Source organism: Caballeronia jiangsuensis (assembly GCF_046030135.1).
Lineage (GTDB): Bacteria > Pseudomonadota > Gammaproteobacteria > Burkholderiales > Burkholderiaceae > Caballeronia > Caballeronia jiangsuensis.
In genome coordinates this window covers 1-56,705 of the sequence record NZ_JAQQDB010000034.1, presented here as the reverse complement: position 1 = coordinate 56,705, position 56,705 = coordinate 1, and the positions used below count along the sequence as shown (strand labels likewise).

Genomic DNA, 56,705 nt, shown 5'->3' with positions numbered 1-56,705 from the left:
GCCTTCGGCTTCCGATGCCCCGAAACGAGCGCGCCCGCATCCCTCGCGAGCCCGAACAGATCGAGCACGCCCACCAGCCCCACGAACGCGACGATCAGAAACGCGACGCCGAAATCCTCCGGCCCGATCGAATGCGCATCGTGACCGTGCAGCCACTCGCCGATGCGCAACGCGATCGCGCCGACCGCGACGCCGATGCCCATCGTCATCTGAAAGAGCGTGCTGGACAGCGCCGACGCGCCGCTCATCTGCGCTTTGGGCACATCGGCGAAGCTCAGCGTGTTGAGCGCCGTGAACTGCAGCGAGCGCGACAGGCCGCTCGCGAACAGCACGACGACGATCACGAGCTTCGGCGTCGTCGGCGCGAGCAGGCTCATCGCGGCAAGCGACAGCGCCGCGAGCACGCCATTGACGATCAGCACCGGTCGAAAGCCGAACTGGCGCATCACGGGCGTGGTGACGAGCTTCATCGACAGATTGCCCGCGAACACGGCAAGCGTGAGCAGGCCCGATTCGAACGCGTTCATGCCGAAGCCGACCTGGAACATCAGCGGCAACAGAAACGGCGCCGCGCTGATCGCGATGCGAAAGAGCGATCCGCCGCCCATCGCCACGGCAAAGGTTTTCACCTTCAGCGCCGACAGATCCACGACCGGATGCGCCGCGCGCCGCAGATGCCACCACGAAGCGATGCCCGCCGCCACGCCCACCGCGACGAGCACGCCGACGAGCGTCCAGTCGGCGTCGCTGCGGCCGACCAGTTCCATCGCGTAGAGCAGCGTCGTGCACGCGATGCCGCAGAGCGCGAAGCCCGGCAGATCGAAGCGCCGTGTCGCGTCGCCGCGCTCGTTGCCGATGAAGCGCAGCGTCAGCAGCAAGCCGATCAGACCGAGCGGCACGTTCAAATAGAAGATCCAGCGCCAAGACGAATACGTCGTGATGAAGCCGCCGAGCGGCGGGCCGATCACCGGCGCGACGAGTCCCGGCCACGTGATGATCGCGATGGCGCGCATCAGGCCTTCCTTGGGTGTCGCGCGCAGCACGGCCAGTCGGCCGACCGGCACCATCATCGCGCCGCCGATGCCCTGCAGCACGCGCGCCGCGGCGAACGCGGGCAGCGTCGAGGTCGTGGCGCACAACACGGACGCCGCGGTGAACACCGCGATCGCGCTCGCGAACACGGTGCGCAGGCCGAAGCGGTCAGCGGCCCAGCCGGAAATCGGGATAAAGACGGCGAGCGTCAGCAGATACGCCGTGATGCCGAGACTCATGTCGGCGGGATGCACGTTGAACGAGCGCGCCATCTGCGGCAATGCGGTCGCGATGATCGTGCCGTCGAGGTTCTCCATGAAGAAGGTCGCCGCGACGAGCGTGACGATGAGCGACGAGCCTTTGTTGTCGCGATCGCTTGCGGACGGCATCGGTCGAACGCTCCTGCATGACGTGTTGGAAGCTTGCCATTCTAGCCGCGAGAGCAGAGCTTTCGCGCCTATGGTAGTTTTTGCGATTGCCGGAAAACCAGCCAAGCAGCATTTCCGACAATGCGCCGACAACGCGCAAACACAACGCCAACAAGAGGAATGAGCAATGAAGTTTCGGAAACTGGGTGATTCGGGTCTCGACGTCAGCCTGATCGGGCTCGGCACCATGACCTGGGGCGAGCAGAACACCGAAAGCGAAGCGCACGAGCAGATCGACTACGCGCTGGCCCAGGGCGTGAACCTGATCGATGCCGCCGAAATGTACCCGGTGCCGCCGCGCCCCGAGACGCAGGGCCGCACCGAGGAATATATCGGCACGTGGCTCGCGAAGAACGCCGCGAAGCGCGGCGACATCGTGCTCGCGACGAAAATCGCCGGGCCCGCGCGCCAGCCGCACAATCCGCGGCATATTCGCGGCGCGGGCAACCAGTTCGACCGCAAGAACCTGAACGAAGCCATCGACGGCAGTCTGAAGCGTCTGCAAACGGATTACGTCGATTTGTATCAGTTGCACTGGCCCGATCGCAGCACGATGACCTTCGGCCGTCCGTCGTACCCGTATCTCGACGACGAATACACGGTGCCCATCGAGGAAACGCTCGCCGCGCTGGCCGAGCTCGTGAAGGCGGGCAAGATCCGCCATGTGGGCGTGTCGAACGAAACGCCGTGGGGCGTCGCGCAATTCCTGCGCGCCGCCGAAAAGGCCGGATTGCCGAAGATCGTCAGCATTCAGAATCCGTACAGCCTCGTGAACCGCACGTACGAGCTCGGCCTGTCCGAGTTCACGCACAAGGAAGGCGTCGGGCTGCTCGCGTATTCGCCGCTCGCGTTCGGCTGGCTGTCGGGCAAGTACGAAGGCGGGGCGCGTCCGGCGGGCGCGCGCATCACGCTGTTCGAACGCTTTCAGCGCTACAGCAAGCCGCAGGCGATCGCCGCGATCACGTCCTATGTCGAGCTGGCGAAGCGCCACGGACTCACGCCGACGCAACTCGCGCTCGCGTTCGTCAACACGCGGCCGTTTACGACGAGCACGCTGATCGGCGCGACGTCGATGCCGCAACTGAAGGAGAACATCGAGAGCGTGAACATCGAACTGTCGGAGGAAATTCTGGCCGAAATCGAAGCACTGCACGAACGTCAGCCGAATCCGGCGCCCTGAAATTCCCTGTCCGGTCATGCATTTGTCGAAGAATCGGATGCGCTGGCCGCGAATGTGTCAGCATTGACGTTCGTATAGCAGGCGCTTAGTACCCGCATCCTTTTCGTAATACCGCCGTGGGCCGAAGCGCCTGACGCTTTGACCCACGGCGCACCCCTCGCAACGTTCGCGGTGCGGTGCCGGCTGCAAGGCACTACACTTGCTCGATGGTCCTGGTTGCCCGCTGCGGCGCCTTTCGCCACAGCGCGCTCTTCGCAAAGGAGTCGTCGCTCATGTCTCAAGGAACACCGCAGGCCAAAGATCTCGATCGCCTCACGATCGACACCATCCGCACCCTCTCGATGGACGCCGTGCAGAAGGCCAATTCCGGCCACCCCGGCACGCCGATGGCGCTCGCGCCCGTCGCGTTCCATCTCTGGCAGAACCATCTTCGTTACGATCCCGACGCGCCGCTCTGGCCCAACCGCGACCGCTTCGTGCTGTCGGTCGGGCATGCGTCGATGCTGCTTTACTCGCTCCTGCATCTGGCGGGCGTGAAGGAGTTCGACCAGGACGGCAAGCCGACCGGCAAGCCCGCGGTGTCGCTCGACGACATCGAGCATTTCCGCCAGCTCGACAGCAAGACGCCCGGCCACCCGGAATACCGCATGACGACCGGCGTCGAGACGACGACCGGCCCGCTCGGGCAGGGTCTCGGCAACAGCGTCGGCATGGCGATGGCCGCGCGCTGGAAGGAAGCCCACTTCAACAAGGGCAAGGATGCGATCTTCGATTACCGCGTCTATGCGCTCTGCGGCGACGGCGACATGATGGAAGGCGTATCGCACGAAGCCGCGTCGCTCGCGGGGCATCTGAAGCTCTCGAATCTCATCTGGATCTACGACAGCAACCGCGTCACCATCGAAGGTCATACGGACCTCGCCTATAGCGACGACGTCGAGGCTCGCTTTCACGGCTACAACTGGCACACGCTGCATGTCGACGACGCCAACGACGCGCAGGCGCTCGAAGACGCCATCAACAAGGCGAAGTCGCACACGGACAAGCCGACGCTGATCGTCGTGAAGAGCATCATCGGCTGGGGCGCGCCGAACAAGCAGGACACGTCGAGCGCGCACGGCGAAGCGCTCGGCGAGGAAGAGGTCAAGCTCGCGAAGAAGTTCTACGGCTGGCCCGAGGACAAGCAGTTCTACGTGCCCGATGGCGTGATGCAGCATTTCGCCGACGGCATGGGCGCGCGCGGCAAGAAGCTGCATGCCGAATGGAAACAGCGCTTCGACGCCTACGAGAAGGCCAATCCGGAACTCGCGAAAGAAGCGTGGCAGATGCTCGAATCGAAGCTTCCCGACAACTGGGACGCCGACATTCCGACGTTCGAAGCCGACGCGAAGGGCATCGCGACGCGCGATTCATCGGGCAAGGTGCTGAACGCCATCGCGCCGCGCCTTCCCTGGCTGATCGGCGGCGCGGCGGATCTCTCGCCGTCGACCAAGACGAATCTCAAGTTCGAAGGCGCGGGCAGCTTCGAGCACGACAGCTATGGCGGACGCAATCTGCACTTCGGCATCCGCGAGCACGGCATGGGCGCAGTCTGCAACGGCCTCGCGCTGTCCGGGCTGCGCCCGTACGGATCGACGTTCCTGATTTTCAGCGACTACATGAAGCCGCCGATCCGCCTTTCCGCGATCATGGAAGTGCCGGTGATCTACGTGTTCACGCACGATTCGATCGGTGTGGGCGAAGATGGTCCGACGCACCAGCCGATCGAGCAGCTCGCTTCGCTGCGCGGCGTGCCGGGCCTGTGCACGCTGCGTCCCGCCGACGCGAACGAAGTGGCCGAAGTGTGGCGCGTCGCGCTGACGCATTCGAAGGAGCCTTCGTGCATCGTGCTCACGCGTCAGGCGCTGCCGACCTTCGATCGCAAGAAGTACGCATCGGCCGATGGGGTGAAGCGCGGCGCCTACGTGCTCGCCGACGCCGATAGCGGCAAGAAGCCCGAAGTGCTTCTGCTCGCGACCGGCAGCGAAGTGTCGCTGTGCGTCGAGGCCTACGAGAAGCTGAAGGGCGAAGGCATCGCGGCGCGCGTGGTATCGATGCCGTCGTGGGACATCTTCGAGAAGCAGGATCAGGCGTACAAGGACTCGGTGCTGCCGCCGGACGTGAATGCGCGCGTCTGCGTCGAGCAGGCCGCGACGCTTGGCTGGGATCGCTATGTCGGCCGCCTGGGATCGCAGATCGTGATGCACACGTTCGGCGCATCGGCGCCATTGAAAGCGCTGAAGACGAAATTCGGCTTCACGCCGGAAGCGGTCTACGACGCCGCGAAGAAGCAGATCGAACGCGTGAAATCCAACGGCAAGGAGTGAATCATCATGCAGATCGGCATCGTGGGACTGGGGCGCATGGGCGGCAACATCGGGCGGCGGCTGATGCGCGCCGGGCATACGTGCGTCGCGTACGATCACAATCCGCAAGCGACCGAAGCGCTCGCGAGCGAAGGCGCGACGGGCGCGAAGGATCTCGGCGATCTCGTCGCGAAGCTAAGTGCGCCGCGCGTCGTCTGGCTGATGCTGCCCGCGGGAAAGATCACGGAAGACACGCTCAACGATCTGCACAAGATCCTCGGCGCGGATGACGTGATCATCGACGGCGGCAACAGCTTCTACAAGGACGATATCCGCCGCGCCGCGCAGTTGCGCGAGAAGGGTATCCATTACGTCGATGTGGGCACGTCGGGCGGCATCTGGGGACTGGAGCGCGGCTACTGCATGATGATCGGCGGCGACGAGGCGGTCGTGCGGCGGATCGATCCGATTCTCGCGACACTCGCGCCTGGACGCGGCGACATTCCGCAGACACCTGGCCGCGAAGGACGCGATGCGCGCGTCGAGAACGGCTATATGCACTGCGGGCCGGTCGGCTCGGGGCACTTCGTGAAGATGGTGCACAACGGCATCGAGTATGGCCTGATGCAGGCGTATGCCGAGGGCTTCCATATCCTGAGGCACAAGGAGTCGAAGGATCTCGCGGAAGGCGAACGCTATACGCTCGATCTCGCGGATATCGCCGAAGTATGGCGGCGCGGCAGCGTGGTGTCGTCATGGCTGCTCGATCTTACTGCGGGCGCGCTCGCCAGCGACGGCACGCTCGAACGCTTCTCGACGGAAGTCGCGGACAGCGGCGAAGGGCGCTGGACCATCGAGGCGGCGATCGAGGAAGCGGTGCCCGCCCAGGTGCTGTCGGCGGCGCTTTACACGCGCTTCCGCTCGCGCGATGCCGAGTCGTTCCCCGAGCGCATGCTTTCCGCGATGCGCTTCGGCTTCGGCGGGCATCACGAGTTTCCCGTGAAGTAGCTCTTTTTCTTCGACGATGTGAACACGGCGATGGACTTCAGCGGTCCATCGCCGTTTTTCATTTCATCATGCGTCGCCGGAAGAGCCACGCGCACAGGAAAAACGGCACGACCGCATAGGCGGTCAGCACGAGCACGTGCAACGCTGCGCCATCGAACGGGCGGCCGAGCATCGCCGGGCGGATCAGCTCGACCGCATGGAAGAGCGGCAGAACCTGCGTGACGTGCCGGGCGATCGCGGGCAGTTGCGCGATCGGAAAGAACACGCCGGAGAGCAGCAGCATCGGCGTGAGCGCGAGCGTCTGATAGAACATGAAGAAGTCGTAGCTCGGCGCGAGCGCGGTGATGACCATCGCCGTGCTCGCGAACGCGAGTCCCGTCAGCACGATCACGGGCAGCGCGATCAGCATCGACGGAAAGCTCGCATAGCCGAGCGCGCCCGCGACGATCATGATCGCCACGCCCGACAGCACCGACTTGCTCGCGGACCATACGATCTCGCCGAGCACGATGTCGCCGAGCGTGAGCGGCGTATGCATGATCGCTTCCCACGTGCGCTGCACGTGCATGCGCGAGAAGCCCGAGTACATCGCCTCGAAGCTCGCGGACATCATCACGCTCGATGCCGCCGTGCCCGCCGCGAGAAACGCGATATACGACACGCCGTCGACATGCCCGACCATCAGCCCGAGACCCAGCCCCAGACCGAAGAGATAGATCATCGGGTCGGCGAGATTGCCGATCATCGAGGCGATCGCGAGCTTCTTCCAGACGAGATAGTTGCGCCGCCAGACCGACATCCAGTGCGTCGCATTGGCGGGCAGCGCGCTGGATAGCGGCGTGAAATTTTCCGCGCGCTTCGACTCGCGTTTTCGTCCGATACGGGATGGTTCGAGCGTATCCATTGTTTCAGTCCACCATCTCACGTCCCGTGAGACGCAGGAAAACATCTTCGAGATTGGCCGGACGATGCAGATAGCGCACGTCCGCGCGGCCTTTCACGCGCGCATGCACGGGCTGCGGATCGTCGACATAGCAAAAGAGCGTTTCGCCGCTCACTTCCATGCGCTCGACGAACGGTTCGAGCTCCGCCGCGAGCGCCTGCGGATCGGGCCCATAGATCTCGATCACATCCGAGCCGATCACCGATTCGATGAGATCGCGCGGCCGTCCCTCGGCAATCTTGCGGCCTTCCTCGATCACACAAAGGCGATCACAAAGACGTTCGGCTTCTTCCATGAAATGCGTCGTCAGAAGGATGGTCTTGCCGCGCGCGAGCAGCGAGCGCAGGCGCTCCCAGATCATATGCCGCGCTTGCGGATCGAGTCCGGTGGTGGGTTCGTCCATCACGAGAACATCGGGATCGTTGACGAGCGCGCGCGCGAGCGTGAGACGCCGCTTCATGCCGCCCGACAGTTCGCCGACGCGCGCATCGGCCTTGCTCTCGAGGCGCGCAAACTCCAGCAGCGAAGGCACGAGGGCATCCATGCGCGCGCCGGTGAGACCGAAGTAGCGGCCGAACACAGTCAGGTTTTCGCGCACCGTGAAATCGGGATCGAGATTGTCGAATTGCGGCACGACGCCCACGCGTTCGCGCGCGAAACGGGCGCGTGCGGGCACCGGCTCGCCGACAAGACGGATCGCACCGCTATCGGGCGAGGTGATGCCGAGCAGCATCTTGAGCGTCGTCGTCTTGCCCGCGCCGTTCGGGCCGAGCAGTCCGAAGCATTCGCCGGGCCGCACATCGAACGACAGACCATCGACCACGGTGCGCTCACCGTAGTGCTTCCTTACTTCGCTGAACTCGATGGCGGGCGCGCCGCTTTCATCGGACTCGCGTGATGTTTGATCAGTCATGCATTCGTGCCGCAGGAAAATCGCGTAGGGGAAATCCAGCGGGCTAGTGTAATCCATTGCACCAAGGCGATGCCTGGCGTGCAACCGCGTGCGGCGAGCGCGTGTCAAACCTGTGCGACGGGCGCTGAACCGGTTCCGGCCGAAAGTGCCAGAGGCTTGTCCGTCGGCGTGTTCGGAGTTCTGGCACGGTGCGAGCTAGCATGTTCGCGTCGGTAAGCGTTTTCCAGCGTTGTCACCCAAGGGGCGACGCACGATGATGAAGCAACGCCGCGGGTAAATCGCGCTTCGGGTCGCGTCGGGCGGGCGCGAAGGGCAAGTTGGCCAGGGAGGTCATGATGGAAAGCTACCGAAAAATCCTGCTCTGCTATGACGGCTCCAGAGAAGGTCGCAAGGCATTGCGGCAAGGCGCGAATCTCGCGCTGGATCTGAATGCCGAGACGCACGTCCTCGCGGTGGTGGATATGCGCTCGAGCATCGCGCAGAGCGCCGGACTGCTAACCGATATGGCCTGCGGACGCTTCGAAGAGGCCGCGCGCGACATTCTGCAGGAAGGCGTCGAGTGGCTCCGCGAACGCGGTCTTCAGGCGCAGGGACATTTCGCGTTCGGGCATCCGATCGACGAGATCGCCGCGCTTGCCGAAAGCCTTCAGGTCGATCTCGTGGTGGTCGGGCATCGTTGCCGCAATGGTCTCGCGCGCTGGTGGATGGGCGCGGGCAACACGCCCTTGCTCGACCGCGTGAAGTGCAGCATTCTCGTGGCCGTGTGTCAGGCGGGTGAATCGGCGGAAGCGGAAGACGAAGCGGCTTACGCGGCCAAGCCCGTCAAGGCCGAAGCCGGCGCCTGATCGTCAGCCATTGAGATCGACCGCGACGAGCTTCCATGACACGAGGCCGTAGCGGTGAAAGATCGCCGAGTAACGCGCATCTCCGGCGCCGTGCTGATAGGTGACGACGAACGTGTTCAGGCTTCGATAACCGGCGGTGGTCTGTGGCGGTTCCCTGGGCGCCTGCTGCGCGGCCGTGACGCCCGAGGCCGGCGCGTTCGACGGCGTTGCCGATGCACCGTTTCCGGCTTGCGGCGGTTGCTCGCCCGGATCGCCGCGCGGCGGAATGCCGTTCAGAATCGCCGCGACGCCGTCCGGTGTCGCATATGAATCGACGAGAGGACCGACGAGCGCCGCACCGATCATCGCCCCGATGATTGCGAGCGGATTGCCGCTCTTTTGAATATCGACGCGGCGCGTGAGCAGTGCGCCGACCTGTTCCTTGAGGCTCGCCCGCAGCGCGGGAAAATCGACGTACTGGTTGACGGTCTGCGCGTCGCGGGCATCGGCTGCGCGCTTCACGCGATTCAGCGCGATATAAGGTGACGCGTAAATAAAAGCGAGCGCCGCGACGAGAATCAGGACAACGAACGCGGTAGCGACAGAGCGGGTAGTGCGGGACATGCGACGACGAAGCCTCTTTGCAAAACGTGAATCCGGGATTGACCACGCCGGCGCGCGATAAATCCCGTGAATTCACGTTCCGCCCCGATTCAGGCGAGGATGCCGCCGGCGAGCCCCGCGTCTTCCTCCGCGATGCAACGGTCGATCATGCGCGACACTTCGTCGATCTTGCCCACCAGAATCACGCGCGATTGCCCGCGATAGACGCGCACCGGCGCGCGCTGTTCCGGCTCCGCGTGCACCGTGCTGCTCAGCGACACGCGCGCGAAAGCCGGCTGCCGGGAGGGCAGCGCGGGCATGTCGTCGAAGAGGTCGGGGGCGGTTTCGGCGTGCGGCGTGCCGCATGCGATCAGCGTGCGCAGATGGCGCAGGCGGCCAAACTGACGGAAGGGCAGCAGACGGGCAAAACGTTCCATGATGACTCTCCAGACGATAGGACGCACCGCGGCGCACCGCGCACGGCGGCCGTCATGCTTGTTGTGTTTGAGCCGCCTCGACTGAGCGTTAAAGCGGTTGGTGAGGCTATCTTGCGATGTCAATGGGACATTTCTTGTCCCATTCTTATCTCTTTCTGAACATGAGCGAACTATTTGCCCGCGCTTTTCGCTCCCCGCCCTTGCCGGGCGGAGACTTCAGAACTCGCCAGAACGAATCAGGCCAACCGCGATGCCTTCCAGCGCGAAATCGCCGCTGCCGGAGCGCACGAAAATGTTCTCGTAGTCCGGATTCTCGGCGATCAGCTCGACCCCGTCCGGACGACGCTTCCAGCGTTTGACCGTGACGTCGTCGCCCAGACGCGCGACGACGATCTGTCCGTCCTTCGCCTCGGTGCGCTTCTGCACGGCGAGCAGATCGCCGTCGAGAATGCCGGCGTCGCGCATCGACAGGCCGCGCACTTTCAGCAGATAGTCCGGCTTGCTGGAGAAGAGCGCGGGATCGCATGCGTAATGCTGCGAGATGTGTTCCTGCGCGAGGATCGGGCTACCTGCCGCGACGCGTCCGACGAGCGGCAGCGACAGTTGCATGATGCTCTGATGCGGCAGCGTGAACTGATGCGGCAGTTCCTCCGAGCGATCGATGCGCGAGGCGTCGCCGAGCAGCCGGATGCCGCGCGACGAGCCCGCCGCCAGTTCGATCACGCCCTTGCGCGCCAGCGCCCGCAAGTGCTCCTCGGCCGAATTCGCCGAGCTGAAACCGAGTTCCGCCGCGATCTCGGCGCGCGTCGGCGGAAAGCCCGTGCGGTCGATCGCGCGCTGGATCAGTTCGAAGACCTGCTGCTGCCGCGCGGTAAGTTTTGATGTCTTTGTCACAGGCTCTGGCCCCTGGGTGCACTGTATGGATGGACAGTTGACTGTATTTTTATACAGTATTTCGCGCTTTTCAAGCTTTACTTTAAGTTCGTCCGCCCGCCGCAGCCGAGGACGCGTTTCGCCGCCGCCGTCGCTTCTTCCACCCAGGAATATGCTTCTTAGCAGTTTTACGTATAAAAAAGTGAATAACGATTATTTCTAATCATATAGACGCCTCGATAGACTGATTCCGTCAATTCGATAAGACGGAGAACGGGGAATGCAAAGCATCAAACTGGGATTGGGCAAGGGCGCGCGGCGCGTGCTCGCGGCGGCAGCGCTGACGGCGGCGGGCGTCGGGCTGGCTGCGTCGGCGTTTGCGCAGACGTCGTTTCTGAACGTCTCCTACGACCCGACCCGCGAGCTGTATCAGGACTTCAATCAGGCGTTCGCGAAGAAGTGGAAGGCCGACACGGGCGAAACGGTCACTTTCAAGCAGTCGCACGGCGGCTCGGGCGGACAGGCGCGCGCGGTGCTCGACGGTCTGCAGGCCGATGTCGTCACGCTCGCGCTCGCCTACGACATCGATGCGCTCGCGTCCAAGGGACTCGTCAACGCGGACTGGCAGAAGCGTCTGCCGGACAACGCGTCGCCGTACACCTCGACGATCGTGTTCCTCGTGCGCAAGGGCAATCCGAAGCACATCAAGGACTGGGACGATCTGGCCAAGCCCGGCGTGTCGATCGTCACGCCGAATCCGAAGACTTCGGGCGGCGCGCGCTGGAACTATCTCGCGGCGTGGGCGTATGCGCAGCACAAGCCGGGCGGCAACGACCAGACCGCCAAGGACTTCGTGACGAAGCTCTACAAGAACGCCGGCGTGCTCGATTCCGGCGCGCGCGGCGCCACGACGAGCTTCGTGCAGCGCGGCCAGGGCGACGTGCTGATCGCGTGGGAGAACGAGGCGTTCCTCTCGGTGAAGGAATTCGGCACGGACAAGTTCGAGATCGTGGTGCCGTCGGTGAGCATTCTCGCGGAGCCGCCGGTCGCGGTGGTCGACAAGGTCGTCGACAAGCACGGTACGCGCAAGCTCGCCGACGCCTATCTCAAGTATCTATATAGCGACGAAGGACAGCAGATCGCCGCGCGCAATTTTTATCGGCCGCGTTCGGACAAGGTGCCCGCTGAACTCACGAAGCAGTTTCCGAAGCTGAAGCTCTACACCATCGACGACACGTTCGGCGGCTGGACGAAGGCGCAGAAGACGCATTTCGCGGACGGCGGCGTGTTCGATTCGATCTATCAGCCGCAGTAAGCGAAAGAGCGGGCGACGCGGCGCGTCAATGACGCCGCGCGCCCGAAGCAGCGACGCGCCCTACCCCGGCGCAAGAAAAGGATCAATCAAGGATGACGACCCTCACATTCAAGAAGCCGAGCGCGCTTCCCGGGTTCGGCCTGACGCTCGGCATCACGGTGGCGTACTTAAGCCTCGTGGTGCTGATTCCGCTTGCCGCCACCTTCGCGAAGACCGCGACGCTCGACTGGGCGCAGTTCGTGCGCGCGGTCACGTCGCCGCGCGTGCTCGCGTCCTATCGGCTCACGTTCAGTGCCGCGCTCGGCGGCGCGCTCATCAACGCGGTGTTCGGCTTTCTCGTCGCGTGGGTGCTCGTGCGCTACACGTTTCCGTTCAAGCGCATCGTCGATGCGATCGTCGATTTGCCGTTCGCGCTGCCGACCTCCGTCGCGGGCATCTCGCTCGCCGCGGTCTATGCGGGCAACGGCTGGATCGGGCAATATCTCGCGCCGCTCGGCATCAAGGTCGCGTTCACGCCGCTCGGCGTGCTCGTCGCGCTGACGTTCATCGGCTTGCCGTTCGTCGTGCGCACGGTGCAGCCGGTGCTCGAAGAGTTCGAGCGCGAGCAGGAAGAGGCCGCCGCGTGCCTCGGCGCGACGCGCTGGCTGACGTTTCGCCGCGTCGTGCTGCCTTCGGTGTTTCCCGCGCTCCTGACCGGTTTCGCGCTCGCGTTCGCGCGTGCGCTCGGCGAGTACGGCTCGGTGATTTTCATCGCGGGCAATGTGCCGATGAAATCCGAGATCACGTCGCTGCTCATCATCACAAAGCTCGAACAGTACGACTACGCCGGCGCGACCGCGCTTGCCGTCGTGATGCTGTGCGTGTCGTTCCTGATGCTGCTCTTCATCAACACGCTGCAATGGTTTCTCCAGCGGCGCACGAGCAAGACGGGCGCGGCGCCTGCCGTCGCGGCCGGGCCTTCGCTGCATGTCGGACATCCGGGCGGAGGTCAGGTATGAGCACGCCCGATAGCAAGGCGCTTCCGGTGCACGCCGCCGCACGCGTGCGCGCAAGCGGCCTCAATCCCGTCACCGAACCGCGCGCCGTGCGCTGGCTGCTGACGGGCATCGCGCTCGTGTTTCTTGCGCTCTTTCTCGTCGTGCCGCTCGTCGCGGTGTTCGTGCAGGCGTTCGCGAAGGGCATCGACTATTACTTCGAGTCGCTGAAGGATCCCGATGCGTGGTCCGCGATCAAGCTCACGCTGATCACCGCGGCGATCGCCGTGCCGCTGAACGTCGTGTTCGGGCTGGCCGCTTCGTGGGCGATCGCCAAGTTCGATTTTCGCGGCAAGGCGCTCCTGACCACGCTCATCGATTTGCCGTTTTCGGTTTCGCCCGTGATCTCCGGTCTCATCTACGTGCTGATTTTCGGCGCGCAAGGCTGGTTCGGTCCGTGGCTCGCCGCGCATGACGTGCAGATCATCTTCGCCGTGCCGGGCATCGTGCTCGCGACGATCTTCGTGACGTTCCCGTTCGTCGCGCGCGAGCTGATTCCGCTGATGCAGGCGCAGGGCAACGACGAAGAGGAAGCGGCGCACGTGCTCGGCGCATCGGGCTGGCAGATCTTCAGGCGCGTGACGCTGCCCAACGTGAAGTGGGGCCTGCTCTACGGCGTGATTCTCTGCAACGCGCGCGCGATGGGCGAGTTCGGCGCGGTATCGGTGGTGTCGGGCCATATCCGCGGCCAGACCGACACGATGCCGCTGCACGTCGAAATTCTCTACAACGAATACAACTTCTCGGCCGCGTTCGCGGTGGCGTCGCTGCTTGCGCTGCTCGCGCTCGTGACGCTCGCGCTCAAGCTCCTCGCGGAGCGGCGCATGTCGCAAGCCATCAGCGAAACCCGGACACCCGCACAGAATTGAAGAGGCCGACAACATCATGAGCATCAACGTTCGCAATCTGCAAAAACGCTTCGGCGATTTCACCGCGCTCGACAACGTCACGCTCGATTTTCCTGCGGGCGAACTCGTCGCGCTGCTCGGGCCTTCGGGCTGCGGCAAGACCACGCTCCTGCGGGTCATCGCGGGCCTCGAATTCGCCGATGCGGGCCAGGTCGTGCTGCATGGCGAAGACGTCGCGGCAGTCGGCGCGCGCGAGCGGCAGGTCGGCTTCGTGTTCCAGCACTACGCGCTCTTCAGGCACATGACGGTGTTCGAGAACGTCGCGTTCGGCCTGCGTGTGAAGCCGCGCCGCGAGCGTCCGAGCGAAGCCGTGATCCGCGAGAAGGTGCATGAACTGCTGAAACTCGTGCAGCTCGACTGGCTCGCCGAGCGTTTTCCGTCCGAACTGTCGGGCGGACAGCGGCAGCGCATCGCGCTGGCTCGCGCGCTCGCCGTCGAGCCGAAAGTGCTCCTGCTCGACGAGCCGTTCGGCGCGCTCGATGCCAAGGTGCGCAAGGAACTGCGCAGCTGGCTGCGCCGCCTGCACGACGATCTGCATATCTCGACGCTCTTCGTCACGCATGACCAGGAAGAGGCGCTCGAAGTGGCGGACCGCATTGTCGTGATGAATCATGGGCGGGTGGAGCAGGTGGGCAGTCCGCAAGACGTGTACGATCATCCGCAGACGTCGTTCGTGTACGAGTTTCTCGGCGCGGCGAACCGGCTGCAGGGCAATGTCGATGCCGGCGGCTTTGTCGTCGATGGCGCCGCGAGCCCGATCGCCGCGGAGGCGCATTTCAGGGGCCGGGCGCTCGCGTATGTGCGTCCGCACGATCTCGCGCTGTATCCCGCCGACGGCACGCATCGCGACGGCATCGTGGTCGGCGTGCGGCGCGTCGTGACGCTCGGCGGCTCGGTGCGTGTCGAGCTCGAAGGCAGCGCAGGCGGCGTGATCGAGGCGGAACTGGATCGCGAGGCATGGCGCGCGCTCAAGCTCGATGTCGGCGACGGCGTGACGGCCGTGCCGCGCGCGCTGCGCGTCTTTCCGGCGCCGTCGCCGGCGCAATGAGATAACAACATAAAAGGATCGCGGAGAGGTTTCACATGAATTTCCAGCAATTGCGCTTCGTGCGCGAGGCCGTGCGTCAGAACATGAATCTGACGGAGGTCGCCAACGTGCTCTACACGTCGCAGTCGGGCGTGTCGAAACAGATCAAGGATCTGGAGGACGAGCTCGGCGTCGATATCTTCATTCGCCGCGGCAAACGTCTCACGGGTCTCACCGAGCCGGGCAAGGAGGTGCATCAGCTGATCGAGCGCATGCTGCTCGACGCGGAGAACCTGCGGCGCGTGGCGCGCCAGTTCGCGGATCAGGACAACGGCCATCTCGTCGTCGCGACGACTCACACGCAGGCGCGTTACGCGTTGCCGAAGGTCATCCGCCAGTTCACCGAGGTGTTCCCGAAGGTGCATCTCGCGCTGCGCCAGGGCAGTCCGCAACAGATCGCGCAGATGATCATCAATGGCGAGGCGGATATCGGCATCTCGACCGAAGCGCTCGACCGTTATCCGGATATCGTCACGTTTCCGTGCTATTCGTGGCATCACACGGTCGTCGTGCCGAAGGGTCATCCGCTCGTCGGCCGCGAGAACATCACGCTCGAGCAGATCGCCGAATATCCGATCGTCACTTACGACCAGGACTTCACCGGCCGCTCGCACGTCGACCAGGCGTTCGCGAGCGCGGGCGCGATTCCCGATATCGTGCTCACCGCGATCGATGCCGACGTCATCAAGACGTATGTCGAGCTCGGCATGGGCATCGGCATCGTCGCGGCGATGGCCTACGACGCGAAGCGAGACACCGAGCTCGTCGCGCTCGATACGCAGCATCTGTTCGAGGCCAGCACGACGCGTGTCGGCTTGAGAAAGGGCGCGTTTTTGCGGGCGTATGCGTATCGATTGATCGAGATGTTCGCGCCGCAGCTCGAAGAAGCGCAGATCGCGGCCCAGCTTCGCGAAACGGCGTGATCCGCATGCCGGCTGATTTACAATCGCCGGCATGAATACTTCCTCTCTCCCTCGCATCGCCGTGCTGGCGACGGGCGGCACCATCGCCGGGTCCGCCGGTGACGCATCGAAGACGGCGGGCTACAAGGCGGGCGTCGTCGGCGTCGACAAATTGCTCGATGCCGTGCCGGCGCTCGGTTCAGTGGCGCGCATTCACGCCGAGCAGATCGCGAGCATCGACAGCAAGGACATGAGCGCCGCGCTGTGGGCCACACTCTCATCGCGCATCGACGAACTGCTCGCGCAGGACGATATCGATGGCGTGGTCGTCACGCATGGCACCGATACGCTCGAAGAAACCGCGTATCTGCTGCATCTCACGGTGAAGAGCGCGAAGCCTGTCGTGCTGACGGCGGCGATGCGCCCATCGACTGCGCTGTCCGCCGATGGCCCGCTCAATCTGCTGAACGCGGTGACGGTCGCGGCGTCGAGGGATGCGGCGGGCAAGGGCGTGCTCGTCGCGGTCAATAACCAGATTCACAGCGCGCGCGATGTCACCAAGACGAGCACTTACGCCGTCGATGCGTTTCGCTCGCCCGAGACCGGCGTGCTCGGTTTTGTGCAGGACGGGCGCGTCGAGTTTCAGCGTATGGTCGTGCGGCCGCATACCGTCGCGAGCGAGTTCTCCGTGACCGGTCAATGGCCGATGGTCGAGATCGTCGCGAGTTACGCGGATGCATCGCGGGTGATGGTCGATGCGCTTGTTGCGGCGGGAGTGCGGGGGATTGTTGTTGCGGGGACGGGCAATGGCTCGATGCATGCGACGCTTACGCAGGCGCTCGCCGATGCCGTTTCGCACGGCGTCGCGGTTGTGCGCGCGTCGCGCGTGGGGGCGGGGCATGTGATGCGCAACGGCGCCGCGAATGATGACGCCATCGGGAGCGTCAGTGCGGGGACGCTTAACCCTTATAAGGCGCGGGTTTTGTTGATGCTTGCTCTTGCTTCGGGAGTTGATGACTTGCAGCGCGTTTTTGATGTTTATTAGGGGTTTTTTTTTGTTTGCTTGGACTTCCATGAATGGCCTGATTTCTTGTCGGTCTATTAGCACCGCCCCTCCCCGGGGCGGGGGTCACTTTCTTTGCTGCTGCAAAGAAAGTAACCAAAGAAAGCAGCTCGTTTAAGCCCGCGGTCACACGCACGTTGGCCATGCTTGCCAGCCGCCCATGGCACTCGCCTAAGTGTCGCCCTCGAAGGCCCAATCGGGCTTGGCTCGCGCACGGTCTGCCGCCCGAGAGGTTTCAGCGCGCTGGTTCAGCACCAAAGAGCTTCGGCACAGCGCTACGCGCTGCCGTTGGGTATGCGAGGGAAACCGTCGAAGAAGAAGCGCACGCAAACCCGATTGACCCATCGGCCGCGAAGCGGGCTGGAGCTATTTGGTGCTGAACCAGTTTGTGGTGTGGTGCGATGTGACGGACCGTGCGCGAGCCAAGCCCGGTAAGTCCTTCGAGGGCGACACTTAGGCGAGTGCCATCGACGGCTGGCAAGCATGGCCAACGTGCGTGTGACCTCGGGCGGTGAGAAGCTGTTTCTTTGGTTACTTTCTTTGCAGCAGCAAAGAAAGTGACTGCCGCCCCGCACAGGGGCAGTGCTAATAAACCGACACGAAATCAGGCCATCCACAGAAAACCAAAAAAAGCAATCCGACGCGGACACCCGACGATAAACCGTCTGACCGACCAAGGCTTACCCGGCGCATCACCGGGTGCCGCTTCTCGGACCCCACTTTGTCGCCCTCAGCCCAGAGCGACATTTGTCCCGCGTGCCCATACGCGGGACGCCCCACGGTTCAGGTGCCGCTTACGCAGCCTTGGCTTGCGCCGGCTCGTCAGCCACCTGGAAGTTCGACATGATTTCGAGCGCACGCACGAGCGCCGAGTGATCCCACGCCTTGCCGCCGTTCGCGGCGCACACGCTGAACAGTTGCTGCGCGCTGGCCGTGTGGGGCAGGGCGAGGCCCATCTTGCGCGCGCCGTCGAGCGCGAGGTTCAAATCCTTCTGATGCAGCTCGATCCGGAAGCCCGGATTGAACGTGCGCTTCGTCATGCGCTCGCCATGCACTTCGAGAATGCGCGACGACGCGAAGCCGCCCATCAACGCACGACGCACGCGCTCCGGATCGGCGCCCGAACGAGCCGCGAACAGCAGCGCTTCCGCGACCGCCTCGATGTTCAGCGCGACGATGATCTGGTTCGCGACCTTGCAGGTCTGACCCGCGCCGTTGTCGCCGATGAGCGAGATGTTCTTGCCCATCAGTTCGAACAGCGGCTTCGCAATCTCGAACGACTTCTCGGGGCCGCCGACCATGATCGTGAGCGTCGCTTCGCGCGCGCCGACTTCGCCGCCGGAAACCGGCGCGTCGAGATAGTCGCAGCCGAGCGCGTTGATCTTCTTCGCGAACTCCTGCGTTTCCAGCGGAGCGATCGAGCTCATGTCGATCACGAGCTTGCCCTTCGTGAGACCCTTCGCGACGCCGTCATCGGCGAACAGCACATTGGCGACATCGGGCGTGTCGGGCACCATCGTGATGACGACCTCGCTTTCCTGCGCGACCGCCGAGGAATCCGCGACGACCTGCGTTTGCGCGCGGATATCGTCCGGCACCGGAAACTTGCCGTTCACGACGAGCTTGTGGCCGCCCTTGATGAGATTGCGCGCCATGTGCGCGCCCATGATGCCGAGGCCGATGAAACCGATCGTTGCCATACTTCGAGCTCCTCCTGTGTGTCTGGTTTAAGCGGTTGCGCCTTGCTTCACGCCGCCGATCGATTGAAGCCAGCCGAGGCCCGCTTCGGTGCCGTCGAGCGGCTTGTACTCGCAGCCGATCCAGCCTTGATAGCCGATCTCGTCGAGCAGACCGAACAGATACGCGTAGTTGATTTCGCCCGTGCCCGGCTCGTTGCGGCCAGGGTTGTCGGCGAGCTGGATATGCGCGATCTGCGGCAGGTTCTTCCGGATCGTCGCGGCGAGTTCGCCTTCCATGCGCTGCATGTGATAGATGTCGTACTGCAGGAACAGATTGTCCGAGCCGACCGCGCGGATCACATCCAGTCCTTCTTTCGAGCGGTTCAGCGCGAAGCCCGGAATGTCGTACGAATTGCACGGCTCGACCAGCAGCCTGATGCCTTCCTTCTTCAGCGCTTCCGCGGCAAAACGCAGATTCTCGATGATCGTCGTGCGCGCCTGTTCCGCCGATACGCCCGCCGTCGGAATGCCGACGAGGCAGTTCAGTTGCGGCACGTTCAGCGCCTTCGCATATTCGATCGCGCGCGGCACGCCTTCGCGGAACTCCGCGACGCGATCCGGCAGGCAGGCGATGCCGCGCTCGCCCGCTTCCCAGTTGCCCGCGGGCAGGTTGTGCAGCACGATCCGCAGGTCGTTGTCCTTCAGGCGCTTCTGGATATCGCTGATCGAGAACGCGTAAGGGAACAGGAACTCGACCGCCTTGAAACCCGCGTTCGCGGCCGCGGCAAAGCGGTCGAGGAACGGGACTTCGTTGAACAGCATGGTCAAATTCGCGGCAAATTTCGGCATTGTTCTTTCCTGATGGTCGGTCAGTGAATGTTCGCCGCGCATTCGCTCGATCGAACGCGCGGCGGCGAAGCTTCAGTCGAGCGGCGTGACGGCGGTCGGCGCATCGGCCTTGGTTTCGGCGAGCTCTTCGAACTCGTTGATCGCGTCGATCTCGGTGCCCATCGCGATGTTGGTCACGCGCTCGAGAATCATCTCGACCACGACCGGCACCTGATGTTCGGCGGCCAGCGCCTGCGCACGCTTCAGCGCGGGTGCAATGTCTTCCGGCTTGTGCACGCGCAGCGCCTTGCAGCCGAGGCCTTCGGCGACAGCGACGTGGTCCACGCCATAGCCTTCGAGTTCAGGCGCGTTGATGTTGTCGAACGCGAGCTGCACGCAGTAGTCCATGTCGAAGCCGCGTTGCGCCTGACGGATCAGACCGAGATACGAGTTGTTCACGACCACATGCACGTAGGGCAGCTTGAATTGCGCGCCCACCGCGAGCTCTTCGATCATGAACTGGAAGTCGTAGTCGCCCGAAAGCGCGACGATCTTGCGTTGCGGGTCAGCCGCACGCACGCCGAGCGCGGCGGGAATCGTCCAGCCGAGCGGGCCGGCCTGGCCGCAGTTGATCCAGTTGCGCGCCTTGAACACGTGCAGGAACTGCGCGCCCGCGATCTGCGACAGACCGATCGTCGTGACGAAGCAGGTGTCGCGGTCGAACGCGAGGTTCATCTCTTCGTAGACGCGCTGCGGCTTCATCGGCACGTTGTCGAAGTGCGTCTTGCGCAGCATCGTGCGCTTGCGCTGCTGGCAGTCCGCGACCCACGCGCCGCGATCCTTCAGCTTGCCGGCGGCCTTCCATTCCTTCGCCACTTCCACGAACAGTTCGAGCGCGGCCTTCGCATCCGACACGATGCCGAGGTCCGGTCCGAACACGCGGCCGATCTGCGTCGGCTCGATATCCACGTGCACGAACTTACGGCCCTTGGTGTACACCTCGACGCTGCCGGTATGGCGATTCGCCCAGCGGTTGCCGATGCCGAGCACGAAGTCCGAGGCGAGCATCGTCGCGTTGCCGTAGCGGTGCGACGTTTGCAAGCCGACCATGCCCGCCATCAGCGGATGATCGTCGGGGATCGCGCCCCAGGACATGAGCGTCGGAATCACGGGCACGCCGAGCGTTTCCGCGAACTGCACGAGCAGATCTTCCGCCGCCGCGTTCAGCACGCCGCCGCCCGAGACGATCAACGGCTTTTCGGCGTCGTTGAGCATCGTCAGCGCCTTTTCGATCTGCGCGCGCGTCGCTTTCGGCTTGTAGACCGGCAGCGGCTCGTACGTGTCGATGTCGAATTCGATTTCGGCGAGTTGCACGTCGATCGGCAAGTCGACCAGCACCGGACCCGGACGGCCCGAGCGCATCAGATGGAATGCCTGCTGGAACACGCGCGGCACGAGCGCCGGCTCGCGCACGGTGACGGCCCACTTCGTGACCGGCTTGGCGATCGATTCGATATCGACGGCCTGGAAGTCTTCCTTGTACAAACGCGCGCGCGGCGCCTGGCCGGTGATCGCGAGAATGGGGATCGAATCCGCCTGGGCCGAGTAGAGGCCGGTGATCATGTCCGTGCCCGCCGGGCCCGACGTGCCGATGCAAACGCCGATGTTGCCGGGCGCGGCGCGGGTATAACCTTCGGCCATGTGCGATGCGCCCTCGACGTGGCGCGCGAGCACGTGGCTGATGCCGCCCGACTTCTTCATCGCCGAGTAGAACGGGTTGATCGCTGCGCCCGGCACGCCGAACGCGGTATCGATTCCTTCTTTTTCCAGCACGAGGACGGCTGCGTCGACGGCTCTCATCTTGGGCATGGTTGTCTCCTTCCTGGGGGTCTCTATCCGAAATGGCTGTCTGCATTCAAGCAGGGTTCCGTTGCACTTTAAGTCTGTGAAAAAGGTTTGATAAGATCAGCCGCAGTCGCTTTTTCCCAAACAAAAAGTATCGAATGCCCGTTCCGCGCGGTCGGGCGGCTGGAGACGAGAGATGGACCGCTTCAAGCAGATAGAAACTTTCGTGCGCGTGGCCGAAGCCGGCAGCCTGGCGGCGGCGGCGCTGGAGGAGGGCGTTTCGCCGGTGATTCTCGGCAGGCGAATCGACGCGCTCGAGAAGCGCCTCGGCGTGAAGCTGATGTACCGTTCGACGAGGCGGCTCGTCGTGAGTGAAGAGGGCGCGGCGTTTCTGGACCGCTGCAAGAATCTGCTGCTGGAATGGGATCAGGCGGAAAACGAGCTCGCGGCGGGACGGCGCGCGGTCGGCGGGCATCTGATCGTGTCGGCGCCGGCGGCGTTCGGGCGCATGCATGTCGCGCCGCACGCGCCCGCATTCGTCGCCGACAAACCCGAACTGCAGATGTCGTTCAATCTGACCGACCGCGTCGTCGATCTGGTGCGCGAGGGCTATGACCTGTCGATTCGCATCGGCGGCGCGGTCGATCCGAATTTTGTCGCCGTGAAGCTCGCGGGCAACCGGCGCGTGGTGTGCGGCACGCCCGCCTATTTCAGGAAGCACGGCCGGCCGAAAGCGCTCGAAGACCTGCCGAATCACAACTGCCTCGCGTTCAATCTCCAAGGCGGGCAGAATCGCGGCTGGTATTTCCGGCGTAACGGCAAGGTCGTGACGGTTCGCGTCACCGGGACGCTCGATTGCAACGATGGCGAATTGCTGCATCGCTGGGCGTCGGAGGGACTGGGGCTCGGCTGGCGCTCGACCTGGGAAATCCAGCGGCAACTGGAATCGGGCGAACTCGAAACCGTCCTCGACGAATTCGAATTGCCCGATTACGACATCCTCGCGGTCTATCCGCAACAGCGCTACGTACCGGCGCGTGTGCGCTATTTCATTGATTATCTTAAGGAAATCTATGCGCAACCCGGTTACTGGAGCCGTCGGCTGACGCTTCCGGGCGAGCCGCAGACGGCGCCCGCGCAGGCGTCGTAACTACTTGAAAACGCGTTCGAAATCGTATTTGCGCAGCCGCATGTAAAAAGCTATAATCTTTGGCTTCTCACTTGCCGCACCGGTCCGACGCCCGGGTGGCTTATATCCACAAGGAGTGAATATGCGTCATTACGAAATCGTCTTCATCGTGCATCCCGATCAGAGCGAGCAAGTGCCCGCCATGATCGAGCGCTACAAGGGCACGATCACGTCGCACGGTGGTCAGATCCACCGCATCGAGGACTGGGGCCGTCGCCAACTGGCCTACATGATCGAGAAACTCGCGAAGGCTCACTACGTCTGCATGAACATCGAATGCGACCAGGCCACGCTCGAAGAACTGGAACACGCGTTCAAGTTCAACGACGCCGTTCTGCGTCACCTCATCGTCAAGATGAAGAAGGCCGAAACCGGCCCGTCGCCGATGATGAAGGAAGTGCAGCGCGAAGAAGCCAAGAAGGCGGCTAGCCAGCCGTCGGAAGCGCAGGCTTAAGGACAGTTCAATACTGTCAAGCCACCAGGGAACAGAAGCCATCTCGTGAACCGGCTGCAACTGACAGCAAGCGTTGTGGAACGCGAACCGGTGCGGTACACGCCCGCCGGCATCCCGATCGCAAGCTGCACGTTGCAACACCGCGCGGAAGTCGTCGAAGCGGGCATCGCCCGTCAGATCGAACTGACACTGCAGGCGGTCGCGGCCGGAGAAGCGAGCGGCAGGCTGGAAAGCTGTCCGATGGGCGTCGAAGCACGCTTCACCGGATTTCTGGCCAAAAAGAGCCGTAACGCGCGAACCCTGGTGTTTCACATCACAGAATTGCAGGACATTGGAAAGGACTAATCATGCCCCGCCCGACTGGTAAGAAATTCGACAAGCGTCGTCAGCAACAAAACCCGCTCTTCAAGCGCAAGAAGTTCTGCCGTTTCACGGCAGCCGGTGTCGAGCAGATCGACTACAAGGACACGGAAACGCTGAAGGACTTCATCGGCGAAAACGGCAAGATCACGCCGGCTCGTCTGACTGGCACGAAGGCGCACTACCAGCGCCAGCTCGACACGGCAATCAAGCGCGCGCGTTTCCTCGCGCTCCTGCCGTACACCGACCTGCACAAGGCCTAATCAGACGACGCACTAAGGAAAGCCAAAAATGCAAATCATTCTTTTGGAAAAGGTCGTCAACCTGGGCAACCTCGGCGATATCGTCAAGGTCAAGGACGGCTACGCACGTAACTTCCTGATCCCCGGCAAGAAGGCACGCCGCGCAACGAAGGACGCCATCGCCGAATTCGAAGTTCGCCGCGCCGAGCTCGAAAAGGTCGCCGCTGAAAAGCTGGCGGACGCGCAAAAGCAAGGCGAAAAGCTGAACGGCTTCACGGTTCAGGTTTCGCAAAAGGCTGGCGTGGACGGCCGTCTGTTCGGTTCGGTCACGAACGCGGACATCGCTGAAGCACTGAAGTCGCAAGGCTTCGCCGAAGTGGAAAAGGCGCAAGTGCGTCTGCCGCAAGGCCCGCTGAAGATGGTCGGCGACCATTCGGTTCAAGTGGCGCTGCACACGGACGTGCTGGTCGACGTCACCGTGTCGGTGCTCGGCGAGCACGCGTAAGTTTGACGCGAGACTTCGGTCTCGCGTGCGGTACGAAAAAGCGGAGCCTTTCATGGCTCCGCTTTTTTTCGTCTGAACGTAGCCTAGCGCGCGACATTAATCGATAATTCCACCCCATGAACGCTCCGTCCAAAGACCCGCAACTCGACGCGCTGAAGGTCCCGCCGCATTCGATCGAAGCCGAGCAATCCGTGATTGGCGGCCTGCTGCTGGACAACGCCGCATGGGACCGCATCGCCGATGTCATGCACCAGAGCGATTTCTATCGCTACGACCATCGGATCATTTACGAGCACGTCGGCAAGCTGATCGCGGCGACGCGCCCGGCTGACGTCATCACCGTCTATGAAGCGCTCACGATGGCCGGCAAGGCCGAGGAAGTGGGCGGCCTCGCGTATCTGAACGCGCTGGCGCAAAACACGCCGAGCGCCGCGAATATCCGCCGCTACGCGGAGATCGTGCGCGACCGCGCCGTGCTGCGCCGGCTCGTGTCTGTCGCGGATGAAATTTCCGCCGATGCCTTCAATCCGCAAGGCAAGGAAGTTCGCCAGATTCTCGACGAAGCCGAAGCGCGCGTGTTCTCGATCGCCGAAGACGGGGCGCGCGGCACGCAGGGCTTTCTGGAAATCGGGCCGCTGCTCACGCAGGTCGTCGAGCGCATCGACACGCTGTATCACACGGCGAATCCGAGCGATGTGACCGGCACGCCGACAGGCTTCGTCGATCTCGACCGCATGACGTCGGGCATGCACGGCGGCGAACTGATCATCGTGGCCGGCCGTCCGTCGATGGGTAAAACCGCGTTCTCGATGAACGTCGGCGAATACGTGGCGGTGGAGTACGGCTTGCCCGTCGCGGTGTTCTCGATGGAAATGCCGGGCACGCAACTGACGATGCGTATGCTGGGTTCGGTCGGCCGGCTCGATCAGCATCGCATGCGCACGGGCCGTCTCACGGACGAGGATTGGCCGAAGCTCACGCACGCGGTGCAGAAAATGAGCGAGGCGCAGCTTTTCATCGATGAAACCGGCGGCCTCAACCCGATGGAACTGCGCTCGCGCGCGCGGCGTCTGTCGCGGCAATGCGGCAAGCTCGGCCTGATCATCGTCGACTATCTGCAATTGATGTCGGGCTCGGGCGGCGGCGAAAACCGCGCGACCGAAATCTCCGAAATCTCGCGTTCGCTCAAGAGTCTCGCGAAGGAACTCGACGTGCCAGTGATTGCGCTGTCGCAGTTGAATCGAGGTCTCGAACAACGTCCGAACAAACGCCCGATCATGTCGGACCTGCGCGAATCGGGCGCTATCGAACAGGACGCGGACGTGATCCTCTTCATCTATCGCGACGAAGTCTACAACCCCGACAGCCCGGACAAGGGCACCGCGGAAATCATCATCGGCAAGCAGCGTAACGGTCCTATCGGCCCTGTGCGCCTGACCTTCCACGGCCAGTACACGAAGTTCGACAACTTCGCCGGCGCGCAGAACTTCTACGGCGGCGAATAGGCCTCCGATCGCATTCGCTGTCAATCCCTGACGACATCGGCCACCGCGTGTCATGAACGCGCGGTGCGTCCGCCAATGTGCGCAGGTACAATATGACGGTTTGATGTACGTCTCAAATTGACCCATTTAGCGGGAATTTCATGTTCGGTCGTTTCATGCCCACCGAGGGCAAATTCTTCGAGATCTTCAACGCGCACGCGAAGTGCATGGTCGATGCAAGCCGCGAGCTCGAACTGCTGATCGATAACCTTGACGATGCCGAGGTCCACAAGCAGAACGTCCAGGCGAACGAAAAGCGCGCGGACAAGCTCACGCACGAGACCATCGATCTGCTGCACAAGACGTTCATCACGCCGCTCGACCGCGACGAAATCCACAAGCTCATCACGACGATGGACGACATCCTCGATCTGATGGAGGACGTCGCCACGGCCATTTCGTTGTACGACGTGCGCGCGGTGACGTCGGAGGCGAGCCAGCTCGCGCATATCTGCACCGGCACGGTCACGCGCGTGCAGCAGGCTGTCGAATTGCTGGCCGACATGAAGCGCGCGAGCGAAATCCTGAAGATCTGCGAGGAAATCGACCGGCTGGAGTCGGACGCCGACCGCGTGCTGCGCTCGGCGATGTCGAAGCTCTTCCGCGAGGAAGACGACGTGAAGACGCTCATCAAGCTGAAGGCGATTTACGAACTGCTCGAGACGATCACCGACAAGTGCGAAGACGTCGCGAACATCATCGAAGGCATCGTGCTGGAAAACGCCTGACCACGCCGTCCAAGCCCCCGGCGCGCGGCAGGCCCGCGCGCGGCGGGACACGAGAAAACCGGGACGACTAACCGGCAGCGCATTTCAAGACCGGTCAAAACAACACCAACCGATGCATTCGATTCAACTCGCCATCTGGGCAGTCTCCTTGCTCGTCATAGTCGCACTCGCGTTCGACTTCATGAACGGCTTTCACGACGCCGCCAATTCCATCGCGACGGTCGTTTCGACCGGCGTGCTCAAACCGCAGCAGGCCGTCGCGTTCGCCGCCGCGTTCAACGTCATCGCGTATTTCATCTTTCACCTGAAGGTCGCGGCGACCGTCGGCAAAGGCACGATCGATCCCGAAATCGTCGATCACTACGTCATCTTCGGTGCGCTCGTCGGCGCGATCGGCTGGAATATCGTCACGTGGCATTACGGCATTCCGTCGAGCTCGTCGCATGCGCTGATCGGCGGTCTCGTCGGCGCCGCGCTCGCGAAGTCGGGCTGGGGGTCGCTCAACTGGGACGGGCTGCTGAAGACGGTCGCATTCATTTTCATCTCGCCGCTGCTCGGCTTCGTGCTCGGCTCGTTCTTCATGCTGCTCGTGTCGTGGCTGTATTTCCGCACGCCGCCCTCGAAGGTCGACCGGCGTTTCCGGCGCATGCAGCTCGTGTCGGCGGGCCTGTATTCGCTCGGCCACGGCGGCAACGACGCGCAGAAGACCATCGGCATCATCTGGATGCTGCTGATCGCGACCGGCTACGCTTCGGCCGCCGCCGATGCGCCGCCGATCTGGGTGATCGGCCTGTGCTATCTGTCGATGGGTCTCGGAACGCTCTTCGGCGGCTGGCGCATCGTGCGCACGATGGGCCAGAAAATCACAAAGCTGAAGCCGGTCGGCGGATTCTGCGCGGAGACGGGCGGGGCGATCACGCTCTTCGTCGCGTCGTTCCTCGGCATTCCCGTTTCGACCACGCATACGATCACCGGCGCGATCGTCGGCGTCGGCGCGACGCAGAAGTTCAGCGCGGTGCGCTGGGGCGTCGCGGGTAATATCGTGTGGGCGTGGATTCTGACGATACCGGCATCCGCTGCGCTCGCCGCAGCGGGCTGGTGGGTCGGCCACCGCTTCCTGTAAGCGCGTTTTATCTTGCCTCGGGCCCCGAACCGCTTCGGGGCCCGAGCGCGTCAAATGATCGGCGACGACACACCGTCCATCGGAATGATCGCGCCCGACACGTAACTCGCGCGGCGGCTCGCCAGAAAGAGCGCCACGTCGGCGATTTCCTCAGGTTTTGCATAGCGTCCGAGCGGCACTTTCGCCTGGCTTTCGGCAAGCACCTGATCGCGCGTGACGCCTTGCCGTTTCGCTTCCAGATCGAGTGCTTCCTCGACGCGCTCGGTGAGCGTCGCGCCCGGATTGATCGCGTTGATGCGAATGCCGAGCTTCGCGTAATGATGGGCGAGGCCGACGGTATTGAGCATCAGCGCCGCATTGGCCGCGCCGCCCGCGATATGGATGTCCGTCGCGATCTTCCCGCCCATTCCGACAATATTGACGATCGCGCCGGGTTCCGTGCCCGGTTCGTTGCGCAGGCGCTCGGCCATGCGCTTCAGCACGACCTGCTGCGGATAGACGTAGGAGAAGTACTTGGCGTCCATGGCCGCTTTATAGGCCGCGGCATCGAGCGTGTCGGGATCGTAGCGACGGGCGGCGCCCGCGCTATTGACGAGGATATCGATCGGTCCGAGCGCGGCGCTCGCTTCCTCGACCACATCCTCGGCGCTGTGCGCTTCGTGCAGGTCCGCGCGCGCGAGATGCACGTGATAGCCGGCGCTCGCCAGTTGTTCGCGGGCGCGGGCGAGATTCGCGGCATCGCGTGAGACGATCGCGACTTTCGCTCCTTCGCTCGCGAACGCCTTGGCGCATGCAAATCCGATTCCCTTGCTGCCGCCCGTGATCAGGACGACCTTGCCCGCGAGTCCCAGGTCCATGGTATTGCGCTCCGTCGAAGAATGATCGAAACACGATAGCAGAGACGCGTGGCGCGCGTCAGTTCGTGCCGGTCGCGAAGCTTGCGATGGGATCGTCGGTTTGCGCGGGGCGGGGCGCGGCGAGCGAACCGGTAGAGGCGCGCATCACGCGTACGGGCGCTTCGGCGGGATCGGTTGAGTCGGTGGCCTGAGCGGCGCGCGCCTGTTGACGTGCGGCGCGCGAGGTCGGAGGCGGCGGCTCGAAGGCGTCGGCGGCTGCCTGGATCGGATCGGACGACGCGTTGACGGCGGCGGCCGTCTGCGGCGCGATCGCGCCCGCGGCTTGCGATTGTCGCTGCGCGGCGGTGAGCGTGGAGGGCGGCGGTTCGAACGCGTCTGTGTTTGCCGGAGCGGCTGGCACTTGCCGCGCATAGGCAGGCGTCGGCGCGGGCGTTTGCACGGGCGCGGGCGATGCCAGATAAGTCGGTGCATCGAACGGCGCGGGCGCGGCCTTGGGCGGCGCGACGCGTCGGATACCGTCGAAGCGTTTCGCCCAATACGGGTTCGTCAGATAGTCGAGCCGCACGGTGCCGCCCGTCGACGGCGCGTTCACGAAACGCAGTTTGCCGACGTAAATGCCCACGTGCGAATGCGGCCGTCCGGTCGTGTTGAAGAAGATTAGGTCGCCCGGCGCGATGCCGTCCGGCTCGATCGATTCGCCTCGCGAACTCATGTCGGCGGTCGTGCGCGGCAGATTGACCGACGCCGCGCGGTCGACGACATAACGCACGAGCCCGCTGCAATCGAAGCCCGCGTCCGGCGTATTGCCGCCCCAGCGGTAGGGCACGCCGACGAGCGACATCGCCTGAATGGAGATTTCCTCGCGCCCGACGCTGTGATCGACGAAATTGGGAAAGCCGGGCGGCGGCTGATAGGTGCGGCTGGCGGTCGTGCTGGCGGCGGGCTTGCGTGCCGTCTGCTGCGGCGCGGATCCACACGCGGCGAGCAGTACGGTGACGGAAAGCAGCAACCAGATTCGACACATTGCATTAGGCGAGCAATCTCGCCGGGAGGGCACTGTGCCGATACTAGCCCGCCGAACGGGCGTGCGACAAGATGTCTTCAGGATTTACATGAAGTTTGTGCCGTAAGTGTTGCAGCCGGGGAACGTTCAGACAAAAAGAAGCGGCCCGGCGACTTGCTTCGCCGGGCCGCATGGAAACGCCAATGCGCTGTGCTTACAGGATGTCGGACGCGTAGTCCGCGAGGCGCGAACGTTCGCCGCGCGCGAGCGTCACGTGTCCGCTATGCGTCCAACCCTTGAAGCGATCGACTACGTACGTAAGACCCGAACTGCCCTCGGTCAGGTACGGCGTGTCGATCTGCGCGATGTTGCCGAGGCAGATGATCTTCGTGCCCGGACCTGCGCGCGTGACGAGCGTTTTCATCTGCTTCGGCGTCAGGTTCTGCGCCTCGTCGATGATCACGTACTTGTCGACGAACGTGCGCCCGCGCATGAAGTTCATGCTCTTCACCTTCAGCCGCGAACGGATGAGTTCCTGCGTCGCGGCGCGGCCCCATTCGCCGGCGGCATCGTCGGTCTTTTGCAGGACTTCGAGGTTGTCGTCGAACGCGCCCATCCACGGCTGCATCTTCTCTTCCTCGGTGCCCGGCAGAAAGCCAATATCTTCGCCGACCGGCACCGTCGCACGCGTCACGATGATCTCGTTGTAGCGCTTGTCGTCGAGCACCTGCGCGAGGCCCGCGGCGAGCGCCATCAGCGTCTTGCCGGTGCCCGCCTGGCCGAGCAGCGTGACGAAATCGACTTCCGGGTTCATCAGCAGATTGAGCGCGAAATTCTGCTCGCGGTTGCGCGCGGTGATGCCCCACACGTTGTTCTTGTGATGGCCGTAGTCGCGCAGCGTCTGCAGGAGCGCGGTCTTGCCGTTCAGTTCGCGCACGACCGCGTGGAACGACGGCTCGCCGTTCTGCGGCTCCAGATAGACGAACTCGTTGACAAGCATTGACGGGCACAGCGGCCCGGTCACGCGGTAATACGTCGTGCCGGTCTTGGTGTCCTGCCAGCTCTCCATGCCTTTCGCGTGCTTGGTCCAGAAGTCCTGCGGCAGTGCGCGCACGCCCGAGTAGAGCAGGTCCTTGTCCTCGAGAACCTGGTCGTTGAAATAATCCTCGGCGGGCAGCCCGAGCGCGTGCGCCTTGATGCGCATGTTGATGTCTTTCGACACCAGCACGACCTGCCGATCCGGCCGCTCCTTCTGCAGCGCGCGTACGACGCCGAGAATCTGGTTGTCCGCCTTGCCGACCGGCAGGCCTTCCACCGGCTCGATGTCGGTGAGCGTGGTCTGGAAGTAAAGGCGGCCGAGCGCGTCGCGGTTGCCTTGCGCGGCGAGCGGCAAACCTTCCGCCATCTTGCCGGCGTCGCCCGCGTGCGCGACGAGCGCATCGAGCGTGCGGCTCACCTGACGGGCATTGCGCGCCACTTCCGACATGCCCTTCTTGTGATTGTCGAGTTCTTCCAACGTCATCATCGGCAGATAGACGTCGTGTTCCTCGAAGCGGAAGAGCGAGCTCGGATCGTGCATCAGCACGTTGGTGTCGAGCACGAACAGCTTGCGCAGTTCGGCTTCCGCCGCCGTGCCCTTGCGACGCTTGTTTTGCGTGCGCGTGTCTCTCGCCGAGGTCCGAGCCGAAGTCTCCGTCGCCACAGGCGTCTCGGCGCGCTCGGTGCGAGCTTCGACGGGTTCCGGCGTGGCGCGCGCGGCCGGCGCCGGCTGCAGGAGCGCCGCGGTCTGTTTCGATTTTCGGCCGCGCGTCGGCACGGTGCCCGGCGCGGGCGGCGGCACGACCGCTTCCACGTGCGGTTCGGCCGGAATCTGGGTCAGCACTTCGCTCGCGATCGAGCGCAGCGTGTGCGCGGCGTTCGTGGCGGGACGCTCGGCGGCGACGGTCTCGACCGCGCCGTAGGCGTCGTCATCGCTCGCCGCGGCTTGTTTCTTCGACTGTTTCGAAGGCCGGGCTTTGGCCTTGTATTCTTCAGCCGGAAGGAGGTGGCCGAGCTTGGCCGGGGCGGTAGGCAAAGGCATAGTGTTCCCTCGAAAGGAATCGGGTCGTGTATCGTGCGCCGCCTGTCGCATCCTGCTCGTCCGCCCTCGAAGCGATACGAATCCCGCAGTTTGCGCCCGGTGGCGCGCTTAGTTGTCGAAATCGCCGGTTCGCCTAAGTTTCGATCTGCTCCTTGGAGGTCGCGTGCAACGCGCCGCTTGCGAGCCGGTCAACCGTGGCTTTTGTGCGACGCCAAATAAAAAAGCCGCCGTTCCGACTACCGGAACCAGCGGCTGACTTCTGTCTCAGAGCGCCTTTCCCTTGCCGGCTCCACGTAGCCCGGGTCCATGCCGACCGTACCGACAGGCACACGGCGGCTCGCGCTAAGACAAAGGGAATGGGGAGGACAGGCGCTCATTGCGAACCAATATATCGTGCCTCAAATCGCTTGTACAGCCTCGACAATAGCCTCTACGTGGCCTGGCACCTTGACGCCACGGAACTCGCGGCGAAGCACGCCTTTTGCGTCGATGAGGAAGGTCGAACGCTCGACGCCGCGCACTTCCTTGCCATACATTTTCTTCATTTTGATGACATCGAAGGCCAAGCAGATGGCTTCGTCGCCGTCCGACACCAGCGTGTAGGGCAGTTCCAGCTTGGCCTTGAAATTGTCGTGCGATTTCACGCTGTCACGCGAGATGCCGATCACTTCCGCGCCCGCCGCCCTGAACTGGTCGTAGTGGTCGCGAAACTGCAGGCTTTCGGTCGTGCAGCCCGGCGTGTTGTCCTTCGGATAAAAGAAGAGCACGACCTTTTTGCCGCGCAGGGAGGACAGGGTGAACTCGCCACCCGTCGCGGGCGCGGTGAAGTCGGGAACGGGCTGGTCGACTGCGACTGACACGTAGGTTTCTCCGGTTGTTCTGATTTGTAGGTGAGAAAGAAGACGAAACTCGCGGCGAGTCCCGAAAAGCGGCCACGCGCCGCTTCAGCCCGCCTGAACGATCAGCTCGCCCGCGCGGCCCGGAATCTCGCCCCACGTCACAGGGTACGTGGGCAGCGACGCGCGGTCCAGCGCCGCATGGTAATCGCCCATCGTGGCGAAGGTGTGTCCCTGCGCGCGCCAGCCGGCGAGCAGTTGCTCGAACACCGGCGCGAGCTTCTGGCCTTCGAGTTCGGCGTGCAGGGTGAACACCTGATCGTGCGGATTGTCGGCCGTATGGCGCAGCACATGGGCCGCGACGTTGCTTTCGTCGACGCCGTCGACACCCAGCACTTCGTCGAGCGTCGGGAGCGTCGTGGGCATCTGGATGTGGTTCAGCGTGCGGCCATCCAGCACGGGAATGTACGGCGTGTGACCGCGCCCGTCGGACGCATAGCGCATGCCCCATGCATCGATCTGCTCGAACGCGTAGCCGTTCATCTGCCAGCCGGCCGCGCCGTGCGTGACGGGCGGTCCGCCGAAGATCTCGATGAAACGCGCATGGCTCTGCCGCATCTGCGCGACGGTCCATTCGCGGTCGCGCCCACGCACGTTGTCCTGCCAGTAGACGTGGTCCCACGTATGGATGCCGCATTCGAAGCCGGCTTCGTGAATCGCGCGCATCTCCGACACGGCTTCGCGGCCGATGTCCGGCCCCGGCAAGAGTACGCCGTACATGAGCGTCTTCACGCCATAGTGCTCGACCACTGACGTGCGCGACACCTTCTTCAGGAAGCCGGGCCGGAAGACGCGCCGCAGCGCCCAGCCGGTGTGATCGGGGCCGAGGCTGAAGAGGAACGTCGCGCGGGCGCTGTACTTGTCGAGCAGACGCCCGAGGTTGGGCACGCCTTCGCGCGTGCCGCGCAGCGTATCGACGTCGATCTTGAGAACGATGCGGGCCACGCGCGGTTCCCTCGCTTACGACTGTTCGACGAGCTTGCGGGCTTCGCCCACGTGGCCGCGATACGCTTCGAAGATCTTGCGCAGCGCGTCGTCCATGGAAGCTTGCGGCGCCCAGCCGAGTTCCTGCATCGTGTTGTCGATCTTCGGCACGCGATTCTGCACGTCCTGGTAACCGTTGCCGTAGTACGCGCCCGACGAGGTCTCGACGAGCTGCACCTTCTTCGCGGTGTCCGTGTACTCGGGGAACTCGTTCGCGAGCGCGAGCATCTTGTTCGCCAGCTCGCGCACCGAGAAGTTGTTCGTCGGATTGCCGATGTTATAGATCTTGCCCGACGCCACGCCGTCCTTGTTCTCGATGATCTTCATCAGCGCGCCGATGCCGTCGTCGATGTCGGTGAACGCGCGCTTCTGCGCGCCGCCGTCGACGAGGCTGATGTTCTCGCCGCGCACGATATGGCCGAGGAACTGCGTCACGACGCGCGACGAACCTTCCTTCGGCGTGTAGATCGAGTCGAGGCCCGGGCCGATCCAGTTGAACGGACGGAAGAGGGTGAAGTTCAACCCTTCCATGCCGTAGCCCCAGATCACGCGGTCCATCAACTGCTTCGAGCACGCGTAGATCCAGCGCGGCTTGTTGATGGGACCGTAGGAGAGCATCGAGTTCTCCGGGTCGAACTGCTCGTCGGCGCACATGCCGTAGACCTCGGAGGTCGACGGAAACACGAGATGCTTGCCGTACTTCACGGCCGAACGCACGATCGGCAGATTCGCTTCGAAGTCGAGTTCGAACACGCGCAGCGGCTGCTTCACGTAAGTCGCGGGCGTCGCGATGGCGACGAGCGGCAGGATCACGTCGCACTTCTTCACGTGATACTCGACCCACTCCTTGTTGATCGTGATGTCGCCTTCGAAGAAATGCATCCGCTCGTGATTCGCGAGGTCGCCCAGGCGATCGGTTTGCATGTCCATCCCGAAGACTTCCCAGTCGGTGTTTTCGAGGATGCGCTTGGACAGGTGATGGCCGATGAAGCCATTGACACCCAGGATCAGAACTTTTTTCATGAATGACGAGAGGATTGAATGATGCGGCCGAATTCGGCGGGATCGACGGGGCGCTCTTCGTCCACGGGTTGCGAATCGGCGTCGAGCGTCCGATGGCGCAACTCGTGGATGGCGATGACGCGGCCATCGCCGCAGACGCCGAACAGCGCATTATCCGCCACGCTTAGGCCCGGGGGCAAACCTCGCAACTCACCGAGCCTTTCGGAGGACAGGCCGGGCGCGCCGGTTTCGGGCACGAGCCGCGCCCGCGCGACGATGAAACGGTCCGCGCCGATATCCGTGAACGCGCCCGGATACGGCGGCGCGACCGCGCGGATCAGGTTGTAGACACGCTGCGCGGGCTGCGACCAGTCGATGCGGCCATCTTCCGGCTTGCGGCCGCCGAAATAGCTGCCCGATGCGAGATCGTTCGGCAGATGCGGCGCTTCGCCCGCGAGCAACGCGGGCAGCACGCGCCAGAGCGTCTGCTCGGCAGCGACGACGGTCTTGTCGAACACGAGCGCGGCGGTGTCGTCGGGGAGAATCGGCACCGGCGTCTGCGCGAGGATCGCGCCCGCATCGGGCTTCTCCGCCATTTCGTGCAGCGTCGCGCCGGTCTCGGTCTCGCCGTTGATCACCGCCCAGTTCGTCGGCACGCGGCCGCGATACTTCGGCAGGAGCGAGCCGTGCATGTTGTACGCGCCGCGCCGCGCGAGCGAGAGCAGCGAGACGGGCAGCATGTGGCGGTAGTAGAACGAGAAGATGAAATCCGGCGCGATCTTTTCCAGCGTGTCGTACAGCTCGGGCGATTTGGGATCGGCGGGCGTGATCGTGTCGATGCCGTGCTCCGCCGCAACCTGCGCGACGCTGCCGAACCAGATGTTCTCGCTCGCGCTGTCCTCGTGCGTGACGACGAGCGCGACATCGACGCCGCGCGCGAGCAGCACCTGCAGACAGCGCACGCCGACGTTGTGATAGGCGAAGACGACTGCGCGCGGCTTCATCGGCCGTCTTCCTCGCGCGTGACGACGGCCACGTGCTGCACGGATTCCTGCAGCGGCTTGATCGCGGTGGGCAGGCCGTCGCGCTGTTCGAGGATCGTCTGGACGAGATAGCGGGGCCGCGCGCGCACTTGCTGATAGATACGTCCGATATATTCACCGAGCAGCCCGAGCGCGAAGATGATCACGCCGAGCATGAAGAACGTGATGGCGAAGAGGGTGAACACACCTTGAACTTCCGCGCCGAACATGAAGCGGCGAATCAACAGCAGCAGGAAGAGACCCGCCGAGCCGACCGACAGGATCACGCCGATGAACGACAGCCACTGCAGCGGCACCACCGAGAAGCCGGTGACGAGATCGAAGTTCAGGCGAATGAGACTGTAGAGCGAATACTTCGACTCGCCCGCGAAGCGCTCTTCATGCGCGACATCGACTTCGATGGGGTTCTGCGCGAACGTGTACGCGAGCGCCGGAATGAACGTGTTGATCTCGCCGCAGCGGTTGATCGTATCGATGATATGGCGGCTGTACGCGCGCAGCATGCAGCCCTGGTCGGTCATGCGAATCTTCGTGATGCGTTCGCGCAGGCGGTTCATCGCGCGCGACGCTTTCTTGCGCCACAGGCTGTCCTGCCGCTGCTGACGAATGGTGCCGACGTAGTCGTAGCCCTCGCGCATTTTGTTGACGAGCTTGGCGATTTCCTCTGGCGGATTCTGCAGGTCGGCATCGAGCGTGACGACGATTTCGCCGCGCGACTGTTCGAAGCCCGCGAGAATCGCCATGTGCTGGCCGTAATTGCCGTTGAGCAGAATCACGCGCGTGGTGTCCGGCCGCACGTGAAACTGCTGCGCGAGCAGCGCGGCCGATTTGTCGCGGCTGCCGTCGTTGATGAAGATCACCTCGTACGACGTGCCGAGCGCGTCGAGCGCGGGATACAGGCGCTGGAAGAGGGCCGCGAGGCCGTCTTCCTCGTTGTACACCGGGATGATCACCGAAAGCTCGGGAGACGTCGCCGGAAAATCCAAATGACTCATATTGGGCTGAGTGTCCTTGCTGGTTACCCGTTGTGCGCGAACTGTTCGCAGATTTCGTCGACTGATTTCACGACGTGTTCGACATCGTCCGTGCTCATCAGCGTGAAGAGTGGCAACGTGACCGTCGACGCGCCGTAGCGCTCCGCATGCGGAAACATGCCTTCTTTAAAGCCACGCGCGCGATACAGCGTGAAGAGATGCAGCGCCGGGTAGTGCAGACCCGTGCCGATGCCGCGCTCCTTCATCTCGGCCATGAACTCCGCGCGCGAGAGCCTGAGCTTTTCGAGCGGCAGCGCGATCTGGAACATGTGCCAGTTGCTGTCGGTGAAATTCTTCGTCGGCAGGCCGACGCCGAGCTTGACCGCCGCGCCGCCTTCGAACGCGTCGAAGTACGCGCGCGCGAGTTCGCGGCGCTTTTCGGTGAAGCGCTCGATCTGCCGCAACTGGCCGAGCCCGACGCGCGCCGCCACATCCGTCAGGTTGTACTTGCCGCCGAGCACGTCGCAGTCCATGCCGTCGAAGCCCGTGCGCGTGACGCCTTGCAGGCGATACTTGCGCGCCAGTTCCGCTTCGTCCTCGTTGTTGAGCACGAGCGCGCCGCCTTCGATCGACGTCACGTTCTTGTTCGCGTGGAAGCTGAACGACACGATGTCGCCGATCGCGCCGATGCGCTTGCCCTTCCAGCTCGAACCGAACGCCTGCGCGGCGTCCTCGATGACGCGCAGCTTGTGGGCGCGCGCGATCTCGTAGAGCCTGTCCATGTCGACGGGCAGGCCCGCCAGATAGACCGGCATGATCGCCTTCGTGCGCGGCGTGATCGCGCGCTCCAGCAGGTTCAGGTCGATGTTGCGCGTGAGCGGATCGATATCGACGAACACCGGCGTCGCGCCCACTTCGAGGATCACGTTCGCGGTCGACACCCAGGTCATCGGCGTGGTGATGACTTCGTCGCCCGGACCCACGCCGGCGATGCGCAAGCCGATTTCCATCGTGCACGTGCCCGAATTGAACGCCCGCACCGGACGGCCACCGACGTACGCCGACAGTTCGGCTTCGAACTGCTGGTTCTGCGGTCCCGTCGTGATCCAGCCAGAGCGCAGCACGTCGACCACGCCCTGAATGGTTTCCTCGTCGATCTCGGGCTTCACGAAAGGCAGAAACGGCCGCGTTGTTTGAGTCATTGGACTATGCGTTTAAAAATGAATTGATCTACGACGCTTCGATTCGACGAACTAGCCGCGCGCGAGCACCACCACCCCGATCAGAATGATGCCGATGCCGATGAGCCGCTGCATCGACAGCACTTCGCCGAACAGATACCACGCGGCGAACGCGTTGACGACATAGCCGAGCGAGAGCATCGGATAGGCGATCGATACATCCACGCGCGACAGCCCGACGATCCACACGACGACGCTCAGCACATAACACGCGAGCCCGCCGATGATCGGCCACTGCGTCGCAATCTTTAAGCCGACGGGCAGAATGTTGGCGGGCGTGAAGTCGAAATGGCCCACCGCATTCACGCCGGCTTTGAGCAGCAGCTGGGCGCACGCGTTCAACGATACGCCGATGACGATGCAAATAAAGGAAATCGGGTTCATCGCGCGTTTTTCAAATGCGGAACAAGGATACTCGGTTCAGCGGCAAATGCCGAACGATCGTGCGGCGCAACATCGCCGCTGAAACGGATGACGAGGCTCACGGCTGCGGCTTTTCCACGATCACGCGGCGCTCGTCGCGTGCGATCAGTTGCATCGGCACGTGGCGCGCGCTCAGTTCGTCGTAACGTGACGGCGACATCAGCGCGAGCGCGTAGCGCTGCGAATCCCACAACTTGACCCACTCGTCGATGCTCGGTACCCATTTCTGCGGTTCCGTGCGCACACCGAAGCCCAGTTCGTCGGCCTCAGCGACCATGATCATGGTGTGGCCGAGGTAGAAGGGCATCGTGTGATCGAGCTTCGCGACCCCATAGAACGGCGTGTCGGGCGGCAGCTTCGCCATCGCGGCTTTGACGGCGGGCACGAGCCGCACACCGGAGCTTTGCGTACCGAAGACGTCGTGCCCGGAGCCTGCGATCGTGCCGAGCAGCAGCCACGCCGCGCCCAGTCCCGCCGCGCCCGCGAGCACGCTGCGCCGGTTCAGCCAGATCGCGAACACCGTCACGACGAATGCAACGGCGAGGCCCGCATACACCCAGATCTGGAACTCGCGATACAGCACGTTCGGCGTGTTGGCGCTGCCCGCGCGGCCGATGAAAATGGCGCCGAATGCCGCCGCGACGAGGAATACCGCATAGCCGATCAGATGCATGCGGTAGCGCGCCTGCGTGAGCGATGGCAGATAAAGCCCGATCACGAGCGCGATGGCGGGCGCGACCGGCAGCACGTAGGAAACGAGCTTGGAGTGCGACGCGCTGAAGAACAGGAAGATGAACGCGGCCCAGACGAGCAGCAGTGTGACCGGCGCGAAGCCGTTCGGCTGGCGCGGCGTCTTCAGGCCGTGACGCACGCTCTGAAAGGTGATCGACAGCCACGGCAAAAAGCCGACGATCAGCACGGGCACGAAGTAGTAGAACGCGCCCGGACGATTCTGCTCGGGCGTCAGATAGCGCTTGAACTGCTGAACGATGAAAAAGAAGTTGAAGAACTCCGGGTTCTTCATCTGGACGAGCGCGAACCAGGGGCCGGTGACGATCAGGAACACGATCAAACCGCTGCCGATATAGAGCCGTCTCCAGAGCGCCCAGTCCCGCGAGACGAGCGAGTACAGGACGAGAACCGCGCCCGGCAGGATCAGGCCGACCAGTCCCTTGGACAGCACGGCGGCGCCCATCGCGGCCCAGCAGAGCCACATCCACAGGCGCACTTCACGCGTCGGCAGGCCGGGGCGCTGGGCGAGCAGCAGCGCGCAGAGCGTCAACTGCATCCAGAACGACAGGCCCATGTCGAGCGTGTTGAAGTGGCCCATCAGGTTCCAGTACGGGCAGGTCGCGAGGATGACCGCGGCGGCGAAGCCCGTCATCGCGTTGAATACGCGCGTGCCGGTGTAGCCGACGAGCAGCACGCCCGCGAAGCCCGTGAGCGCCGTATAGAGCCGCGCCTGCCATTCGCCGATGCCGAACCACGCAAAGGAGAGCGCGTTCGCCCAGGTTTGCAGCGGCGGCTTTTCGAAATATTTGTAGCCGTTGTAGCGCGGCGTGATCCAGTCGCCGGTCACGAACATCTCGCGCGCCATTTCGGCGTAGCGGCCTTCGTCGCTCGGCACGAGATGACGATAACCAAGCGGCGCGAACCAGATGATCGCGAGCGCGAGTACGAGAAGAATGAGCGAAAGACGCGTGAGCGGTAGCCGGGAAGGCGTATCGTTCATGAAGTCGACCTGTCCGATGCCGCGATGCGCGGCGCTAGTGAAACGAAATGGGCGATGATCGCGGGCTGCGTGAGACTACAGTACGCGCCTGCTCAGGCATGCATTTTCGCTGTGAGTTCGCGAGTTGCGGCGCGCTACGTCCGAAGCGACTCCGCCGAATGCCCACCGAACACCCACGCCGGGCGGGAGTGTAGCGCACAGCCGGCCCGCATTCTTTAAATTCGATACGCGGCGGGCGCGGGCGCGGGCCGATGTCGGATGAGCGGCGGAAGTCTGCCACCGCTTCCTTAGCATTTCCTTAGGCTTTCCTCAGGCTTCGATCAGGAGCGCGGCCGCCACGCGCCGGCCCTCGGACATCAGAATGTTGTAGGTGCGGCACGCCGCGCCGAAGTCCATCGTCTCGACGCCGATGCGTCGTTTCGACAGTTGAGCCGTGAGCCGCGGATGCGGAAAGCGCAGCCGCGATCCGCTGCCGAAGATGACGACTTCCGGCGCCGCCTGGACGAGCGCATCGAAATGTTCGGACGTGAGCGCCTCGAACGACGACACCGGCCACGCCACGACGGGCGTCTCGGGCATGACGATCACGCTGCCTTCGTGTCTTTCGAGATTGATCGCCACGAAACCGTCTCCGTAGCTCGTGATGGTATTGAGCGCCTTGTTGGATTCCTGGTGCAGTTTCAAAACGATGATCCGGCAAGAGAAAGGGTGACGGCCCAGGGTCTGCGGCAACAGCGAAGGACTGGTCAGACGCGTTCCTTTGGTGCATTGCGGAACTGGGCCATAATCAGTAAATTATAACTTTTCGGCTGCCGGGCTTGCTCGTGCGCCATTCCGTTGCGCTCGCGTGCCGCCACAAGCCGCCTCCGACACGCAATCCGGTCCGCATCGCCCATGCCCTACCTGGCGCGGCGTCTAAAATGCATCGTTCGGCGCTCGGGAACGCGCGAGTCGTCCGGGCGAGCCGCCTTCAGGCTTCAAGTCCGGTTTTCATCGCAACGCCCGTCCGCTGTCCGCGCGCGAGGCTGTTCGCCCGAATGCCGAGCAGCACCTGAGCGACATCAGAACAACCAGTCCGCATCAACACCCAGACCCAGAGCGCCAGCCGTGAAACCGATTCTCAAATCCAACAAGCTGCAAAACGTCTGTTACGACATTCGCGGGCCCGTGCTCGAACACGCGAAGCGCCTCGAAGAAGAAGGCCACCGCATCATCAAGCTGAACATCGGCAATCTGGCGCCGTTCGGTTTCGAGGCGCCGGACGAGATCATTCAGGACATGATCCGCAATTTGCCGGGTTCGTCGGGCTATTCGGATTCGAAGGGTGTGTTCGCCGCGCGCAAGGCGATCATGCATTACACGCAGCAAAAGGGCGTGACGGGCGTCGAGCTTGACGATATCTACATCGGCAACGGTGCGTCCGAGCTGATCGTGATGGCGATGCAGGCGCTCCTGAACGACGGCGACGAAGTGCTCCTGCCCGCGCCGGACTATCCGCTGTGGACGGCCGCCGTGAGCCTGTCGTCGGGCACGCCGCGCCACTATATGTGCGACGAGAGCAACGGCTGGATGCCCGATCTCGACGACATCCGCGCGAAGATCACGCCGAACACCAAGGCGCTCGTCGTCATCAACCCGAACAACCCGACGGGCGCGCTGTACTCGGACGAGTTGCTGCGCGAGCTGATCGGCATCGCGCGCGAGCACGGGCTGATCATTTTCGCGGACGAGGTCTACGACAAGATCGTCTACGACGGCGAAACGCATACGTCGATGGCCGCGCTGTCCGAAGACGTGATCACGGTCACGTTCAACAGCCTGTCGAAGAGCTACCGTTCGTGCGGTTATCGCGCGGGCTGGATGGCGATTTCCGGGTTGATCGAAGAGAACCGCCGCCGCGCGAAGGATTATCTGGAAGGCCTGGGCATTCTCGCGTCGATGCGGCTGTGCCCGAACGTGCCCGGCCAGTACGCGATCCAGACCGCGCTCGGCGGCTATCAGAGCATCAACGACCTGATCGTGCCGGGCGGACGTCTCTACAAGCAGCGCGAGCTCGCCTACGACATGCTCACGGCCATTCCGGGCGTGAGCTGCGTGAAGCCGCAGGCCGCGCTCTACATGTTCCCGAAGCTCGATCCGAAGATGTACCCGATCCAGGACGACCAGCAGTTCATCACGGACCTGCTGCTCGAGGAGCGTGTGCTGCTGGTGCAGGGCACGGGCTTCAACTGGCCGACACCGGATCACTTCCGCGTGGTCTTCCTGCCGAACGTCGACGATCTCGCGGATTCGATCAACCGCATCGCGCGCTTCCTCGACGGCTATCGCAAACGACATTCCGCTTAATCTCTCTTTTAAAGACTCGCCCTGCATGGAACCGATCAAAGTAGGACTCTTGGGCTTCGGCACGGTCGGCAGCGGCACCTTCACGGTGCTGCGCCGTAACCAGGAAGAAATCAAACGACGCGCCGGACGCGGCATCGAAATCGCGCGCGTCGCGGTGCGCACGCCGGCGAAGGCCGAGGCCGCGAAGCAGGCAGGCATCGCGGTGACGGACGACTTTGGCGCGGTCGTCGACGATCCTTCCATCGATATCGTGTGCGAAATGATCGGCGGCACGGGCTTCGCGCGCGAGCTGGTGCTGCGCGCGATCGCCAATGGCAAGCATGTCGTGACGGCCAACAAGGCGCTGCTCGCGGTGCACGGCACGGAGATTTTCGAAGCGGCGCGCGCGAAGGGCGTGATGGTCGCGTTCGAAGCGGCGGTGGCGGGCGGCATTCCGATCATCAAGGCGCTGCGCGAAGGGCTGACGGCGAATCGCATCGAGTACATCGCGGGCATCATCAACGGCACGACGAACTACATTCTCTCGGAGATGCGCGACCGCGGCCTCGACTTCGCGACCGCGCTGAAGGCCGCGCAGGAGCTCGGTTACGCCGAAGCCGATCCGACCTTCGATATCGAAGGCGTCGACGCCGCGCACAAGGTCACGATCATGAGCGCGATCGCGTTCGGCGTGCCGGTGCAGTTCGATCGCGCGTATGTGGAAGGCATCAGCAAGCTGGCGGCCATCGACATTCGTTACGCGGAGGATCTCGGCTATCGCATCAAGCTGCTCGGCATCGCGCGGCGCACGGAGAAGGGCATCGAATTGCGCACGCATCCGACGCTGATTCCCGCCAAACGCCTGCTCGCGAATGTCGAAGGCGCGATGAATGCGGTCGTCGCGCATGGCGATGCGGTCGGCACCACGCTCTACTACGGCAAGGGCGCGGGCGCGGAGCCGACTGCTTCCGCCGTGGTCGCCGATCTCGTCGACGTGACGCGCCTGCACACGGCCGATCCGGAGCATCGCGTGCCGCATCTGGCGTTCCAGCCGGATAGCCTCTCGAACACGCCGATCCTGCCGATCGACGAAGTCACGAGCGGCTATTACCTGCGCCTGCGCGTCGCGGACGTAACAGGCGTGCTCGCGAACATCACGCGCATTCTCGCGGACAAGGCCATCTCCATCGACGCGTTGCTGCAGAAGGAATCGGAAGAGGTCGACGGCGCGAACAAGGGCGAAACCGACATCATCCTCATCACGCACGAAACGGTGGAAAAGAACGTGAACGCGGCGATCGCGGAGATTGAAGCGCTGTCCACGGTCGTTTCGAAGGTGACGAAGCTGCGCATGGAAGCGCTCAACTAAGGGCAAGCAAGATGAACTACATTTCGACGCGCGGCGCCGGCAGCAACGAGCGCCACACGTTCTCGGACATTCTTCTCGGCGGCCTGGCGAAAGATGGCGGGCTGTATCTGCCGGCGCAATATCCGCGCGTATCGGCCGATGAACTCGCGCGCTGGCGCACGCTGTCGTATGCGGATCTCGCATTCGAAGTGCTGTCGAAGTTCAGCGACGACATTCCCGCCGACGACCTGCGCTCGCTCACGCGCAAGACCTACACCGCGCAGGTGTACAGCAACGTGCGCCACGAAGAGAGCGCCGTGCAGATCACGCCGCTCAAGACGCTCGGCGAGGAAAACGGCACGACCTTGTCGCTGCTGGAACTCTCGAATGGCCCGACGCTCGCCTTCAAGGACATGGCGATGCAACTGCTCGGCAATCTGTTCGAGTACGCGCTGGCGAAGCACGGCGAGACGCTGAACATCCTCGGCGCGACTTCGGGCGACACCGGCAGCGCCGCCGAATACGCGATGCGCGGCAAAAGCGGCGTGCGCGTCTTCATGTTGTCGCCGCACAGGAAGATGAGCGCGTTCCAGACCGCGCAGATGTTCTCGCTGCAGGATCCGAACATCTTCAATCTGGCCGTCGAGGGCAACTTCGATAGCTGTCAGGACATCGTGAAGGCCGTATCGAACGATCACGCGTACAAGGCGAAGCACAAGATCGGCACGGTCAATTCGATCAACTGGGCGCGCGTCGTCGCGCAGGTCGTGTACTACTTCAAGGGCTACTTCGCCGCGACGGCGAGCAATGACGAGCGCGTGTCGTTCACGGTGCCGTCGGGCAATTTCGGCAATGTGTGCGCGGGACATATCGCGCGCATGATGGGCTTGCCGATCGATCAGCTCGTCGTCGCGACCAACGAGAACGACGTGCTCGACGAGTTCTTCAAGTCGGGCGTGTATCGCGTGCGCGGCGCGGCGGAGACGTATCACACGACGTCGCCGAGCATGGATATTTCGAAGGCATCGAACTTCGAGCGCTTCGTGTACGACCTGCTCGGCCGCGATCCGGCGCGCGTGCTGCAACTGTTCCGCGATGTCGAGGAGAAGGGCGGCTTCGATCTCGCGGCGAGCGGCGATTTCGCGCGCGTGCGGGAATTCGGCTTCGTGTCGGGCAAGAGCGATCACGACGACCGCGTGAACACCATCCGCGACGTGTACGAGCGCTACCAGACGATGATCGACACCCACACCGCCGACGGCGTGAAGGTCGCGCGCGAGAACCTGAAGCCGGGCGTGCCGATGATCGTTCTGGAAACCGCCCAGCCGATCAAGTTCGGCGAGACGATCCGCGAGGCGCTCAATCGCGAGCCGGAGCGGCCGTCGGCGTTCGCGGGACTTGAAAAACTGCCACAAAGGTTCGATATCGTTCCTGCGGATGCGGGCGTGGTGAAGGCTTTCATCGCCGAGCGCACCTGATCGGGGAGGCACGTCCGCCTCGTGCGGATTTATCGCGAAGACGCACGGGGCGCGGCCAGTCTGGACCGCGCCCTTTTTCATTCGATGCGCGGCGGAAGCGGGTTTCAAGCCTCGACCCCCGTTAAATCCCGCCAAAAGCTGCTAAAATCTTAGGTTTTTCGTCGTACCCCATTCAAAAGGACGCGCCGTGCTGTCTACCGCCAATATCACCATGCAATTCGGGCCCAAGCCCCTCTTCGAGAACATCTCGGTCAAGTTCGGCGAAGGAAACCGCTATGGCTTGATCGGCGCCAACGGCTGCGGCAAGTCGACCTTCATGAAGATTCTTGGCGGCGATCTGGAGCCGAGTGCGGGCAACGTCATGCTGGAGCCGAACGTCCGTCTCGGTAAACTGCGCCAGGATCAGTTCGCGTACGAAGACATGCGCGTGCTCGACGTCGTGATGATGGGCCACACGGAAATGTGGGCCGCGATGACCGAGCGCGACGCGATCTACGCGAACCCGGACGCCACCGACGACGACTACATGCGCGCCGCCGAACTCGAAGCCAAATTCGCCGAATACGACGGCTACACGGCCGAAGCGCGCGCGGGCGAACTGCTGCTCGGCATCGGCATCAACATCAACGATCACAACGGCCCGATGAGCAACGTCGCGCCGGGCTGGAAGCTGCGCGTGCTGCTCGCGCAGGCGCTGTTCTCGAAACCCGACGTGCTGCTGCTCGACGAGCCGACCAACAACCTCGACATCAACTCGATCCGCTGGCTGGAAGACGTGCTCAACCAGTACAACTCGACGATGATCATCATCTCGCACGATCGACACTTCCTGAACCAGGTCTGCACCCACATGGCGGACATGGACTACGGTACGCTGAAGGTCTGGCCGGGCAACTACGACGACTACATGCTCGCATCGACGCAGGCGCGCGAGCGTCAGCAGGCAGCGAACCAGAAGGCGAAGGACCGCGTGGCCGATCTGCAGGATTTCGTGCGCCGCTTCTCGGCGAACAAGTCGAAGGCGCGTCAGGCGACCAGCCGCCTGAAGATGATCGACAAGATCAAGATCGAGGAATTCAAGCCGTCGTCGCGTCAGAATCCGTTCATCCGTTTCGAGTTCGAGAAGAAGCTGCATAACATCGCGGTCGTAGCCGAGGATCTGACCAAGAAGTACGACCGGACGATCTTCCAGAACTTCTCCCTCTCCGTGCAGCCGGGCGAGCGCATCGCGATCATCGGCGAGAACGGCGCGGGCAAGACCACGCTGCTCAAGTCGCTCAAGGGCGCGCTGGATCTCGATCACGGCACCGTGAAATGGGCGGAGAACGCGAACGTCGGCTACATGCCGCAGGACACGTACGAAGAGTTTCCGAAGGACGAGACGCTGACCGAGTGGATCGACCAGTATCGCAAGGAAGGCGACGACGAGCAGATGATGCGCGGCACGCTCGGCCGCCTGCTGTTCAATGCGGACGACATCAAGAAAAACGTGAAGGTGCTGTCGGGCGGCGAGAAGGGCCGCATGATCTGGGGCAAGCTGATGCTCGGCCGTCACAACGTCCTGATGATGGACGAGCCGACCAACCACATGGACATGGAGTCCATCGAGTCGCTGCAGATCGCGCTCGACAAGTTCGAAGGCACGCTGATTTTCGTGTCGCACGACCGCGAGTTCGTGAGCGGACTGGCGAACCGGATCATCGAAGTGAAAACCGATGGCACGCTGCGCGATTTCGGCGGGAATTACGAGGATTTCCTGTCGAGTCAGGGGATTCAGTAATCTCCCTGCTTACGTAGGCATCGAAGCGGCCCGTCTCGAAAGAGCGGGCCGTTTTTCATTGCGCTCAGAGCCTGTCATTCCGAAACCGCATCGCCGTGCCTTCGCTCGTGATGCGAGTCCAGATCGCGCGTTTCTCCTCGTCGGAGAGGAAAACCCAGTTGGACACCTCGCCCGCGGTGCGGCCGCAGCCTTTGCAGACTTCGTCGAAAAGCGTGGAGCACACGCCGATACAGGGGCTGTCGGGCAGGTCGTGAAGATTCGAAGACATTGGGCTGACTCGTGACCGCATCGTCGCCGGAAAAGAGGGCGAGAACGCGGCGTTCAAATTCGTAAAAAAAACTCAACGCGCGATACTGTAGCCTATCCGCGCGATCCAGTGATTTCGCTGGTTGTAATCGAGGATGTCCTCGCCGTAGCCGTTGAAGTAACTCACGAACAGATAGCCGCCCCATGCGCTGCCGATCAGCTTCGCGAGCGGGTACGTGAGCTGCGAATCGACGCTGCCGTACCAGTGCTTCGTACCCTTGCGCAGTGTCGTGGCGAGCTGCCATCCGTCCGGGCTGCCGTACTTCACGAGAAAATCGACATAGCCGCGATAATTTGCGATGTCCTCGTTGCCGGACTTCGACAGGTAGTAATAGAACTTCGGCGACAGCGTCAGGTGGTTGCTGTTCAGGTCGCCGAAATCCCAGGTCGGGCGCACGAACGCGATGTTGATCGAGCGCGAATCGTCGCCGCTCCTGCCATTCGACTCGTGTCCGAACCCCGCCGACACGCCCATGCGCGTGAAGAGCGCACTCTTCCAGCCGGTGTCCTCCACGTAGTAGAACAGTTGCGGCTGAAAACTGATGTCGCGGAAGGGCACGGACTCGGCGGAGAGGTTCCAGATCGCCGTCTGCGTGTAACCGAAGTAGAGATTGTCCAGCAAGCCACGCGAGCGCGGGTCGTCGGGCAGATGCAGGCGATATTTGAAGCTGAACTGAAATTTCGCGAGGTTGTCGCCGTTCTTGCCGTCCGCGAAGTACATCGGCTCGAAGGTGGAAAGGCGGCCGGAGAGCATCGTGTCGGTGGTGGTCGTCGGCACGGCTGCGGTGTTGGCGGCGGCGCTGGCGCTCGCGAGTTGCGCGGGCGTCGTCGCCTGGGTCTCGCGACGCTCGGCCGCGGCGACTTGCGTCTGCGTGTCGCTCCGATTGATCGTGACGAGCATCGGCGATGCATCGAAGCCGACCGGATCGATCTTCACCGTGCCGCGCGCCGAATCCGGCCAGGGCGCGGTAAAGCGCACGCGGCGATATTGGCCGGGCGCGAGCCGCAGACGGTCCGGCACCCTGGGATCGCGTTCGAGCGTGAGCGGCGCGGGCGGCAGATCGCCGTTCGTCAGATTCACGGTCAATTGTCTGGGCACGTCGACGGTGAGGGGTTTCGCGTCATCGTCGGTGTAGAGGAGCGTCAGTTCGAGCGGCTGCGAGGCGGCCGCTTCGCGTGCGGGCTGAAGCACCGCGACGGTCGCGTGAGCCGCGCCGCTTGCGCCGATGGCGGCGAAAAGAAATGCAAGCGTGCGTGCGCGGACGGAAAAGGAAATAGATCGTGGGCCTTGAGCCATATGGTTTGTGTCCTGTTTTTGGGCGGAGGCGAGCGCCAGAACGGTCTGACAACGCGAGCCGCGTCACGATCCCGACATCGACACGAAATCAGAAAGCTCAGCCCGGAAACACCGCCTGCCACAGCATCGCGCCGTTCAATGCGACGATCACGCCCACGCACGCCCACGCGAGCGCGAGCGGCACGCGCGCGACGCGCCAGCGGCCCATCAGCCCTGCATCGGAGGCGAAGCGCACGAGCGGAATCACCGCGAGCGGCAATTGCAGGCTCAGCACGACCTGCGTCGCGACGAGCAGCGCGTTCGAGCCGTGCTGCCCGAAGCTCGCCACCGCGACGAGCGCCGGGCCGATCGCGAGACCGCGCGTCAGCAGCGCCCGTGCCCAGCGCGCCATCTTCAGCTGCAAGAAGCCTTCCATGACCGCCTGGCCGGCGAGCGTGCCGGTCACCGTCGCGTTCAGGCCGCAGGCGAGCAGGGCGGCGGCGAATACGACACCCGCCCAATGGCTGCCGACGAGCGGCTCGATGAGCCGGTGCGCATCGGCGAGATCGTCGACGTCCGTATGGCCGGTCGCGTGGAACACGGCCGCCGCGACCACCAAAAGCGACGCGTTGACGATGAACGCGAGCCCGAGCGCGCCGAACGTGTCGATGTTTACGCCGCGCAGCGCCCGCCCGATCGCCGCGTCGTCGCGAGGGTCCGCGTGGTCCTTGACGAGCGCCGAGTGCAGATAAAGGTTGTGCGGCATCACCGTCGCGCCGAGCACGCCCGCCGCGAGCCAGAGCATGCCCGCATCCCGCAGCAGCTTGCCCGAGGGCGCGAGCCCGCGCATCGCGTCGCCCCAGACCGGATGCGCGAGCACGAGTTCGACAACAAAGCAGAAACTCACGAAGAAGATCAGCGCGGTCACGGCGCGCTGCAACGGGCGTCTGCCGCGGCTTTGCAGCGCAAGCATCGCGAACGTCGCGACCGCCGAGATCAGCACGCCCACGGTCAGCGAGAAGCCGAATAGCAGTTGCAGCGCGACCGCACTGCCGACGACCTCCGCGACATCGCACGCGATGATCGCGATTTCGCACGCGATCCACAGCACGAGCGTCGTGCGCCGGCTGTAGCGCTCGCGGCAGAGTTGCGCGAGATCGCGCCCGGTCACCACACCCACGCGCGACGCGATCCATTGCAGCAGCATGCCCATCAGGCTCGCGAGCAGCACGACGAAGAGCAGCGAGTAGCCGTAGCGCGCGCCGCTCGCGAGCGCCGTCGCCCAGTTGCCGGGATCCATGTAGCCGACGGCGACGAGCGCGCCCGCGCCCGCGAAGGAATACCAGCGTCCGTGCGGGCGCGGGTCCCGTCGGCGGTCCTCGCGGCTCGCCGCGGGCGACGGCGCGTCGGACGGCGCGGCGGAAAGCTGGGCGAGCACGGACGGATTGGTGTTCATGCGGAAAGCGGCCTCGAATAGCGATGCAACGGCGGCGTCGATTCAGTCGTATGCGCGTGCGTTGCCGGTTCAGAAGACGCCGCACTTCGCGGCGCACGTCGAATTGGCTCGCAACAACTGTTCCGCTGGCTATTCGTCAGGCGCGGGCGCCCATTCGCGGGCGCCGGAGGCCGATTGCGAATGATGACATTGCATCGGGCTTACGCGATCGCGTCCCCTTTTGACGAGTGTGGTTTTATCAGGTGCCGCCGGGGCCGATTAAGGGCTAAAATGCGCGCTCTTTCCTGCCGGCCGCGCGTCGCGCGAAGCCGTCGAGAAGCCCGCCTGGCAAGACTGTCGCCGCACCGCGCAAGGGCGTGTACATTTTGCGCGACACGCGACTCTTTATTTTTTGTCGGGCATGCGTTTAATGGTAGTTTTTCGGGGTTTTAAGGGAGTCGCGGCCAGATCGGCGATGAGACGAAGCGCCGGGCCGGCGCAGCGCGACACCGTGACAAGTCGGAACAAGGGAGAATCGAAATGAACCAGAAACTGGCGGGCCGCACGGCCAAGCTGGCGGGCGCACTGGCATGCGTCGCGATGCTGACTCCGCTCGCGGCATCCGCGAAGGACACGCAGTTGAATGTGTACAACTGGTCCGACTATATCGCGAAGGACACGATTCCCAACTTCACCAAGCAGACCGGCATCAAGGTGAAGTACGACAACTACGACAGCGACGACACCCTTCAGGCCAAGCTGCTCACCGGCCGTTCGGGCTATGACATCGTGGTGCCGACGAGCAATTACGCGGGCAAGCAGATCGCCGCGAACATCTTCATGCCGCTCGACAAGTCGAAGCTGCCGAACCTGAAGTATCTCGATCCCGACCTGATGAAGCTCGTCGAGGGCGCCGATCCGGGCAACAAGTACGTGGTGCCCTGGGCCTACGGCACGACGGGCCTCGGCTACAACGTCGACAAGGCCAAGCAGATTCTCGGGCCGAATGCCGAGCTGAACAACTGGGACATCCTCTTCAAGCCCGAGAACATCTCGAAGCTGAAGGCGTGCGGCGTCTCGGTGCTCGACGCACCGGACCAGATGTTCGCGGCGGCGCTCCATTACATCGGCAAGGATCCGATGAGCACGAATCCGGCCGATTATCGCGAAGCGCTCGCGATGATGAAGAAGATCCGCCCGTACATCACGCAGTTCAACTCGTCGGGCTACATCAACGACATGGTCGGCGGCGACATCTGCTTCACCTACGGCTGGTCGGGCGACGTTGTGATCGCGAAGCATCGCGCGGTCGAGGCGAAGAAGCCGTTCAAGATCGAGTACTACATTCCGAAGGGCGGCGCGCCCGTATGGTTCGACGTGATGGCGATCCCGAAGGACGCGAAGAACAAGGACGCCGCGCACGAGTGGATCAACTACATCGAGACGCCGCAGGTTCACGCCGCGATCACGAACGCGGTCTACTACCCGAGCGCGAATCTGGAAGCGCGCAAGTATGTGGACAAGGACGTCGCGAACGATCCGGCCGTGTATCCGCCGCAGGACGTCATCAAGACGCTGTTCCTGCTGAAGCCGCTGCCGCCTGAAATCCAGCGCCTGCAGACGCGGCTCTGGACGGAATTCAAGTCCGGCCGATGAATCCCAAAAGCCGGTTATTCTTTTGAATCGACGAAGCCCCTGGACCGCCGGGGGCTTTGTTCGTGATCGCATCGCATGGAAGCAGGGAGTCGAACAGGCAATCATGAGTGAGCAGTCGAGCGCGTTGAAGACAGCGCCTAATTCCGGCCGGCGCGAGCCGGGCATTTCTCCATCGGCCCAGGGCACGGACGAGAACTTCGTGCAGATCGTCGACGTCGTGAAGAAATTCGGCGAGACGACGGCCGTGCGGGGCGTCAACCTGTCGGTGAAGAAGGGCGAGCTGTTCGCGCTGCTCGGCAGCTCGGGCTGCGGCAAGTCGACGCTTTTGCGCATGCTCGCCGGGCTCGAGTCGGTGACCGAAGGGCAGATCCTGATCGACGGCGAAGACCTCGCGAAGATGCCGCCGTATAACCGGCCGGTGAACATGATGTTCCAGTCCTACGCGCTCTTTCCGCACATGAGCGTGGAATCGAATGTCGCGTTCGGGCTGAAGCAAGAAGGCGTGAAGGGCGGCGAGCTGAAAGACCGCGTGAACAACGCGCTCGAACTCGTGCAGATGGGGAAGTTCGCGAAGCGCAAGCCGCATCAGTTGTCGGGCGGCCAGCAACAGCGTGTCGCGCTTGCGCGCAGTCTCGTGAAGCGCCCGAAGCTGCTGCTGCTCGACGAGCCGATGTCCGCGCTCGACAAGCAGATCCGCCAGCGCACGCAGATCGAGCTCGTCAACATTCTCGATCAGGTCGGCGTCACCTGCATCATGGTGACGCACGATCAGGAAGAGGCGATGACGATGGCCAATCGCCTCGCCGTGATGAGCGAAGGGCAGATCGTGCAGCTCGGCACGCCGCACGAGGTCTATGAATATCCGAATACGCGCTTTTCGGCGCAGTTCATCGGCTCGACCAATCTCTTCGATGGCAATGTCGTGGAAGACGAGCCGGATCACGTCTTCGTCGAATCGCAAGACTTGCCCGTGCGTCTTTATGTGAGCCACGGCATCACCGGGCCGCTCGGCATGCCGGTGACGATCTCCGTGCGCCCCGAACGCATCGCGCTCACGCGCAAGCCGCCCGAAGGCACGTACAACTGGGGTCGCGGCAGGGTGACGAACATCGCGTACATGGGCGGCTACACGCTTTATCACGTGACGCTCGATTCGGGCAAGGTCGTGGTCGCGAACCTGTCGAGCCTCGCGATCGGCGAGATCGATTCGCCCACCTTCGACGACGAAGTCTACGTGCGCTGGAGCGCGTCCGCGGGCGTGGTGCTGACCTCATGATGAAGCTGCTCAAGCGCATGGGCGTGTCGGGGCGCACGCTCGTCATCGGCGGGCCGTATCTGTGGCTCCTGCTGCTGTTCTTCGTGCCGTTCCTGCTCGTCGTGAAGATCAGCTTCGCGGACAGCCAGCTCGGTATTCCGCCGTACACGGATCTCGTGTCGATGGAACAAGGCGTGATGCATATCGCGCTCGACTTCGCGCACTACGCGTTCCTCGTGCAGGACAGCCTGTACTTCGCGACCTACATGAACTCGCTGCTGGTCGCGGCCGTGTCGACGCTGCTGTGCCTTCTGATCGGCTATCCGATGGCGTATTACATCGCGCGCTCGAATCCGTCGTCGCGCAACATTCTGATGATGGCGGTGATGCTGCCGTTCTGGACGTCGTTTCTGATTCGCGTGTATGCGTGGATCGGCATTCTCAAGAACAACGGCCTGCTGAACAATTTCCTGATGTCGATCGGCCTGCTGCATTCGCCGATCGAGCTGTATCACACGAATATCGCGGTGTATATCGGCATGGTGTATTCGTATCTGCCGTTTCTCGTGATGCCGCTCTACGCGCATCTCGTGAAGATGGACCTGACCTTGCTCGAAGCCGCTTACGATCTCGGCGCGAAGCCGTGGAAGGCGTTCGTGCAGATCACGTTGCCGCTGTCGAAGAACGGCATCATCGCGGGCTGTCTGCTCGTGTTCATTCCGGCGGTGGGCGAGTACGTGATTCCCGAGCTGCTCGGCGGCGCGGACACGTTGATGATCGGCCGCGTCATGTGGAACGAGTTCTTCAACAACGCCGACTGGCCGATGGCGTCCGCCGTCACCTGCGCGATGGTCCTGCTGCTGCTCGTGCCGATGGCGCTCTTCCAGCACTTCCAGGCGAAGCAACTGGAGGAGAAGCGATGATCAAGCCCAGCCGTTCATTGCAGATCACCGCGCTCGGCCTCGGGTTTGCGTTCCTCTATATCCCGATCCTGAGTCTCATCGTCTATTCGTTCAACGACTCGCCGCTCGTCACCGTGTGGACGGAGCCGTCGCTCAAGTGGTATCGCGCGCTCATCACGGATGACGAGCTGATCAACGCCGCGTGGCTGTCGTTGCGCATCGCGTTCTTTACGGCGTGCGCGTCGGTCGTGATCGGCACGTGGGCGGGTTTCGTGCTGGCGCGCATGGGACGCTTCAAGGGCTTCACGCTCTACGCGGGCATGATCAACGCGCCGCTCGTGATTCCCGAAGTCATTCAGGGCATTTCGCTGCTGCTGCTGTTCGTGGAAATGGCGAAGCTCATCGGCTGGCCGGATCGCGGCTTCTTCACGATCTGGATCGGGCACGTGATGCTGTGCATTTCGTATGTGGCGATCATCGTGGAATCGCGCGTGCGGGAGTTGAATCCGTCGCTGGAAGAAGCCGCGCTCGATCTCGGCGCGACGCCGCTGCGCGTGTTCTTTTCGATCACGCTGCCGTTGATCTCGCAGGCGCTCGTCGCCGGCTGGCTGCTGTCGTTCACGCTGTCGATCGATGATCTCGTGCTGTCGGCGTTCCTGTCCGGCCCGGGCTCGACTACGCTGCCGCTCGTCGTGTTCTCGCGGGTGCGACTGGGTCTGAATCCCGAGATGAATGCGCTCGCGACCTTGTTCATCGCGCTCGTGACGATCGGTGTGGTCGCGGCGAATGCGTTCATGCAGCGCAGCGAGCGCAGAAGGCTCGCGGGCGTGATGTAACGCTAGAAAGTACACGAATGGAAACGCGGCCCCTGTACGGGGCCGCGCGCATTTCAGGCGTTCGCCAGGTGCTTCGCGAAGGTCGCCGGATCGGTATTGGTACCGCACAACAGCACGCCGACGCGCTTGCCCTGCAAACGCTCGCGCAGCGGGCCGAGCAGGGCGGCGGTGGCCGCCGCGCACGCCGGTTCGACCGCGAGCTTGAGTTCGCTGAAGAGTTGCAGCATGCCATGCCGCAATGCATCGTCCGACACGGTCACGATATCGTCGATATGCCGCCGGCACAGTTCATAGCTGTACTGCTCGGTGTGCGGGGCCATCAGCGAATCGGCGATGCCGTGCATCGCGCCCATCTTGATCGTGTGATTCGCTTCGAAACTGCGCTTCATCGCGTCCGATCCTTCCGGCTCCACGCCGAAGACGTGCAGCGACGGATTCGCGAGACGCATCGCCGTCGATACGCCCGCGGCGAGGCCGCCACCGCCGATCGGCAGGATCACGGCGTCGAGATCGGGCGCTTGCGAGGTCCACTCGTAGCCGAGCGTCGCCGTGCCGAGCACCGTGCGATAGCCGTTGAACGGATGGATGAAGACGCGTCCTTCTTCCGCTTCGACGCGTCGCACGACATCGAATGCCTCCGCGACGTTCTCCGCGAACACCACTTCCGCGCCGAAGCGCCGGCACAGCGCGACGCGCGCCGGACTCGCGCTCTTGATGATCACGACTTTCGCACCCACGCCCATGCGCTGCGCCGCGTAGGCCACGGCCACCGCGTGATTGCCCGCCGACACGCAGGTGACGCCCGCCGAGCGTTCGCTTTCCGAAAGCGCGAGGATGTTCGAGAACGCGCCGCGCGCCTTGAACGTGCCGCTCGCTTGCAGCAGTTCGAACTTGAACGTGATCGGCGTGCCTTCGAGCGTCGGAAAATCGTGACGCTCGAAGGTCGGCGTGCGCGCGACCCAGGGCGTGAGCGCCATGTGCTGCTCGGCGATTTCGTCGAGCGTCGGAATCGGCGTGCCGTCGATCGTATTGTCGGAATGCTGCGTGGCAGTGGACATGGCTTTTTGTTCTGAAGAGTCAGCGAGCCTGTGCTTCGACGGACATGCTGTGAATGAATTTGCCGAGGAACGCCTCGCACTGGACGAGCTGTTCGAGCGACACGTACTCGTTCGCCTTGTGCGCCTGCTCGATATTGCCCGGACCGCACACGATGCTCGGCACGCCGGCATTGGCGAACAGACCCGCTTCGGTGCCGTAGGCGACCTTGTGCTTGTCCTGATCTTGCGTGAGCGCGCGCACGAGTTGCGTGATCGCGGCCTGCTCGGTGGCGTCGAGGCCCGGCGCGGACGCGAGTTTCGTGAATTCGATAGCCGCCTTGCCGTGCTCTTTCAGCATTTTCGGCAGCAGCGTGTCGTGCGCGTACGCCTCGATGCGTCTGAAGATCTGGTCGGGATCTATCGTCGGCAGATTGCGGAACTCGAACTCGAAGTTGCATTCGGCGGGCACGGTGTTGATTGCGTTGCCGCCTTTGATCGTGCTCGTCTGACCGGTGGTGAAGGGCACGTCGTAGAGCTCGTCGAACGGACCCTTCGCGCGGAACTCGTCGACGAGATCGCGGATGTGACAGATGAGCCGCGCCGCATATTCGATGGCATTCAGGCCCTTCGGCGTCAGTGACGAGTGCGCGGCGAACCCGCGCACGCAGCAGTGATATGTGTTGATGCCTTTATGCGCGATGATCGGGCGCATCGATGTCGGCTCGCCGACGATGCAGCCGTCCGGTTTCACGCCACGCTTTTGCAGGTCCGCGATCATCAGCGGCGCGCCGGCGCAGCCGACTTCTTCGTCGTAGGACAGCGCGAAGTGGATGGGTTTGGCGAGCTTCGTCGCCTGCATTTTCGGCAGCATCGCGAGCGCCGCGCCGATGAAACCTTTCATGTCGCACGAGCCGCGGCCGTAGAGCAGGCCATCGCGGACTTCGGGCTTGAACGGATCGCTCTGCCAGTCCTGACCGTCGACCGGCACGACATCGGTATGACCCGACAGCACGATGCCGCCGTTGGTCTCGCCGTCGTGCGCCGGGACCGTGGCGAAGAGGTTCGCCCACTGGCCGCGCGGATCGTTGGTGATGGTCGCTTCGATGCCAGCGTGGCGCAACTCGTCGCGAACGGTTTCGATCAGGCCGAGGTTCGGATTGCGGCTGACTGTATCGATGGAGACTAGCCGTTCGATCCACGGCAGGGAAATGGGCGTTTCGGTGCTGGATTGAGCTTCGGGATGCGCCGCATTAGCGGTTTGGGACATTTTTTTGGCTCCGGCGGGTAGGGTTTGATCATAGCCCAAATGTGGGGTGCTGGCCCGCAGCTGGGGGCTTTTGGGGTTTGGGTTTTTGGGTTTCGCTGGATCCCGTTTTCGCGTCGGTCTATTAGCGTTGCCCCTGTGCGGGGCGGCAGTCACTTTCTTTGCTGCTGCAAAGAAAGT

Annotated in this window: 53 protein-coding genes (1 of these 53 running past the window's edge); 27 read left to right on the top strand and 26 right to left on the bottom strand. The window is 63.4% G+C overall.

Annotated elements, in window-relative coordinates:
• Window positions 1–1,421 carry the 5' portion of an MFS transporter gene (locus tag PQR08_RS28725; protein WP_187604835.1) on the bottom strand. The gene continues 4 nt to the left of window position 1, outside the view, so the window shows 1,421 of its 1,425 coding nt (coding positions 1–1,421); the start codon lies at window positions 1,419–1,421; the stop codon falls past the left edge of the window.
• A 166-nt stretch (window positions 1,422–1,587) separates the two neighbouring features.
• Here PQR08_RS28725 and PQR08_RS28720 point away from each other — a divergent pair, with 166 nt between their 5' ends.
• From PQR08_RS28720 to gnd, 3 genes are all read left to right on the top strand, one after another.
• Window positions 1,588–2,640: an NADP(H)-dependent aldo-keto reductase gene (locus PQR08_RS28720; RefSeq protein ID WP_187604834.1), complete on the top strand. Its 1,053-nt coding sequence runs from the start codon at window positions 1,588–1,590 to the stop codon at window positions 2,638–2,640.
• A 272-nt stretch (window positions 2,641–2,912) separates the two neighbouring features.
• Entirely contained in the window at window positions 2,913–5,006 is a 2,094-nt protein-coding gene (gene tkt, locus PQR08_RS28715; protein ID WP_250483560.1) for a transketolase, read from the top strand.
• 6 nt (window positions 5,007–5,012) lie between these two features.
• A complete protein-coding gene (gene gnd / locus PQR08_RS28710) occupies window positions 5,013–5,993 on the top strand; it encodes a phosphogluconate dehydrogenase (NAD(+)-dependent, decarboxylating) (protein ID WP_250483561.1) in 981 nt (326 codons plus the stop codon).
• Window positions 5,994–6,051: 58 nt separating this feature from the next.
• Here gnd and PQR08_RS28705 read toward each other — a convergent pair whose 3' ends face one another.
• Both PQR08_RS28705 and nodI read right to left on the bottom strand, forming a co-directional pair.
• Window positions 6,052–6,897, bottom strand: coding sequence for an ABC transporter permease (locus PQR08_RS28705; protein ID WP_222946460.1), 846 nt, complete (start codon window positions 6,895–6,897; stop codon window positions 6,052–6,054).
• A 4-nt stretch (window positions 6,898–6,901) separates the two neighbouring features.
• Window positions 6,902–7,849, bottom strand: coding sequence for a nodulation factor ABC transporter ATP-binding protein NodI (gene nodI / locus PQR08_RS28700; protein WP_035498944.1), 948 nt, complete (start codon window positions 7,847–7,849; stop codon window positions 6,902–6,904).
• 335 nt (window positions 7,850–8,184) lie between these two features.
• Between nodI and PQR08_RS28695 the strand changes: the two genes are divergently transcribed.
• Window positions 8,185–8,694, top strand: a complete 510-nt coding sequence (locus PQR08_RS28695) for a universal stress protein (protein WP_035498786.1) — start codon at window positions 8,185–8,187, stop codon at window positions 8,692–8,694.
• Between the two features lie 3 nt (window positions 8,695–8,697).
• Here the strand turns inward: PQR08_RS28695 and PQR08_RS28690 are convergent, their stop codons facing one another.
• From PQR08_RS28690 to lexA, 3 genes are all read right to left on the bottom strand, one after another.
• Window positions 8,698–9,297, bottom strand: a complete 600-nt coding sequence (locus PQR08_RS28690; RefSeq protein ID WP_187604832.1) for a DUF2939 domain-containing protein — start codon at window positions 9,295–9,297, stop codon at window positions 8,698–8,700.
• Between the two features lie 89 nt (window positions 9,298–9,386).
• Complete coding sequence (locus PQR08_RS28685) at window positions 9,387–9,713, bottom strand: hypothetical protein (protein ID WP_035498782.1); 327 nt, start codon at window positions 9,711–9,713, stop codon at window positions 9,387–9,389.
• 216 nt (window positions 9,714–9,929) lie between these two features.
• On the bottom strand, window positions 9,930–10,607 hold the full coding sequence (lexA, locus tag PQR08_RS28680) for a transcriptional repressor LexA (RefSeq protein WP_035498780.1): 678 nt from the start codon (window positions 10,605–10,607) through the stop codon (window positions 9,930–9,932).
• 259 nt (window positions 10,608–10,866) lie between these two features.
• Here lexA and PQR08_RS28675 point away from each other — a divergent pair, with 259 nt between their 5' ends.
• The 6 genes from PQR08_RS28675 (at window position 10,867) to PQR08_RS28650 (ending at window position 16,877) form a co-directional block, all read left to right on the top strand.
• A complete protein-coding gene (locus tag PQR08_RS28675; RefSeq protein WP_187604831.1) occupies window positions 10,867–11,901 on the top strand; it encodes a sulfate ABC transporter substrate-binding protein in 1,035 nt (344 codons plus the stop codon).
• A gap of 92 nt (window positions 11,902–11,993) precedes the next feature.
• Window positions 11,994–12,899 carry a sulfate ABC transporter permease subunit CysT gene (gene cysT, locus PQR08_RS28670; protein ID WP_250483562.1) on the top strand — a complete coding sequence of 302 codons (906 nt, stop codon included), beginning with the start codon at window positions 11,994–11,996 and terminating at the stop codon, window positions 12,897–12,899.
• Complete coding sequence (gene cysW / locus PQR08_RS28665) at window positions 12,800–13,804, top strand: sulfate ABC transporter permease subunit CysW (RefSeq protein ID WP_408163092.1); 1,005 nt, start codon at window positions 12,800–12,802, stop codon at window positions 13,802–13,804. The genes cysT and cysW overlap by 100 nt, the downstream gene beginning before the upstream one ends.
• Window positions 13,805–13,820: 16 nt before the next feature.
• Window positions 13,821–14,891: a sulfate/molybdate ABC transporter ATP-binding protein gene (locus tag PQR08_RS28660; RefSeq protein WP_035498774.1), complete on the top strand. Its 1,071-nt coding sequence runs from the start codon at window positions 13,821–13,823 to the stop codon at window positions 14,889–14,891.
• A gap of 35 nt (window positions 14,892–14,926) precedes the next feature.
• Window positions 14,927–15,853, top strand: a complete 927-nt coding sequence (locus PQR08_RS28655; RefSeq protein WP_035498772.1) for a CysB family HTH-type transcriptional regulator — start codon at window positions 14,927–14,929, stop codon at window positions 15,851–15,853.
• 31 nt (window positions 15,854–15,884) lie between these two features.
• Window positions 15,885–16,877, top strand: coding sequence for an asparaginase (locus PQR08_RS28650; RefSeq protein WP_250483564.1), 993 nt, complete (start codon window positions 15,885–15,887; stop codon window positions 16,875–16,877).
• An 812-nt stretch (window positions 16,878–17,689) separates the two neighbouring features.
• Here the strand turns inward: PQR08_RS28650 and PQR08_RS28645 are convergent.
• From PQR08_RS28645 to gcl, 3 genes are all read right to left on the bottom strand, one after another.
• Complete coding sequence (locus PQR08_RS28645) at window positions 17,690–18,595, bottom strand: 2-hydroxy-3-oxopropionate reductase (RefSeq protein ID WP_250483536.1); 906 nt, start codon at window positions 18,593–18,595, stop codon at window positions 17,690–17,692.
• 27 nt (window positions 18,596–18,622) lie between these two features.
• Window positions 18,623–19,423: a hydroxypyruvate isomerase gene (gene hyi / locus PQR08_RS28640; RefSeq protein WP_035498943.1), complete on the bottom strand. Its 801-nt coding sequence runs from the start codon at window positions 19,421–19,423 to the stop codon at window positions 18,623–18,625.
• A 72-nt stretch (window positions 19,424–19,495) separates the two neighbouring features.
• Window positions 19,496–21,271: a glyoxylate carboligase gene (gene gcl / locus PQR08_RS28635; protein WP_238215602.1), complete on the bottom strand. Its 1,776-nt coding sequence runs from the start codon at window positions 21,269–21,271 to the stop codon at window positions 19,496–19,498.
• 172 nt (window positions 21,272–21,443) lie between these two features.
• Here gcl and PQR08_RS28630 point away from each other — a divergent pair, with 172 nt between their 5' ends.
• The 8 genes from PQR08_RS28630 to PQR08_RS28595 all read left to right on the top strand — a co-directional run bounded on the left by PQR08_RS28630 (window position 21,444) and on the right by PQR08_RS28595 (window position 27,392).
• Window positions 21,444–22,397 carry a LysR family transcriptional regulator gene (locus PQR08_RS28630; protein WP_187604824.1) on the top strand — a complete coding sequence of 318 codons (954 nt, stop codon included), beginning with the start codon at window positions 21,444–21,446 and terminating at the stop codon, window positions 22,395–22,397.
• A 121-nt stretch (window positions 22,398–22,518) separates the two neighbouring features.
• On the top strand, window positions 22,519–22,890 hold the full coding sequence (gene rpsF, locus PQR08_RS28625) for a 30S ribosomal protein S6 (RefSeq protein ID WP_014191231.1): 372 nt from the start codon (window positions 22,519–22,521) through the stop codon (window positions 22,888–22,890).
• A 45-nt stretch (window positions 22,891–22,935) separates the two neighbouring features.
• Complete coding sequence (gene priB / locus PQR08_RS28620) at window positions 22,936–23,235, top strand: primosomal replication protein N (RefSeq protein WP_035498764.1); 300 nt, start codon at window positions 22,936–22,938, stop codon at window positions 23,233–23,235.
• Window positions 23,236–23,237: 2 nt separating this feature from the next.
• Window positions 23,238–23,513, top strand: a complete 276-nt coding sequence (rpsR, locus tag PQR08_RS28615) for a 30S ribosomal protein S18 (RefSeq protein ID WP_014191233.1) — start codon at window positions 23,238–23,240, stop codon at window positions 23,511–23,513.
• A 28-nt stretch (window positions 23,514–23,541) separates the two neighbouring features.
• Entirely contained in the window at window positions 23,542–23,997 is a 456-nt protein-coding gene (rplI, locus tag PQR08_RS28610) for a 50S ribosomal protein L9 (RefSeq protein WP_187604823.1), read from the top strand.
• A gap of 116 nt (window positions 23,998–24,113) precedes the next feature.
• Window positions 24,114–25,502: a replicative DNA helicase gene (locus PQR08_RS28605; RefSeq protein ID WP_035498758.1), complete on the top strand. Its 1,389-nt coding sequence runs from the start codon at window positions 24,114–24,116 to the stop codon at window positions 25,500–25,502.
• A gap of 140 nt (window positions 25,503–25,642) precedes the next feature.
• A complete protein-coding gene (locus tag PQR08_RS28600; protein ID WP_035498756.1) occupies window positions 25,643–26,269 on the top strand; it encodes a DUF47 domain-containing protein in 627 nt (208 codons plus the stop codon).
• Window positions 26,270–26,381: 112 nt separating this feature from the next.
• Window positions 26,382–27,392 (top strand): inorganic phosphate transporter, encoded by a 1,011-nt coding sequence (locus tag PQR08_RS28595; protein ID WP_035498755.1) that lies wholly within the window; start codon window positions 26,382–26,384, stop codon window positions 27,390–27,392.
• Between the two features lie 50 nt (window positions 27,393–27,442).
• Here PQR08_RS28595 and PQR08_RS28590 read toward each other — a convergent pair whose 3' ends face one another.
• The 12 genes from PQR08_RS28590 to PQR08_RS28535 all read right to left on the bottom strand — a co-directional run bounded on the left by PQR08_RS28590 (window position 27,443) and on the right by PQR08_RS28535 (window position 40,311).
• The gene (locus PQR08_RS28590; RefSeq protein ID WP_035498754.1) at window positions 27,443–28,249 is read right to left on the bottom strand and encodes an SDR family oxidoreductase; all 807 of its coding nucleotides are present in this window, start codon (window positions 28,247–28,249) and stop codon (window positions 27,443–27,445) included.
• Window positions 28,250–28,307: 58 nt separating this feature from the next.
• Window positions 28,308–29,273, bottom strand: coding sequence for a C40 family peptidase (locus tag PQR08_RS28585; RefSeq protein WP_250483535.1), 966 nt, complete (start codon window positions 29,271–29,273; stop codon window positions 28,308–28,310).
• A gap of 193 nt (window positions 29,274–29,466) precedes the next feature.
• Entirely contained in the window at window positions 29,467–31,332 is a 1,866-nt protein-coding gene (locus PQR08_RS28580) for a PhoH family protein (RefSeq protein WP_250483534.1), read from the bottom strand.
• Between the two features lie 398 nt (window positions 31,333–31,730).
• Window positions 31,731–32,192: a peroxiredoxin gene (locus PQR08_RS28575; protein ID WP_250483533.1), complete on the bottom strand. Its 462-nt coding sequence runs from the start codon at window positions 32,190–32,192 to the stop codon at window positions 31,731–31,733.
• Window positions 32,193–32,276: 84 nt separating this feature from the next.
• The gene (locus PQR08_RS28570) at window positions 32,277–33,173 is read right to left on the bottom strand and encodes a polysaccharide deacetylase family protein (RefSeq protein WP_250483532.1); all 897 of its coding nucleotides are present in this window, start codon (window positions 33,171–33,173) and stop codon (window positions 32,277–32,279) included.
• A gap of 15 nt (window positions 33,174–33,188) precedes the next feature.
• Window positions 33,189–34,235, bottom strand: a complete 1,047-nt coding sequence (locus PQR08_RS28565; protein ID WP_250483531.1) for a bifunctional UDP-4-keto-pentose/UDP-xylose synthase — start codon at window positions 34,233–34,235, stop codon at window positions 33,189–33,191.
• Window positions 34,232–35,218: a formyltransferase gene (locus tag PQR08_RS28560; RefSeq protein WP_238215612.1), complete on the bottom strand. Its 987-nt coding sequence runs from the start codon at window positions 35,216–35,218 to the stop codon at window positions 34,232–34,234. The genes PQR08_RS28565 and PQR08_RS28560 overlap by 4 nt, the downstream gene beginning before the upstream one ends.
• The gene (locus PQR08_RS28555; RefSeq protein ID WP_035498746.1) at window positions 35,215–36,252 is read right to left on the bottom strand and encodes a glycosyltransferase; all 1,038 of its coding nucleotides are present in this window, start codon (window positions 36,250–36,252) and stop codon (window positions 35,215–35,217) included. The genes PQR08_RS28560 and PQR08_RS28555 overlap by 4 nt, the downstream gene beginning before the upstream one ends.
• Window positions 36,253–36,275: 23 nt before the next feature.
• Window positions 36,276–37,433 (bottom strand): DegT/DnrJ/EryC1/StrS family aminotransferase, encoded by a 1,158-nt coding sequence (locus PQR08_RS28550; protein ID WP_250483530.1) that lies wholly within the window; start codon window positions 37,431–37,433, stop codon window positions 36,276–36,278.
• Window positions 37,434–37,484: 51 nt separating this feature from the next.
• Entirely contained in the window at window positions 37,485–37,856 is a 372-nt protein-coding gene (locus PQR08_RS28545; RefSeq protein ID WP_187604814.1) for an SMR family transporter, read from the bottom strand.
• Window positions 37,857–37,953: 97 nt separating this feature from the next.
• Window positions 37,954–39,627, bottom strand: a complete 1,674-nt coding sequence (locus tag PQR08_RS28540; RefSeq protein ID WP_250483529.1) for a glycosyltransferase family 39 protein — start codon at window positions 39,625–39,627, stop codon at window positions 37,954–37,956.
• A 309-nt stretch (window positions 39,628–39,936) separates the two neighbouring features.
• Entirely contained in the window at window positions 39,937–40,311 is a 375-nt protein-coding gene (locus tag PQR08_RS28535; RefSeq protein ID WP_238215617.1) for an Mth938-like domain-containing protein, read from the bottom strand.
• Between the two features lie 423 nt (window positions 40,312–40,734).
• On the opposite strand from PQR08_RS28535, the gene PQR08_RS28530 reads away from it, so the two are divergent.
• The 4 genes from PQR08_RS28530 (at window position 40,735) to PQR08_RS28515 (ending at window position 46,558) form a co-directional block, all read left to right on the top strand.
• Window positions 40,735–41,973: a pyridoxal phosphate-dependent aminotransferase gene (locus PQR08_RS28530; RefSeq protein ID WP_238215619.1), complete on the top strand. Its 1,239-nt coding sequence runs from the start codon at window positions 40,735–40,737 to the stop codon at window positions 41,971–41,973.
• 25 nt (window positions 41,974–41,998) lie between these two features.
• Window positions 41,999–43,321 (top strand): homoserine dehydrogenase, encoded by a 1,323-nt coding sequence (locus PQR08_RS28525; RefSeq protein ID WP_187604810.1) that lies wholly within the window; start codon window positions 41,999–42,001, stop codon window positions 43,319–43,321.
• An 11-nt stretch (window positions 43,322–43,332) separates the two neighbouring features.
• Window positions 43,333–44,778 carry a threonine synthase gene (thrC, locus tag PQR08_RS28520; protein ID WP_250483528.1) on the top strand — a complete coding sequence of 482 codons (1,446 nt, stop codon included), beginning with the start codon at window positions 43,333–43,335 and terminating at the stop codon, window positions 44,776–44,778.
• A gap of 187 nt (window positions 44,779–44,965) precedes the next feature.
• The gene (locus PQR08_RS28515; protein ID WP_238215624.1) at window positions 44,966–46,558 is read left to right on the top strand and encodes an ABC-F family ATPase; all 1,593 of its coding nucleotides are present in this window, start codon (window positions 44,966–44,968) and stop codon (window positions 46,556–46,558) included.
• A 64-nt stretch (window positions 46,559–46,622) separates the two neighbouring features.
• On the opposite strand, the gene PQR08_RS28510 is transcribed toward PQR08_RS28515, so the two are convergent.
• The 3 genes from PQR08_RS28510 to PQR08_RS28500 form a co-directional block, all read right to left on the bottom strand.
• Window positions 46,623–46,826 carry a DUF1289 domain-containing protein gene (locus tag PQR08_RS28510; RefSeq protein ID WP_250483527.1) on the bottom strand — a complete coding sequence of 68 codons (204 nt, stop codon included), beginning with the start codon at window positions 46,824–46,826 and terminating at the stop codon, window positions 46,623–46,625.
• 72 nt (window positions 46,827–46,898) lie between these two features.
• Entirely contained in the window at window positions 46,899–48,161 is a 1,263-nt protein-coding gene (locus PQR08_RS28505; protein ID WP_250483526.1) for a phospholipase A, read from the bottom strand.
• A 97-nt stretch (window positions 48,162–48,258) separates the two neighbouring features.
• A complete protein-coding gene (locus PQR08_RS28500) occupies window positions 48,259–49,596 on the bottom strand; it encodes an Nramp family divalent metal transporter (protein ID WP_250483525.1) in 1,338 nt (445 codons plus the stop codon).
• Between PQR08_RS28500 and PQR08_RS28495 the strand changes: the two genes are divergently transcribed.
• From PQR08_RS28495 to PQR08_RS28475, 5 genes are all read left to right on the top strand, one after another.
• Window positions 49,595–49,780, top strand: a complete 186-nt coding sequence (locus PQR08_RS28495) for a hypothetical protein (RefSeq protein WP_250483524.1) — start codon at window positions 49,595–49,597, stop codon at window positions 49,778–49,780. The genes PQR08_RS28500 and PQR08_RS28495 overlap by 2 nt on opposite strands.
• 335 nt (window positions 49,781–50,115) lie before the next feature.
• Window positions 50,116–51,231 carry a polyamine ABC transporter substrate-binding protein gene (locus tag PQR08_RS28490; RefSeq protein ID WP_187604804.1) on the top strand — a complete coding sequence of 372 codons (1,116 nt, stop codon included), beginning with the start codon at window positions 50,116–50,118 and terminating at the stop codon, window positions 51,229–51,231.
• Window positions 51,232–51,334: 103 nt separating this feature from the next.
• The gene (locus tag PQR08_RS28485; RefSeq protein ID WP_250483523.1) at window positions 51,335–52,507 is read left to right on the top strand and encodes an ABC transporter ATP-binding protein; all 1,173 of its coding nucleotides are present in this window, start codon (window positions 51,335–51,337) and stop codon (window positions 52,505–52,507) included.
• Complete coding sequence (locus PQR08_RS28480) at window positions 52,504–53,409, top strand: ABC transporter permease subunit (protein ID WP_187604802.1); 906 nt, start codon at window positions 52,504–52,506, stop codon at window positions 53,407–53,409. The genes PQR08_RS28485 and PQR08_RS28480 overlap by 4 nt, the downstream gene beginning before the upstream one ends.
• On the top strand, window positions 53,409–54,224 hold the full coding sequence (locus tag PQR08_RS28475; protein ID WP_250483545.1) for an ABC transporter permease subunit: 816 nt from the start codon (window positions 53,409–53,411) through the stop codon (window positions 54,222–54,224). The genes PQR08_RS28480 and PQR08_RS28475 overlap by 1 nt, the downstream gene beginning before the upstream one ends.
• Before the next feature lie 53 nt (window positions 54,225–54,277).
• Here PQR08_RS28475 and PQR08_RS28470 read toward each other — a convergent pair whose 3' ends face one another.
• Together PQR08_RS28470 and argE are read right to left on the bottom strand one after the other, a co-directional pair.
• Window positions 54,278–55,282 carry a threonine/serine dehydratase family protein gene (locus tag PQR08_RS28470; protein WP_187604801.1) on the bottom strand — a complete coding sequence of 335 codons (1,005 nt, stop codon included), beginning with the start codon at window positions 55,280–55,282 and terminating at the stop codon, window positions 54,278–54,280.
• 19 nt (window positions 55,283–55,301) lie between these two features.
• Window positions 55,302–56,528 carry an acetylornithine deacetylase gene (argE, locus tag PQR08_RS28465; protein ID WP_250483522.1) on the bottom strand — a complete coding sequence of 409 codons (1,227 nt, stop codon included), beginning with the start codon at window positions 56,526–56,528 and terminating at the stop codon, window positions 55,302–55,304.
• Window positions 56,529–56,705 lie beyond the last annotated feature (177 nt).

Bases quoted from the DNA above. Each gene is read 5' to 3' on its own strand.
- PQR08_RS28685 (WP_035498782.1), bottom strand. From the start codon at position 9,713: ATGGAACGTTTTGCCCGTCTGCTGCCCTTCCGTCAGTTTGGCCGCCTG.
- PQR08_RS28490 (WP_187604804.1), top strand. From the start codon at position 50,116: ATGAACCAGAAACTGGCGGGCCGCACGGCCAAGCTGGCGGGCGCACTG.
- PQR08_RS28470 (WP_187604801.1), bottom strand. From the start codon at position 55,282: ATGTCCACTGCCACGCAGCATTCCGACAATACGATCGACGGCACGCCG.
- PQR08_RS28540 (WP_250483529.1), bottom strand. From the start codon at position 39,627: ATGAACGATACGCCTTCCCGGCTACCGCTCACGCGTCTTTCGCTCATT.
- PQR08_RS28550 (WP_250483530.1), bottom strand. From the start codon at position 37,433: ATGACTCAAACAACGCGGCCGTTTCTGCCTTTCGTGAAGCCCGAGATC.
- PQR08_RS28585 (WP_250483535.1), bottom strand. From the start codon at position 29,273: ATGTGTCGAATCTGGTTGCTGCTTTCCGTCACCGTACTGCTCGCCGCG.
- rpsF (WP_014191231.1), top strand. From the start codon at position 22,519: ATGCGTCATTACGAAATCGTCTTCATCGTGCATCCCGATCAGAGCGAG.
- hyi (WP_035498943.1), bottom strand. From the start codon at position 19,423: ATGCCGAAATTTGCCGCGAATTTGACCATGCTGTTCAACGAAGTCCCG.
- PQR08_RS28580 (WP_250483534.1), bottom strand. From the start codon at position 31,332: ATGCCTTTGCCTACCGCCCCGGCCAAGCTCGGCCACCTCCTTCCGGCT.
- argE (WP_250483522.1), bottom strand. From the start codon at position 56,528: ATGTCCCAAACCGCTAATGCGGCGCATCCCGAAGCTCAATCCAGCACC.
- PQR08_RS28690 (WP_187604832.1), bottom strand. From the start codon at position 9,297: ATGTCCCGCACTACCCGCTCTGTCGCTACCGCGTTCGTTGTCCTGATT.
- PQR08_RS28630 (WP_187604824.1), top strand. From the start codon at position 21,444: ATGGACCGCTTCAAGCAGATAGAAACTTTCGTGCGCGTGGCCGAAGCC.
- PQR08_RS28605 (WP_035498758.1), top strand. From the start codon at position 24,114: ATGAACGCTCCGTCCAAAGACCCGCAACTCGACGCGCTGAAGGTCCCG.
- PQR08_RS28600 (WP_035498756.1), top strand. From the start codon at position 25,643: ATGTTCGGTCGTTTCATGCCCACCGAGGGCAAATTCTTCGAGATCTTC.
- PQR08_RS28555 (WP_035498746.1), bottom strand. From the start codon at position 36,252: ATGAGTCATTTGGATTTTCCGGCGACGTCTCCCGAGCTTTCGGTGATC.
- PQR08_RS28675 (WP_187604831.1), top strand. From the start codon at position 10,867: ATGCAAAGCATCAAACTGGGATTGGGCAAGGGCGCGCGGCGCGTGCTC.
- gcl (WP_238215602.1), bottom strand. From the start codon at position 21,271: ATGCCCAAGATGAGAGCCGTCGACGCAGCCGTCCTCGTGCTGGAAAAA.
- PQR08_RS28595 (WP_035498755.1), top strand. From the start codon at position 26,382: ATGCATTCGATTCAACTCGCCATCTGGGCAGTCTCCTTGCTCGTCATA.
- PQR08_RS28485 (WP_250483523.1), top strand. From the start codon at position 51,335: ATGAGTGAGCAGTCGAGCGCGTTGAAGACAGCGCCTAATTCCGGCCGG.
- PQR08_RS28660 (WP_035498774.1), top strand. From the start codon at position 13,821: ATGAGCATCAACGTTCGCAATCTGCAAAAACGCTTCGGCGATTTCACC.
- PQR08_RS28590 (WP_035498754.1), bottom strand. From the start codon at position 28,249: ATGGACCTGGGACTCGCGGGCAAGGTCGTCCTGATCACGGGCGGCAGC.
- cysW (WP_408163092.1), top strand. From the start codon at position 12,800: ATGGTTTCTCCAGCGGCGCACGAGCAAGACGGGCGCGGCGCCTGCCGT.
- PQR08_RS28650 (WP_250483564.1), top strand. From the start codon at position 15,885: ATGAATACTTCCTCTCTCCCTCGCATCGCCGTGCTGGCGACGGGCGGC.
- PQR08_RS28565 (WP_250483531.1), bottom strand. From the start codon at position 34,235: ATGAAAAAAGTTCTGATCCTGGGTGTCAATGGCTTCATCGGCCATCAC.
- PQR08_RS28505 (WP_250483526.1), bottom strand. From the start codon at position 48,161: ATGGCTCAAGGCCCACGATCTATTTCCTTTTCCGTCCGCGCACGCACG.
- PQR08_RS28525 (WP_187604810.1), top strand. From the start codon at position 41,999: ATGGAACCGATCAAAGTAGGACTCTTGGGCTTCGGCACGGTCGGCAGC.
- PQR08_RS28510 (WP_250483527.1), bottom strand. From the start codon at position 46,826: ATGTCTTCGAATCTTCACGACCTGCCCGACAGCCCCTGTATCGGCGTG.
- PQR08_RS28695 (WP_035498786.1), top strand. From the start codon at position 8,185: ATGGAAAGCTACCGAAAAATCCTGCTCTGCTATGACGGCTCCAGAGAA.
- cysT (WP_250483562.1), top strand. From the start codon at position 11,994: ATGACGACCCTCACATTCAAGAAGCCGAGCGCGCTTCCCGGGTTCGGC.
- PQR08_RS28705 (WP_222946460.1), bottom strand. From the start codon at position 6,897: ATGGATACGCTCGAACCATCCCGTATCGGACGAAAACGCGAGTCGAAG.
- PQR08_RS28655 (WP_035498772.1), top strand. From the start codon at position 14,927: ATGAATTTCCAGCAATTGCGCTTCGTGCGCGAGGCCGTGCGTCAGAAC.
- thrC (WP_250483528.1), top strand. From the start codon at position 43,333: ATGAACTACATTTCGACGCGCGGCGCCGGCAGCAACGAGCGCCACACG.
- rpsR (WP_014191233.1), top strand. From the start codon at position 23,238: ATGCCCCGCCCGACTGGTAAGAAATTCGACAAGCGTCGTCAGCAACAA.
- PQR08_RS28500 (WP_250483525.1), bottom strand. From the start codon at position 49,596: ATGAACACCAATCCGTCCGTGCTCGCCCAGCTTTCCGCCGCGCCGTCC.
- tkt (WP_250483560.1), top strand. From the start codon at position 2,913: ATGTCTCAAGGAACACCGCAGGCCAAAGATCTCGATCGCCTCACGATC.
- PQR08_RS28495 (WP_250483524.1), top strand. From the start codon at position 49,595: ATGCGGAAAGCGGCCTCGAATAGCGATGCAACGGCGGCGTCGATTCAG.
- PQR08_RS28560 (WP_238215612.1), bottom strand. From the start codon at position 35,218: ATGAAGCCGCGCGCAGTCGTCTTCGCCTATCACAACGTCGGCGTGCGC.
- gnd (WP_250483561.1), top strand. From the start codon at position 5,013: ATGCAGATCGGCATCGTGGGACTGGGGCGCATGGGCGGCAACATCGGG.
- PQR08_RS28645 (WP_250483536.1), bottom strand. From the start codon at position 18,595: ATGGCAACGATCGGTTTCATCGGCCTCGGCATCATGGGCGCGCACATG.
- nodI (WP_035498944.1), bottom strand. From the start codon at position 7,849: ATGACTGATCAAACATCACGCGAGTCCGATGAAAGCGGCGCGCCCGCC.
- rplI (WP_187604823.1), top strand. From the start codon at position 23,542: ATGCAAATCATTCTTTTGGAAAAGGTCGTCAACCTGGGCAACCTCGGC.
- PQR08_RS28720 (WP_187604834.1), top strand. From the start codon at position 1,588: ATGAAGTTTCGGAAACTGGGTGATTCGGGTCTCGACGTCAGCCTGATC.
- PQR08_RS28545 (WP_187604814.1), bottom strand. From the start codon at position 37,856: ATGAACCCGATTTCCTTTATTTGCATCGTCATCGGCGTATCGTTGAAC.
- PQR08_RS28480 (WP_187604802.1), top strand. From the start codon at position 52,504: ATGATGAAGCTGCTCAAGCGCATGGGCGTGTCGGGGCGCACGCTCGTC.